This window comes from Gammaproteobacteria bacterium (genome assembly GCA_035279405.1).
Lineage (GTDB): Bacteria > Pseudomonadota > Gammaproteobacteria > Natronospirales > REEB76 > REEB76.
Genome location: DATEHU010000034.1, coordinates 1 through 57,671 on the forward strand (window position 1 = coordinate 1; position 57,671 = coordinate 57,671).

52 protein-coding genes and 1 riboswitch (1 of these 53 running past the window's edge) are annotated in these 57,671 nt (G+C 61.8%); of the genes, 27 read left to right on the top strand and 25 right to left on the bottom strand.

All coding sequences use genetic code 11. The features are described from left to right. Positions 1-144: 144 nt before the first annotated feature. The 6 genes from VJR90_07855 (at position 145) to VJR90_07880 (ending at position 7,102) form a co-directional block, all read left to right on the top strand. Positions 145-1,059: an ABC transporter ATP-binding protein gene (locus tag VJR90_07855; protein ID HKV97382.1), complete on the top strand. Its 915-nt coding sequence runs from the start codon at positions 145-147 to the stop codon at positions 1,057-1,059. Between the two features lie 82 nt (positions 1,060-1,141). Then, positions 1,142-1,924, top strand: a complete 783-nt coding sequence (locus VJR90_07860) for an ABC transporter permease (protein ID HKV97383.1) — start codon at positions 1,142-1,144, stop codon at positions 1,922-1,924. A 123-nt stretch (positions 1,925-2,047) separates the two neighbouring features. After that, positions 2,048-2,812, top strand: coding sequence for a trehalose-phosphatase (gene otsB / locus VJR90_07865; protein HKV97384.1), 765 nt, complete (start codon positions 2,048-2,050; stop codon positions 2,810-2,812). Then, positions 2,809-4,596, top strand: coding sequence for a glycoside hydrolase family 15 protein (locus tag VJR90_07870; GenBank protein HKV97385.1), 1,788 nt, complete (start codon positions 2,809-2,811; stop codon positions 4,594-4,596). The genes otsB and VJR90_07870 overlap by 4 nt, the downstream gene beginning before the upstream one ends. Then, entirely contained in the window at positions 4,593-5,972 is a 1,380-nt protein-coding gene (locus VJR90_07875; protein HKV97386.1) for a trehalose-6-phosphate synthase, read from the top strand. Before VJR90_07870 ends, VJR90_07875 begins: the two co-directional genes overlap by 4 nt. 41 nt (positions 5,973-6,013) lie before the next feature. Next, on the top strand, positions 6,014-7,102 hold the full coding sequence (locus tag VJR90_07880) for a mechanosensitive ion channel domain-containing protein (protein HKV97387.1): 1,089 nt from the start codon (positions 6,014-6,016) through the stop codon (positions 7,100-7,102). Positions 7,103-7,144: 42 nt separating this feature from the next. Here VJR90_07880 and VJR90_07885 read toward each other — a convergent pair whose 3' ends face one another. Continuing rightward, complete coding sequence (locus tag VJR90_07885; protein ID HKV97388.1) at positions 7,145-7,822, bottom strand: hypothetical protein; 678 nt, start codon at positions 7,820-7,822, stop codon at positions 7,145-7,147. Between the two features lie 30 nt (positions 7,823-7,852). Continuing rightward, positions 7,853-9,427 carry an APC family permease gene (locus VJR90_07890; protein HKV97389.1) on the bottom strand — a complete coding sequence of 525 codons (1,575 nt, stop codon included), beginning with the start codon at positions 9,425-9,427 and terminating at the stop codon, positions 7,853-7,855. A 180-nt stretch (positions 9,428-9,607) separates the two neighbouring features. On the opposite strand from VJR90_07890, the gene VJR90_07895 reads away from it, so the two are divergent. Continuing rightward, complete coding sequence (locus tag VJR90_07895; GenBank protein ID HKV97390.1) at positions 9,608-10,438, top strand: methyltransferase domain-containing protein; 831 nt, start codon at positions 9,608-9,610, stop codon at positions 10,436-10,438. On the opposite strand, the gene VJR90_07900 is transcribed toward VJR90_07895, so the two are convergent. Further along, entirely contained in the window at positions 10,430-11,824 is a 1,395-nt protein-coding gene (locus VJR90_07900) for an MATE family efflux transporter (protein HKV97391.1), read from the bottom strand. The genes VJR90_07895 and VJR90_07900 overlap by 9 nt on opposite strands. Positions 11,825-11,962: 138 nt before the next feature. Between VJR90_07900 and VJR90_07905 the strand changes: the two genes are divergently transcribed. The 5 genes from VJR90_07905 to VJR90_07925 all read left to right on the top strand — a co-directional run bounded on the left by VJR90_07905 (position 11,963) and on the right by VJR90_07925 (position 16,008). Beyond that, entirely contained in the window at positions 11,963-13,201 is a 1,239-nt protein-coding gene (locus VJR90_07905) for a glycoside hydrolase family 27 protein (protein HKV97392.1), read from the top strand. A 100-nt stretch (positions 13,202-13,301) separates the two neighbouring features. Beyond that, positions 13,302-14,594 (top strand): acetyl-CoA C-acetyltransferase, encoded by a 1,293-nt coding sequence (locus VJR90_07910; protein HKV97393.1) that lies wholly within the window; start codon positions 13,302-13,304, stop codon positions 14,592-14,594. 99 nt (positions 14,595-14,693) lie between these two features. Next, a riboswitch (Fluoride riboswitch) is annotated at positions 14,694-14,756 on the top strand. A 115-nt stretch (positions 14,757-14,871) separates the two neighbouring features. After that, positions 14,872-15,258, top strand: coding sequence for a fluoride efflux transporter CrcB (crcB, locus tag VJR90_07915; protein HKV97394.1), 387 nt, complete (start codon positions 14,872-14,874; stop codon positions 15,256-15,258). 14 nt (positions 15,259-15,272) lie between these two features. Beyond that, positions 15,273-15,593: a DUF190 domain-containing protein gene (locus tag VJR90_07920; GenBank protein ID HKV97395.1), complete on the top strand. Its 321-nt coding sequence runs from the start codon at positions 15,273-15,275 to the stop codon at positions 15,591-15,593. A gap of 22 nt (positions 15,594-15,615) precedes the next feature. Then, the gene (locus VJR90_07925; GenBank protein ID HKV97396.1) at positions 15,616-16,008 is read left to right on the top strand and encodes a hypothetical protein; all 393 of its coding nucleotides are present in this window, start codon (positions 15,616-15,618) and stop codon (positions 16,006-16,008) included. A gap of 113 nt (positions 16,009-16,121) precedes the next feature. On the opposite strand, the gene mscL is transcribed toward VJR90_07925, so the two are convergent. Then, positions 16,122-16,574 carry a large conductance mechanosensitive channel protein MscL gene (mscL, locus tag VJR90_07930; GenBank protein ID HKV97397.1) on the bottom strand — a complete coding sequence of 151 codons (453 nt, stop codon included), beginning with the start codon at positions 16,572-16,574 and terminating at the stop codon, positions 16,122-16,124. A 183-nt stretch (positions 16,575-16,757) separates the two neighbouring features. On the opposite strand from mscL, the gene hemH reads away from it, so the two are divergent. Both hemH and VJR90_07940 read left to right on the top strand, forming a co-directional pair. Next, on the top strand, positions 16,758-17,756 hold the full coding sequence (gene hemH / locus VJR90_07935; GenBank protein HKV97398.1) for a ferrochelatase: 999 nt from the start codon (positions 16,758-16,760) through the stop codon (positions 17,754-17,756). A gap of 46 nt (positions 17,757-17,802) precedes the next feature. Beyond that, positions 17,803-18,378: a DUF1453 domain-containing protein gene (locus tag VJR90_07940; GenBank protein HKV97399.1), complete on the top strand. Its 576-nt coding sequence runs from the start codon at positions 17,803-17,805 to the stop codon at positions 18,376-18,378. 87 nt (positions 18,379-18,465) lie between these two features. Here the strand turns inward: VJR90_07940 and VJR90_07945 are convergent, their stop codons facing one another. The 7 genes from VJR90_07945 to mnmG all read right to left on the bottom strand — a co-directional run bounded on the left by VJR90_07945 (position 18,466) and on the right by mnmG (position 25,155). Beyond that, positions 18,466-19,122, bottom strand: a complete 657-nt coding sequence (locus tag VJR90_07945) for a vWA domain-containing protein (GenBank protein ID HKV97400.1) — start codon at positions 19,120-19,122, stop codon at positions 18,466-18,468. Between the two features lie 10 nt (positions 19,123-19,132). Further along, positions 19,133-20,560, bottom strand: a complete 1,428-nt coding sequence (locus VJR90_07950) for a hypothetical protein (GenBank protein HKV97401.1) — start codon at positions 20,558-20,560, stop codon at positions 19,133-19,135. Positions 20,561-20,901: 341 nt separating this feature from the next. Beyond that, the gene (locus VJR90_07955; protein HKV97402.1) at positions 20,902-21,270 is read right to left on the bottom strand and encodes a DUF1634 domain-containing protein; all 369 of its coding nucleotides are present in this window, start codon (positions 21,268-21,270) and stop codon (positions 20,902-20,904) included. Continuing rightward, positions 21,267-22,106, bottom strand: a complete 840-nt coding sequence (locus VJR90_07960) for a sulfite exporter TauE/SafE family protein (protein HKV97403.1) — start codon at positions 22,104-22,106, stop codon at positions 21,267-21,269. The genes VJR90_07955 and VJR90_07960 overlap by 4 nt, the downstream gene beginning before the upstream one ends. 67 nt (positions 22,107-22,173) lie before the next feature. Beyond that, positions 22,174-22,752 (bottom strand): DNA-3-methyladenine glycosylase I, encoded by a 579-nt coding sequence (locus VJR90_07965; protein HKV97404.1) that lies wholly within the window; start codon positions 22,750-22,752, stop codon positions 22,174-22,176. After that, on the bottom strand, positions 22,752-23,237 hold the full coding sequence (locus VJR90_07970) for a WbuC family cupin fold metalloprotein (protein HKV97405.1): 486 nt from the start codon (positions 23,235-23,237) through the stop codon (positions 22,752-22,754). Before VJR90_07970 ends, VJR90_07965 begins: the two co-directional genes overlap by 1 nt. A 25-nt stretch (positions 23,238-23,262) precedes the next feature. Then, entirely contained in the window at positions 23,263-25,155 is a 1,893-nt protein-coding gene (mnmG, locus tag VJR90_07975) for a tRNA uridine-5-carboxymethylaminomethyl(34) synthesis enzyme MnmG (protein HKV97406.1), read from the bottom strand. Between the two features lie 155 nt (positions 25,156-25,310). On the opposite strand from mnmG, the gene VJR90_07980 reads away from it, so the two are divergent. The 4 genes from VJR90_07980 (at position 25,311) to VJR90_07995 (ending at position 29,279) form a co-directional block, all read left to right on the top strand. Then, on the top strand, positions 25,311-26,792 hold the full coding sequence (locus tag VJR90_07980; GenBank protein HKV97407.1) for an alpha/beta hydrolase: 1,482 nt from the start codon (positions 25,311-25,313) through the stop codon (positions 26,790-26,792). Beyond that, positions 26,789-27,520, top strand: coding sequence for an ATP-binding cassette domain-containing protein (locus VJR90_07985; protein ID HKV97408.1), 732 nt, complete (start codon positions 26,789-26,791; stop codon positions 27,518-27,520). Before VJR90_07980 ends, VJR90_07985 begins: the two co-directional genes overlap by 4 nt. Continuing rightward, positions 27,517-28,689, top strand: a complete 1,173-nt coding sequence (locus tag VJR90_07990; protein ID HKV97409.1) for an ABC transporter permease — start codon at positions 27,517-27,519, stop codon at positions 28,687-28,689. Before VJR90_07985 ends, VJR90_07990 begins: the two co-directional genes overlap by 4 nt. A gap of 80 nt (positions 28,690-28,769) precedes the next feature. After that, on the top strand, positions 28,770-29,279 hold the full coding sequence (locus VJR90_07995) for a DUF4124 domain-containing protein (GenBank protein ID HKV97410.1): 510 nt from the start codon (positions 28,770-28,772) through the stop codon (positions 29,277-29,279). Between the two features lie 9 nt (positions 29,280-29,288). Here the strand turns inward: VJR90_07995 and mnmE are convergent, their stop codons facing one another. Next, a complete protein-coding gene (mnmE, locus tag VJR90_08000; GenBank protein ID HKV97411.1) occupies positions 29,289-30,650 on the bottom strand; it encodes a tRNA uridine-5-carboxymethylaminomethyl(34) synthesis GTPase MnmE in 1,362 nt (453 codons plus the stop codon). 57 nt (positions 30,651-30,707) lie between these two features. Here mnmE and VJR90_08005 point away from each other — a divergent pair, with 57 nt between their 5' ends. Beyond that, positions 30,708-31,928 (top strand): alpha/beta fold hydrolase, encoded by a 1,221-nt coding sequence (locus tag VJR90_08005; GenBank protein ID HKV97412.1) that lies wholly within the window; start codon positions 30,708-30,710, stop codon positions 31,926-31,928. Between the two features lie 9 nt (positions 31,929-31,937). Here the strand turns inward: VJR90_08005 and yidC are convergent, their stop codons facing one another. From yidC to rpmH, 4 genes are read right to left on the bottom strand one after another with little or no spacing between them, the layout of a single operon-like run. Continuing rightward, positions 31,938-33,677, bottom strand: coding sequence for a membrane protein insertase YidC (gene yidC / locus VJR90_08010; GenBank protein HKV97413.1), 1,740 nt, complete (start codon positions 33,675-33,677; stop codon positions 31,938-31,940). Then, on the bottom strand, positions 33,670-33,900 hold the full coding sequence (yidD, locus tag VJR90_08015) for a membrane protein insertion efficiency factor YidD (GenBank protein ID HKV97414.1): 231 nt from the start codon (positions 33,898-33,900) through the stop codon (positions 33,670-33,672). The genes yidC and yidD overlap by 8 nt, the downstream gene beginning before the upstream one ends. Then, on the bottom strand, positions 33,885-34,253 hold the full coding sequence (rnpA, locus tag VJR90_08020; protein ID HKV97415.1) for a ribonuclease P protein component: 369 nt from the start codon (positions 34,251-34,253) through the stop codon (positions 33,885-33,887). Before rnpA ends, yidD begins: the two co-directional genes overlap by 16 nt. Further along, positions 34,244-34,378, bottom strand: coding sequence for a 50S ribosomal protein L34 (gene rpmH, locus VJR90_08025; GenBank protein ID HKV97416.1), 135 nt, complete (start codon positions 34,376-34,378; stop codon positions 34,244-34,246). The genes rnpA and rpmH overlap by 10 nt, the downstream gene beginning before the upstream one ends. Positions 34,379-34,598: 220 nt before the next feature. Between rpmH and dnaA the strand changes: the two genes are divergently transcribed. The 4 genes from dnaA (at position 34,599) to gyrB (ending at position 40,771) form a co-directional block, all read left to right on the top strand. Further along, the gene (gene dnaA, locus VJR90_08030) at positions 34,599-35,921 is read left to right on the top strand and encodes a chromosomal replication initiator protein DnaA (GenBank protein HKV97417.1); all 1,323 of its coding nucleotides are present in this window, start codon (positions 34,599-34,601) and stop codon (positions 35,919-35,921) included. Between the two features lie 222 nt (positions 35,922-36,143). Then, a complete protein-coding gene (gene dnaN / locus VJR90_08035; protein HKV97418.1) occupies positions 36,144-37,244 on the top strand; it encodes a DNA polymerase III subunit beta in 1,101 nt (366 codons plus the stop codon). Between the two features lie 12 nt (positions 37,245-37,256). Then, complete coding sequence (gene recF, locus VJR90_08040) at positions 37,257-38,327, top strand: DNA replication/repair protein RecF (GenBank protein ID HKV97419.1); 1,071 nt, start codon at positions 37,257-37,259, stop codon at positions 38,325-38,327. A 26-nt stretch (positions 38,328-38,353) separates the two neighbouring features. Then, positions 38,354-40,771: a DNA topoisomerase (ATP-hydrolyzing) subunit B gene (gene gyrB / locus VJR90_08045; protein ID HKV97420.1), complete on the top strand. Its 2,418-nt coding sequence runs from the start codon at positions 38,354-38,356 to the stop codon at positions 40,769-40,771. Between the two features lie 6 nt (positions 40,772-40,777). Here the strand turns inward: gyrB and VJR90_08050 are convergent, their stop codons facing one another. The 4 genes from VJR90_08050 to glyQ are packed head-to-tail and all read right to left on the bottom strand — an operon-like array spanning position 40,778 to position 45,090. Continuing rightward, positions 40,778-41,533: a lysophospholipid acyltransferase family protein gene (locus VJR90_08050; protein ID HKV97421.1), complete on the bottom strand. Its 756-nt coding sequence runs from the start codon at positions 41,531-41,533 to the stop codon at positions 40,778-40,780. Beyond that, positions 41,530-42,075, bottom strand: coding sequence for a D-glycero-beta-D-manno-heptose 1,7-bisphosphate 7-phosphatase (gene gmhB, locus VJR90_08055; protein HKV97422.1), 546 nt, complete (start codon positions 42,073-42,075; stop codon positions 41,530-41,532). The genes VJR90_08050 and gmhB overlap by 4 nt, the downstream gene beginning before the upstream one ends. Next, a complete protein-coding gene (glyS, locus tag VJR90_08060; protein HKV97423.1) occupies positions 42,072-44,168 on the bottom strand; it encodes a glycine--tRNA ligase subunit beta in 2,097 nt (698 codons plus the stop codon). Before glyS ends, gmhB begins: the two co-directional genes overlap by 4 nt. Then, positions 44,161-45,090, bottom strand: a complete 930-nt coding sequence (gene glyQ, locus VJR90_08065; protein HKV97424.1) for a glycine--tRNA ligase subunit alpha — start codon at positions 45,088-45,090, stop codon at positions 44,161-44,163. Before glyQ ends, glyS begins: the two co-directional genes overlap by 8 nt. 234 nt (positions 45,091-45,324) lie before the next feature. On the opposite strand from glyQ, the gene glnA reads away from it, so the two are divergent. The 4 genes from glnA (at position 45,325) to ntrC (ending at position 50,176) form a co-directional block, all read left to right on the top strand. Then, entirely contained in the window at positions 45,325-46,743 is a 1,419-nt protein-coding gene (gene glnA, locus VJR90_08070; protein ID HKV97425.1) for a glutamate--ammonia ligase, read from the top strand. A gap of 421 nt (positions 46,744-47,164) precedes the next feature. Continuing rightward, on the top strand, positions 47,165-47,695 hold the full coding sequence (locus VJR90_08075) for a DUF4124 domain-containing protein (protein ID HKV97426.1): 531 nt from the start codon (positions 47,165-47,167) through the stop codon (positions 47,693-47,695). A 26-nt stretch (positions 47,696-47,721) separates the two neighbouring features. Further along, positions 47,722-48,804, top strand: a complete 1,083-nt coding sequence (gene glnL / locus VJR90_08080; GenBank protein HKV97427.1) for a nitrogen regulation protein NR(II) — start codon at positions 47,722-47,724, stop codon at positions 48,802-48,804. Next, positions 48,785-50,176 carry a nitrogen regulation protein NR(I) gene (ntrC, locus tag VJR90_08085; protein ID HKV97428.1) on the top strand — a complete coding sequence of 464 codons (1,392 nt, stop codon included), beginning with the start codon at positions 48,785-48,787 and terminating at the stop codon, positions 50,174-50,176. The genes glnL and ntrC overlap by 20 nt, the downstream gene beginning before the upstream one ends. 196 nt (positions 50,177-50,372) lie before the next feature. Here ntrC and VJR90_08090 read toward each other — a convergent pair whose 3' ends face one another. From VJR90_08090 to VJR90_08110, 5 genes are all read right to left on the bottom strand, one after another. Continuing rightward, on the bottom strand, positions 50,373-53,660 hold the full coding sequence (locus VJR90_08090) for a PAS domain S-box protein (GenBank protein HKV97429.1): 3,288 nt from the start codon (positions 53,658-53,660) through the stop codon (positions 50,373-50,375). 569 nt (positions 53,661-54,229) lie between these two features. Continuing rightward, entirely contained in the window at positions 54,230-54,853 is a 624-nt protein-coding gene (locus VJR90_08095; protein ID HKV97430.1) for a response regulator transcription factor, read from the bottom strand. A gap of 216 nt (positions 54,854-55,069) precedes the next feature. Continuing rightward, positions 55,070-55,531 (bottom strand): spore coat U domain-containing protein, encoded by a 462-nt coding sequence (locus tag VJR90_08100; protein HKV97431.1) that lies wholly within the window; start codon positions 55,529-55,531, stop codon positions 55,070-55,072. A 2-nt stretch (positions 55,532-55,533) separates the two neighbouring features. After that, positions 55,534-56,067 carry a spore coat U domain-containing protein gene (locus VJR90_08105; GenBank protein HKV97432.1) on the bottom strand — a complete coding sequence of 178 codons (534 nt, stop codon included), beginning with the start codon at positions 56,065-56,067 and terminating at the stop codon, positions 55,534-55,536. Further along, positions 56,064-57,671, bottom strand: the 3' portion of a protein-coding gene (locus VJR90_08110) for a fimbria/pilus outer membrane usher protein (protein HKV97433.1). It continues 612 nt past the right edge of the window; 1,608 of the gene's 2,220 nt are visible here — the last part of the coding sequence; the start codon falls outside the window, past its right edge; its stop codon occupies positions 56,064-56,066. The genes VJR90_08105 and VJR90_08110 overlap by 4 nt, the downstream gene beginning before the upstream one ends.

Below are 57,671 nucleotides of genomic sequence, written 5' to 3' on the forward strand. Positions count from 1 at the left end.
CCTTCCAGTTCTGCCTCAAGCACCCGTAACCGGGTGGTAACCACCTAGGATCTGTCTCGATCCAAGGCCCGCGGTGACGACACCGCGGGCCTTTTCTTTTTTGGTGCTATCATCTTCGCCCCCGTAGATACGCACCCTCCAGGCATGAAAGCCCTCTCCATCCAGAACCTGATCAAGACCTACAGCAACGGCGTACAGGCCCTCAAGGGCATAGATTTCGAAGTCGAGGAAGGCGAGTTCTGCGCCCTGCTCGGCCCCAACGGCGCCGGCAAGACCACCACCATCGGCATCATCACCTCGCTGGTGAACAAGACCGCCGGCACCGTCAAGGTGTTCGATTACGACATTGACACCCACATGGATCACGCTAAGTCCTGCATCGGCCTGGTGCCGCAGGAAATCAATTTCAACCAGTTCGAGAAGCCCTTTGACATCGTGGTGAACCAGGCGGGCTTTTACGGCATCCCCCGCACGCTCGCCAAGCTGCGCGCGGAAAAATACCTGAACCAGCTTTCCCTGTGGGACAAGCACGACGACATCTCCCGCAATCTTTCCGGTGGCATGAAACGCCGCCTGATGATCGCGCGTGCGCTGGTGCACGAACCCCTGCTCCTGATCCTGGACGAGCCCACGGCGGGCGTGGACATCGAAATCCGCCGCTCAATGTGGGAGTTCCTCAAAAAGATCAACCACGAAGGCATCACCATCATCCTCACCACCCACTATCTGGAAGAGGCCGAAAACCTGTGCCGGCGCGTGGCCATCATCGACCACGGCGAGATCATCGTGCAGGGCCGCACGCGCGAGCTGCTGGAAAAACTGCGCACCGAGACCTTCGTGCTCAACCTGCGCACGCCGCTCGCCAAGCTGCCACCGCTCGACGGCTACGCCGTCACCCAGGTAGACGACACCACGCTCGAAGTCGAAGTCAGCAAATCCCAGAACATCAACGGGCTGTTCGAGCTGTTGTCGAAGGACGATGTCCAGGTGCTGAGCATGCGCAACAAGGTCAACCGGCTGGAGGAATTGTTCGTGCGCCTGGTGGAAGGCAAGGGCTAATCAATCTGGCTTCCACACTTTATCCTCTCTCCCCTAAAGGGGAGAGACAAGAGTGAGGGGTGTATCTGGTCCAGAGGAATTTATGTACGCATCCAGACTGCGCGCCAACTACATCGGCTTCCAGACCATCGTCATCAAAGAAGTGGTGCGCGTGCTGCGCATCTGGATCCAGACGCTGGTGCCGCCGGCCATCAGCATGACGCTGTATTTCATAATTTTCGGTGGCCTCATCGGCAGCCGCGTGGGCGAGATGGGCGGCTACAGCTACATGGCCTACATCGCCCCCGGTCTCATCATGATGTCGGTCATCAACAATTCCTACGTGAACGTGGTGTCGTCGTTCTTCGGCTCCAAGTTCGGTCACTACATCGAAGAACTGCAGGTCTCGCCGCTGCCGAATTACATGATCATCCTGGGTTACATGATGGGCGGCGTGGTACGCGGCATCCTCGTGGCCATTCTCATCACCATCATCGCGCTGTTCTTCACGCGCCTGCACCTCGTGCACCCGCTGATCACCGTGTCGGTCGTGATCCTCACCGCCGTGCTGTTTTCCCTCGGCGGGCTCATCAATGCGATCTACGCAAAAAAATTCGACGATGTGACCATCATCCCCACCTTCATCCTTACGCCGCTCACCTATCTGGGCGGGGTGTTCTACTCCATCCATTTGCTGCCGGTGTTCTGGCAGAACGTCTCCAGGCTCGATCCCATCCTCTACATGGTGAATGCTTTCCGTTACGGCATCCTGGGCGTCTCGGACATCGGCATCGGCACCGCCTACGCCATCATCCTGCTGTTCATCCTCGGCCTGTTCTGCTTCAGCCTGTGGCTGCTCAACAAAGGCGTGGGACTGCGCAGCTGAGTGGCGCGGAGCCGAAGTCGATGTTTTTTGCAATCACTTGACTCCGCCCGCATAATACCTGTGTCTGCCGCACCGTGCGGGCGGCGGACCGCTCCCCAAATAAACTCTCCGCCGGTGTGCGTATTGCCAACCTTTCCGCAAACCCTGCCCGACGATCCCACGCATCTGGCGCTGTTTCTCGATGTGGACGGCACCCTGCTGCCCCTGGCCGAAACACCTGCCGATGTGCACCCCGACGCAAATGTCGGTGCGTTGCTGGAGCGCCTGCGCGGAGTGCTTGGCGGAGCCCTGGCGCTCGTGAGTGGACGCCCGCTCGGTGAAATTGATCGCCTGTTTGCACCGCAGCACTTTGCCGCCGCCGGACAGCATGGTGCGGAATGGCGTGATGCCGCGGGTACTACCGGCAAATACAACGCGCATCTCGAGGAACTCGACGACGTGCGCCCGCAGGTGCTGGAGCTCGCCGCCGGCGACGCACGCCTGCTGCTTGAAGACAAGGGTCTGACGCTCGCCGTGCATTTCCGGCGCGCGCCCGAGCGTGCACGCGACCTTTCGGCAGCGCTGGCGGCGGCACTCGCGGTGCACCCAGCGCTTACGCTGCAACACGGCAAGTGCGTGCTCGAAGTACGTCCGGCCGGGTGCGGCAAAGACACCGCGATTCGCCGCATGCTGGACGCGCCGCCGTTTGCGGGACGCCTGCCGCTGTTCGCGGGCGATGACGCTACCGACGAGGATGGTTTCCGATTCATCAATGCACTGGGCGGCTGCAGCATCAAGGTGGGAGCCGGCGCGAGCAACGCGTGCTACCGGCTGGCCGACCCGCATGCAATGCGCGCCTGGCTGGCCGCGCTGGCGCACACCCCAGTGTCGGAGGCCATCACCGAATGAACAGTCTGGAACTAGGCCTCATCGGCAACTGCGGATTTTGCGCGCTGCTGGATGAGCACGCCGAGGTAGTGTGGTGCTGCCTGCCGCGCTTCGACGCCGATCCGGTGTTCTGTTCGCTGCTGGACCCGAAAGATCACCCGGGCCGCGGCCGGTTCGCCATCGAGCTGCATGCGGGTTTGGCGTCGTCGGCACAGCACTACCAACGCAACACCGCGATCCTTACGACGCGCCTGCGCGACCGCAACGGTGCCGAAATCGAGATCACGGACTTCGCGCCGCGATTCAAACAGTACAGCCGGATTTACCGGCCGACCATGCTGATACGCCGGCTGCGGCCCGTCAGCGGCCGGCCGAGCGTCACCGTCCGGCTTCGGCCGCTCGGAGACTATGGCAAACAAGTACCGGATACCACGGCCGGTAGCAATCACATTCGTTACCTCTTGCCGGGGCAGGTTATACGCCTGACGACGGATGCGTCGCTGAGTGCAATTTCCGAGGAAACGCCGTTCCTGCTGGACCGCGAAATCGTGCTGCTGCTCGGTCCGGACGAGAGCCTGAGCGAGAACGTCGCTCAATTCACGCGGCGTTGTGAGCAAGATACCGCCGCCTACTGGCGTGAATGGGTGCGCTACCTGGGGCTGCCCTTCGAATGGCAGGAAGCGGTGATCCGCGCCGCCATCACGCTCAAGCTGAGTGAATACGAAGATACCGGCGCGATCCTCGCGGCGGTCACGTCTTCCATTCCGGAGATGACCGGCGCCGCACGCAACTGGGACTATCGCTATTGCTGGTTGCGCGACAGCTACTTCGCGGTGAACGCGCTGAACCGCTTGGGCGCCACCGCCACCATGGAACAGTTCATCCGTTACGTCGAGAATATCGCTACGCACTCCGATCACCACCGCCTGCAGCCGCTGTACAGCCTGAGCGGTGCAGCCCGACTCGAGGAACGCAGCCTCACGTCCTTCAACGGTTTTCGCGGCAGCGTACCGGTGCGTGTCGGCAACGATGCCTGGAAGCAGCACCAGCACGACGTGTATGGCGCGGTGGTGCTGGCGGCGGCACAGCGATTTTTCGATTCGCGCATCGAACAGGCCGGCGACGAGGTGCTGTTCCGCCGGCTGGAAACCCACGGCGACATCGCCCTGCGCCTGTACGACCAACCGGATGCCGGCCTGTGGGAACGCCGCGAAGCACAAAGCGTGAGCACGTATTCAAGCGTGATGTGCTGGGCGGCCTGCGACCGGCTGGCGCGTATTGCCAGGCGCCTCGCGCTCGCCGAACGCGCGCATAAATGGCGCGCGGACGCCGACCGCTTGCACAAGGTGATCCTGACCCGCGCCTGGAATGACAAGACCCGGAGTTTTTCCTCGGTACTCGATGGCGATGCACTCGACGCCAGCCTCTTGCTGCTCGCCGATCTCGGGCTGGTGCCGGCGAGCGATCCACGATTTGTCGCCACAGTGGAACGCATCGGCCGCGAACTGCGCCACGACGAGTACGTGTTCCGCTATTCCCACGCCGATGATTTCGGCAAGCCCCACAACGCCTTCACGCTCTGCAGCTTCTGGTATTGCAATGCGCTCGCTGCGCTCGGCCGACGCGATGAAGCGCGCGCCATCTTCGAAAAGATGCTCGGGCACCGCACGCGCCTCGGACTCTTGTCCGAGCATATTGACCCGTCGAACGGCGAGCTCTGGGGCAATTTCCCGCAGACCTACAGCATGGTCGGCATCATCCAGTCAGCGCTGCGCCTGAGCACCTCTTGGGAGGAGGCGTTTTGAGCCGCCTGGTAGTGGTTTCCAACCGTGTCGCCCTACCCGGGAAGCATGCCGGCAACCAAGGCGGATTGGCCACCGGATTGACCGCGGCGTTGCGTGAGCGCGGCGGCCTGTGGTTTGGCTGGGATGGGCGGCTCAGCGAGCAGCCAGAACTCGTCAGTGTTGCCGCACGCGCCGGAGGAATCCGTTACGTAACCACGGCGTTGACGCGACTCGAATTTGACCAGTACTACGCCGGCTTCGCGAATCGCGCGCTCTGGCCGCTGTGCCATCACCGATTAAATCTGCTGCACTACAACCGCGCCCAGCATCGCGGTTACCTGGAAGTTAACGTGCGCTTAGCGCGGCAACTGCTGCCACTGCTGGAGCCGGACGACCGTGTTTGGATTCACGATTACCATCTGATGCCGCTGGCTGCGCAACTGCGCGCAGCCGGCGCACAACAGCTCATCGGCTTTTTCCTGCACGTGCCGTTTCCGCCGCCGGAGCTGTTGCGCGCGCTCCCGGGGCAAACCGAGTTGCTGCGTGACCTACTGGCTTGTGACTTGATCGGCTTCCAGACCGACGCCGACGTGGGCGCTTTCCGGCGCTCGCTGGAATTGTTCTGCCCGGAGGTCGAGCTTGGCGATACAGGTGCGTGCCACGCCGGCCATGAAACACGCATCGGTGCGTTCCCCATTGGTATTGATGTGCAGCAAGTCGCGCGCCTCGCCGCCGCCGGGCGCGTAAGTGCCCACGGTCGGCGTTTGCGGGAAAGCCTCTCGGGCCGGCGGCTCATCATCGGGGTGGACCGGCTGGACTACAGCAAAGGCCTGCCGGAGCGTTTTCGCGCCTACGGCCGGCTGCTGAAAACAGCACCCGAATTGCACCGCAAGGTCGTGCTGCTGCAAATCGCGCCGCTGTCGCGTGCCGAGGTTCCCGAGTATCGCCAGATCCGCGGCGATCTCAACGCCATTGCCGGTGACATCTTCGGACGCTTTGCCCAATACGACTGGTTACCGCTGCGCTACATGACGCGCGGTTTTGCGCGCAGCACAGTTTTGGGATTTTTGTCGCTCGCCCATGTCGGGCTGGTGACGCCGCTGCGCGATGGCATGAATCTGGTGGCCAAGGAATACGTCGCCGCCCAGCCGGAGGAGGATCCCGGCGTGCTGGTGCTTTCCTCGCTGGCCGGTGCCGCGCGCGAGCTGCCCGAGGCACTGATCGTGAATCCTTATGACGTCGAGGGCATGGCAGAGGCGCTGCGCGCCGCGCTTGGCATGCCGTTGGCGGAACGTCAAGCGCGCTGGCGTGCCTGCATGCAGGCCCTGAGCAACAACACCATTCATCATTGGACCGACCGTTTCCTGCAAGCCCTGGAGAGCGGGACACGGGGCTGAGTGCGCCGGCAAAGGTAACATCGCATGCAGGACATCCATTCATGAGCGTATTCGCGTTTTATCCCGCTCTGCCGGTGCTGGCCGCGGCACTTGGATTGCTCATCTGCTATGCCGGGTTTGGCCTGCTGCGCCGGGCGGCTACGCGCTTTCCCAACCGCACGCTGCCCGCGGCCCTGATGCGCCTGCGAGAACCGGCGCTGCTCGCCGCTCCGGTCATCGCCGCGGCGGTGGCGCTGCCATTTGCGCACCTGCCGGCACTCTTGGGCGGCTTATTGCACGCCGCCGAGATTCTGTTGATCGCGGCAGTCGCCTGGGCCTGTCTACGCGGCTTCGACATCTGGCGCGAATTTCTGACCCGGCGCTACCGTCTCAATGTGACTGACAACCTGCGCGCACGCCAGGTTCACACCCAGGCGCTGATGCTGCGCCGCATCTTCGCCGGACTAATCGTGGTTGTGGCCCTGGCCTTGATCCTCATGACGTTTCCGTCGGTGCGCGCGCTCGGCGCCACCTTGTTCGCCTCGGCGGGTGTCGCAGGTCTGGTGGTAGGCCTCGCGGCGCGTCCGGCCATCACCAACCTGTTCGCCGGCTTGCAGGTTGCGCTCACCGAGCCCATCCGCCTGGACGATGTGGTGATCGTTCAGGGAGAGTGGGGCCGTATTGAAGAAATCCGTACCACTTATGTGGTGGTACGCATCTGGGATGAACGCCGGCTGATCGTGCCGCTCTCGTACTTCATCGAGCAACCGTTCCAGAACTGGACGCGGCATAGCGCGGATCTCCTGGGGACGGTGTATGTGTACGTGGATTACACCCTGCCGGTCGAGCCCGTGCGACGCGAGCTGCTGCGGATACTCGAAGCCAGCAAGCAGTGGGACCGCAAGGCATGGGGACTGCAGGTGACGAATGCCACGGCACAGACCATGGAACTGCGGGCGCTCATGAGTGCCGCGAATAGCGGCGATGCCTGGGATCTGCGCTGCCTGGTGCGCGAACAACTCATCACCTTTCTGCAAGCGCGCTATCCGCAGAGCCTGCCGTTGAGCCGGGTCCGTTTGCAGGATCCGCCCGACCGTCCGGTGCCCGCAGAGCCGCCTAATGCCAGCGTATCTTCGAGTCCGCCCCTTTAAGGTACCGCGCTTAATACTGTGGGACTCAAGGCACGCGGCTGATTATCCCGGCGGCAAGTGGAGTTGGTGGGCGCGCTTTTCGGCCCAGGCTTTCAATTCATCCGCCATGCTCGGCCGGTATTCTCCGGGGCAAGGTACCCCAAACCCCACCGTGGCGTGCGCCGAAGGTGAAGGCCCCACTTGTATGGTCTGCAGTGCCAGACACCGACCACCGGACTTGGCCACCGTATATCCGTACACCGAGCGATAAGCCTCGCCATTCTGCGTGGGGAGCAACGGAGACGGCGTGTGGATCGCCTTCTCCAGATCCGAATACGGATTGAACGCGTGCGGAACAAAGGCCGATACGGACGGCGGAGCGAAAGTTATCCCCGGCAGTCTCAGGTCCAATCGTGCCGATGGCGAGACCGGCTTTACCGGGCCGGATTCCGGAATCAGCACCGGCCGGGGCATCGGCGGACGGGCAACGGCGGAATGCCTCAGTGGACGCACTTGGTGGGGAACAGTCCGGGTGATGATGCGCCGGGCCGGCGCTTCCCGAGTCGAGACCAGATGCAGTTCCACCAATCTGGACGCAACGCTCTGCGGCGATGCATGGGTAAATGCCCACAGCAGAAAAGCGCACACCAATGTAGTGCCGACCACAGCGCCGGCCAGGCTGTAAAACGGATGGGGTTGCACGCCGGAGCCGGCGTGCATGGAAACCGCAGCGGTGTTCACCGCAGACTCCCGGCCCGAACAGGGTGCGCGTCAGGTCTCGGATTTCAGCAAGCCGTCATAGTACTCCTGCGAACGCGCCCCCGGCACGCTGGTCTCGAGCGCGATGTACAGGATGATGAGGCTCAACACCGCGATCGCGAGCATGTCCCAGTAAATGTCGAGCAGCCCCGTGCCGCCCATGGAGGCGGGGCCCACCCAGCTCAGGATTTCCATGCCGCCGAAATACGGAATCAGCCACAGCGCGTGACGCCAATCGCGCGCCCCTTCCGTGCCGTTGAAGATCAGATACAGCACCAGGCCGGCCGCCAGGATGGCAAACAGAAAACTCACGGTGAAAAAACCGGTCCAGAACAAAATGAAGTTGGAAGCGATGAACGCCAGCGGCGTGATGAGCCAGGCCCACCACAGCCGGAACGGCCGGTGCGTGTCGGGCATGACGCGGCGCATCTGCAGCAGCACCACGCAGCCCAGACCGTAGGACAGCACCGTTGCGGAGGACGCATAGTCGACGAGCTTTTGCCAGGACGGGAACGGAAAGAAGAACAGCAGGCCGATGAGAAAGCCCACAATCAGCGCCACCCATGGCACGCCGTAGCGGTTGATTTTCTGGAGTCCACGTGCGGCAAACTTTTCATCGGACGATGCCAGCAGCATGCGCGCCGTGGCCGTGGTCCAGATGTAGCCGCAGAAGGTCGGCGAAATAATCGCGTCGGCGTACAGCGCCAGCCCCCAGAAACCGGCGCCGAGCGTGATCGCGAGTCCCGCCATGGGACCGGCGTCGCCGGAGAAATTCAGTCCCGCCCAGCCGTCCTTGGCGAGCAGCGCCGGCGGCACCGCCGCCACGAATGCGTATTGCACCAGCACGAAGATGATGCCGCCGATGACGATGGTGCCGATCACCGAGATCGGGATGTTGCGCGCCGGATTATCGGTCTCGCCCGCGAGCTGGATCGCCTGGCTGAAGCCGAACAGCGAGAAGAACACTCCGGCGGTGGAAATCGCGGTCAGCATGTTGGCCACGTTGCCGCTGGCGTGCGCCGGCACGGAAAGATTTTCCGGATGATGCGAATAAATCAGCAGCACGATGATGGTGCCGATGGGCGCGCACACCTTGATCCAGGTGGCAATGCTGTTGAGCAGCAAAATCAGCCGCAGGACCAGAAAATTCAGGATCGTGAGCACGCCCAATATGCCTATGGACACGATCACACCCAACGGAGTCAGTAGACTCGTGGCGGGGTGCACCAGGCCGGGCAGGTAATTATTGGCGTAGGTGACCACGGCCATGGCCTCCACCGGCGCAATCGAAACGTAGGCCATGAACAGGATCCAGCTCCAGATGCGCCCCACCAGCCGGCCGTGGGTAATCAGGCTCATGTACATGAGCCCGCCGCTCTTGGTGAACATCGGCCCGAGTTCCGCGTACACCAGCGCGATGAGTCCCACCGCAAGCGCGGCAATCGCCCAGGAGCCGATGCTCAAGGGGCCGGCGTCCTTGGCCGCGTGCATCGGTCCGAACAGCCAACCCGAACCAATCATGGTGCTCACGCCCACGAACAGCAGGCCGATGACGCCCGCGTCTTTGCGCAGTTTGCCCTGGGCCACGGGATGCTCCTGGTTGCGGAGACAAAGGATGCGTGAGGCTAACGAAGGGCTTGGCGACATGCAAGCGCAGGCTTTAACATCGGCGCCCTGGTTGTGGGAGCGACGGTCCCCGTCGCGATACTCTTGAATCGCGGTCGGGACGACCGCTCCCACAAAATCATTCCTGACTCAAACATTGCCATGACCACCGACCGCAATCCGCAAAAACAGCACATGACCGATGAGTCCATGGTGCGCACGCTGGCGGCCCAGACCGAAGCCATCTGGCCGCAGGAGCGCACACTGATTTCCGCTTATGGGCTGCCGGCCGACGTCAAAATTCTGGACGTGGGCTGCGGCACCGGCGAATTTACCTGGCGTTGCGCGCAAATGTTCCCGCGCGCCCAGGTTCTGGGCGTTGACGTATTACCGCAGCAAATCGAGTACGCGCACCGGCATCACGCGGCGCTCGCGCCACGGCTTGAATTCCGCGAGGGCGATGCCTTCGCGCTGGATTTACCCGATGGCAGCTTCGGCTGCGTCGCCTGCCGCCACATGCTGCAAACCGTGCCGGAGCCCGAGCGCGCCATTGGCGAATTGATCCGCGTCACCCGCCCCGGCGGACGTCTGCATTTGCTGGTGGAAGACTACGGCATGATTCATGCCTTCCCGACGCGCGGCGATCTTGATGCATTCTGGGATCGGGCCATGGCGGGATTTGCGAAAAACATGCACGTGGATCCGCAAATCGGCCGGCGCGCATGGCATGAATTGCGTATCCGCGGCATCCAGGCACTCAGCGTGAACTACCTCACCATAGACACGCTGCGCGTGCCGCGGGATGTCCTGGTGCGGATTTTTGAATCCTGGGCCGACGGCTACGCCTCCACGGTCGCGGAGCTGGCCGGCATGAGCACAGCCGAGGCCCGTGCGGGCTTTGATGACATCATCGCCTGCATCCGCAGCCCCGATGGCTACGCGGTGTGGCACGTGCCGATCGTCAGCGGCGTGAAACCCGCAGGCTCAGCCTGAGGCCGGCGCCCGCAGTGGCGCGCGGCTGAGGCGCAGGTAGCGCGCCAGCAGCAGAATCGCCGCCACACTGAGTCCGGCGATAAAGCCCGCCCAGATCATCTGCGGGCCAAGATGCAGCGGGATGCCGAAAGCCCAGGCGAGCGGGAACCCCACCAGCCAGTAGGCCACGATGGTGATGAGCATGGGCACGCGCGTGTCCTTGTAGCCGCGCAGCGCTCCGGCGGCGCTGGTCTGCAGACCGTCGGATAACTGGAAAATGGCGCCGATATACAAAAGACTCGCGGCAATGCGCGCCACGTTGGCATCGCGCGTATAGATCTCCACGATGTAGTGCGGCAGGAGCAGCATGCTCAAGGCCGACAGCACCTCGAAGCACAGGCACAGGCCGATGCCGGCGAAACCCGCGAGGCGCGCGCCGTGCGCATCGCCACGGCCGAGCGCCTGGCCGACGCGCACGGAAATCGCGAGCGCGATGCTCATCGGCACCATGAACACGAAGGAGGCGTAGTTGAGCGCGATCTGGTGCGCCGCCACGATATCGGTACCGAGCGTGCCCATCATCAGGCCGACGCCCGCGAACAAAGACGACTCCATGAAAATGCCGACGGCGATCGGCACGCCGAGCCACAGGAGTTCGCGCTGTGCCACCCATTGCGGCCACTCGAAGCGCGCGAAGATTTCCAGCGGCCGGTAGAGCGCGCGACGGCGCACATAAATTAGCAGGGCGAGAAACATCAGCCACTGGGTGACGGCGGTGGCATAGCCACAACCGGCGGCGCCCAACGCGGGCAGGCCCAGCTTGCCGTACATGAGTATGTAATCGAGCACGCCGTTCACCGCGAGCGCACCGAGCGCAATCGCGAGCATCGGCCGCGTGTGGCCAATGCCTTCGCTCGTAAAACGCAGCGCCTGATACAGGCACAGGCCCGGCAGTCCCCAGGCGAGCGCGTCGAGGTAGGCCGTGGCGTTGGGAATGATCGCCGGTTCGATGTGGATGGCGCGCATGAACGGCGCGAGGTGGCGCAGCAGGAAAAATCCGCCCCAGCCGAGCACTTGCGACAGCCACAGCATCTGGCGCGCATAGTGGCCGATGTCGCGCGCTTTGCCCGCACCGTACAGGTGCGCAGTGGTCGGCGATTGCGCCATGAGCACACCGAGCGCGAACAGAAAAACCGGCGCCCACACGTTGGCGCCCACCGCCACCGCGGCGAGCGTGGGTGCGCCCAGCAGCCCCGCCATGATGGTATCGGTAAGCGCCATGCCCACCAGCGCCAGATTGTGCACGATCAGCGGCCCGGCAAGCGTCAGTGTGGCCAGCGCTTCCGCGCGCAGCACCGGCCAGCGCGACGGGCGCGCAGCGACTGAAGAAGCAAACGACTCGGTCACGGAGAAACAGGCGCGCGGGCGGCTGCGGGCAAAAAAGGACGCGCATCATAACAGGGGGCCGGCGTCGCACCCGCAGCGTTGACCCCCCGCGGTGGCGGCGCGACACTGCATCAATTCGCCCATTTCCGAGGCATCACCATGCGCACCCTCACCCGGGTCATTCTCATGCTGGCCTGTTTTCTGTCCGGCCTCGCCATGTGCGGCGGTGCGTACGCGGCCGGCGCAGCGCGTCCCGCACTCTCGTACAACGGTCTTGCGCTCACGCCGCCCATGGGCTTCAACAACTGGGCGCACTATGAATGCAAACTCAACGAACAGCTGTTCGTGGACACCGCGAACGCGCTGTTGAGCACCGGTCTGGCGGAGCTCGGTTACCGCTACGTCAACATTGACGACTGCTGGATGGAAAAGCACCGCGACGCCGCCGGCAATCTGGTGGCCGACCCGAAACTCTTTCCCCACGGCATGCGGTGGCTGGGCGATTACATCCACTCGAAAGGACTCAAGTTCGGCATCTACGAGGACGCGGGCTACATGACTTGCCAGAAAGCGCCGGGCATGTACGGCCATATCGAGCAGGACGTGAAGACCTTTGCCTCCTGGGGCGTGGATTACCTGAAACTGGATTACTGCTATGCGCCGGACGACAAATATCCCGGCAAGAATTTCTCCGAGGTCGCACATCTCGTGTATGGCGAAGTGAGCGCGGCGCTGTTGAAATCCGGGCGCGACATCGTGTTCAGTTGTTCGCCGCCGGCCTATATGTTCGGCAAACCCCGGGAATTCGCCGAGGTCATGAGCTGGATCGGTTCGGTGTGCAATTTGTGGCGCACCGATGACGACATCTACAACGCCTGGAAAAGCGTGGTCGCGAACTACGAGGGCAACGTGGGGCTCGCGCAGTACGCGTTCCCGGGCGGCTGGAACGATGCCGACATGCTGGAAGTCGGCAACCCCGGCATGAGCCTCACCGAGCAACAGTCCCAGTTCAGTCTGTGGGCCATGATGGCCTCGCCGCTTTTGATCAGCACCGCCGTCGCCAAACTTTCGCCCGCTGCCCTTGCCATCCTGTCGAATCGGGACGTGATCGCCATTGATCAGGATCCACTCGGGCGCCAGGCATCGATTGTGAAGCAAATTGGCAAGGTGGACATCCTGTCGCGGCCGCTCGCCGACGGCGACCACGCAGTGGCCTTGTTCAACAAGGGTGAACAGGCGAAAAAAGTCAGCGTGAATATCATGGCCATCGGCCTGCGACCGGGCCGCTACCGGCTCAAAGACTTGTGGAGCAAGCAGGTTTCCGAGACTCGCGTCATGATTTCCGCCGAGGTTCCTGCGCACGGCGTCGTGCTTTACCGCGTGAGCAGAGCACACTGAACTCGCGCCCGCGCGGCGCAGCTGTGGCATCATAGAACACAGCAAATTCAAAGCCGCGGCGCAACTCGCGTCGCGCGCCATTCCCGTTCAGGAGCCCGCCATGATCAAACTTCCGCGTCCCATCGCCATTCTGGGCGGAATGCGCATCCCCTTCTGCCGCATCAACACCAATTACATGCGGCTTGGCAACCAGGAAATGCTGACCGCCGCGCTCAAGGCGCTGGTGGACAAGTACCACCTCAAGGGCGAGACCCTCGGCGACGTGGCCGCGGGCGCGGTCATGAAACACGCGCGCGACTGGAGCCTGACGCGCGAGGCGGTACTGTCGAGCGGCCTGCATCCGCACACACCGGGCCACAATCTGGACCGCGCCTGCGGCACCTCGCTTTCCACCGCGGTCGAACTCGGCACACGCATCGCGGTCGGTGAACTCGAATCCGCCATCGCCGCGGGCGTGGACTCCGCGAGCGACGTGCCCATCGTGTTCGGCCGCCATTACCAGCAATTGCTGCTGGATCTCAATCGCGCCAGGACTCTGGGGCAACGACTGAAAATCATGGCGCGCTGGCGCTTGCGCGACCTCAAACCGCATTTTCCCGCGGTCACCGAGGCGCGCACCCACTTGAGCATGGGCCAGCATTGCGAGCTGATGGCGAAAGAATGGAAATTGACGCAAAAAGAACAGGACGAACTCGCGTATTCCAGCCACATAAAAGCCGCGGCGGCCTGGAAGGAAGGTTTCTACAAGGATCTGGTTACGCCGTTCAATGGCATTGACCACGACAACAACGTGCGCCCCGACACCACGCTGGAAAAACTCGCCAAGTTGAAGCCTGCGTTCGACAAGACCGGCGGCGGCACGCTCACGGCCGGCAATTCCACGCCGCTCACCGATGGCGCCTCCGCGGTGCTGCTCGCCAGCGAAGATTGGGCCAAGGCACACGGCTTCCCGGTGCAGGCGTTTCTAACGCATTTCGCGGTCGCGGGCGTGGATTTCGCCGGCATGGCGAGCCCGTATCACGAGGGCTTGCTGATGGCGCCCACCTACGCCGTGCCCAAGATGCTGGACGGGGCCGGCCTGAAACTCCAGGACTTCGATTTCTACGAAATCCATGAAGCCTTCGCTGCCCAGGTGATTTGTACTTTGAAGGCCTGGGAATCGGCGGAGTATTGCCGCACGCGTCTCGGCCGCAATCAACCGCTCGGCTCCATTGATCGCAGCAAGTTGAACATCAAGGGCGGCAGCGTGGCGCTCGGCCATCCCTTCGGCGCCACCGGCGGACGCATCCTCGCGGGCCTCGCGAAACTGCTCGCGCAGAAAGGCAAAGGTCGTGGGCTGATCTCGATTTGCACCGGCGGCGGCATGGGCGTGACCGCGATTCTCGAGCGTTAGCTCCAATCCTCCCGGAAGGTTCGACCCACGCGGTCAGCGCTCCGACGAGCGGCGCGGCAAGCCGATTGACCACGCGATTTCGTCATGCTCTACTAGTCCCGCAATCGCGGCGATGGAGTTCGCCCCCAACCGCCCTCAAAGGCTAATGACTCCTACTGGACCCAGAACGAGTTCAGAGGAGTTTTTTTATGGCCTGCCGCAAGGTATATCTTAATCCAGCAAGTAATGTTCGCGGCGATACAGCCGATCAATCCAACCGTGACCAGGACGGTCCGTCATGAATTCCGTACTGTGGACTTACGTGGCCGTGGCGGTGGGCGGGGCAATCGGCTGCTGCGCGCGGCTGGGCGTGACCCAGGCCGTACAGACAGTTTACGGACGCGACTTCCCACTGGCCACGCTCGTGATCAACGTGCTGGGCTGCTTGCTCGTTGGATTTCTGTTCTTCGCCACCCTCGAGCGCCTGAATGTCAGCCCGGCGATGCGCGCCGCGATCATCACCGGCGGTTTGGGCGGTTTCACGACATTCTCCACCTTCGCCATGGAGTCACTGTTGCTGATCGAGAACGGAGAAACCGCGCGCGCCGTACTGTACGTGGCATTGTCTGTGGTGCTCGGGTTGACCGCGGCGTTCATGGGAGCCTACATTGGCCGCAGTCTTTGACTCGGGGTGCGGTCATGAACAAAGACATGCTGCTGGTGCGCATTTACCTGAGCGAAGCCGATCACGTCGGCAAGCATAACCTGCTGGGCGAAATCATGAAGATACTCCACGATCAGCACCGCGTTCATGGAGTTACGGTATTCCGCGGCATTGCGGGATTCGGCTCCAAGGGTCAAGTGCACTCGGCGGATTTGCTGCGGCTCACGGTCAAACTGCCGCTGGTGGTCGAGTTTTTCGACGCGCCGGAAGTCGTGGAACAGGCACTGGCGGCGCTGGGCGATCTCATTCCCTCCGGGCATCTGATCTCCTGGCCGGTGCGCTGCCGCACCCCCTGATGGGCCGTGCGGCAAGCGGCGTATGCAAGCGATACGCGAACTCAACGCCGGCCAGAAACGCTACCTGTTGAGCGTGCTTTCGGAAACCAATCATCATCTGGAAACCATCGAGCAGCTGTTGCAGGAGAATACGCCGCTGTTTCAGCCGCTGCCCGCGGATCTTGCGGCCGGCGAGCGCACGGAACTGCAGGCTTTCATCGACACATTGCGCGCCGAAATACTCGCCATGAGTACCGGTCTCAATCTACACCAGCGCGCGCAGCCGCTGTCGGTACGCTGGAGCATCGGCACCCATCTGGAATTCGCCGCGGTGGAATTGCAGGAATTCACGCGCTCAAACTGGCGGGTTATGGCGCATTGGACGACAGCGCTTACCGGAACTTGCAGCAGCAACTCGACCGGCTGCGCCGGATGATTGCACGCCAGACCGGGAAACTCAGGTTTTCAACCCCTAGCGGCAAGGAATAGCCCGGCGGACAGCCGCTGCTGTCGCCCAAACGTATGGCGGGCGTTCAACTGCGAATCAAGTCAAATGTTCGACGTGCAATTCGGGCAGCGTTTGGCCTTGATGTTGATAGTGGAGCAGCACTGCGGGCATTCCTTGGTGGTCGGCGCTGCAACCGCCGGTTTCACCAGCCGGCTCTGCGCACCCATCATCGCCTTGATGACGATGAACATGGCGATCGCAATGATGATGAATGTGATGATGGTGTTGATGAACTGGCCGTAGTTGAGCGTGACCGCGCCGGCCGCATGCGCCTGCGCGATGGTGGCGTAGGGCGCTGCCGACTTGGCGCCGTCCTTGAGCACGACGAACAGGTTGGAGAAGTCCACGTTGCCGAGCGCCAGACCGATGGGGGGCATGATCACGTCGTCCACCAGCGACTTGACGATGGCGCCGAAAGCCGCGCCGATGACGATGCCGACGGCCATGTCCACGACATTGCCGCGCATCACAAAAGCCTGGAAATCCTTGAGCATGGACATGGATGTGCTCCCTGGTTTTGGTTGAGTGTGCGGACCCCAAACGCCCACGCCGGTTAACCTACGCCGTCGCTCGTGGTACGCGCAAGTTGCGGCCAGGTGGAACGCGCGTGAAACGTGCGCTGGTTTGCGCATTCCCAGCAGTAGGGCGGCCCCGTAAGATAGCGCATGCCCAAGGTCATGCCAACGCGTTCACCGCCCCCGAACGGGGTCGCCACCGGCGTGCTGCTCGCCAATCTGGGAACGCCCGACGCCCCCACGCCGGCGGCTCTGCGGCGCTATCTCGGGGAATTTCTCTCGGATCCCTGCGTGGTGGACCTGCCACGCCTGCTGTGGTGGCCGATCCTGCATGGCCTGGTACTGCGCACGCGGCCGAAGCATTCCGCCGAAGCCTACGCGCGCATCTGGACCGACGCGGGTTCGCCGCTCCTTGTCCACAGCCGGGCCATTGCCGCGGCGCTTAAGCGAGAGCTGGCCACGCGCACGGGAGCAGAGATGCCGCTCGCGCTCGGCATGCGCTATGGCCGGCCTTCGCTGGCCGATGCGCACGCCGAGCTCGGAACCGCTGGAGTTGCGCGCATCGTCGCACTGCCGCTCTACCCGCAATATTCACGCGCCACGCTCGGCTCCACCATGGCCGTGTTCACGCGCCTTGCCGGCAAGCCGCTGGATGTCATTCAGGATTATTACGCCCACCCCGGTTACCTCGCGGCGCTGGAGGGCAGCGTACGTGAATTTTGGGAGTCGCACGGTCGCGGCGAAAAACTCCTGATTTCCTTTCACGGTATCCCGGTGCACATGACGGGCCGCGGGGATCCCTACCGCGCGCAGTGCGAGCGGACCGCGCAATTTCTAGCCGGGCGTCTGCAGCTCGCCCCGGATCAATGGCAACTGGTGTTCCAGTCGCGGTTTGGCCGCGCGCACTGGCTTGAACCGTATACCGAAGACACGCTCAAAAAGCTCGCCGCCCAGGGCGTCACGACCGTGGACGTGATTTGTCCGGGATTCGCAGCCGACTGCCTCGAGACGCTGGAGGAAATCGAGTTGCGCTACGCGCAATCCTTCCGCGCCGCGGGCGGGCGCGAGCTGCGTTACATTCCGGCGCTCAACGACCGGCCGGCGCACATCCGCGCGCTTGCCGATATGGTGATGGCGAAGCTCGCGCTGCCGCGTACCTGAACATCCGCGCGCATGCTAGAGTGCGCGCCGCACCAATAGGACCACCATGCACTTGGACGCTTCCAATATCGGTTTCACGCTGCTGATTGCGGCCGCAATATTGTTCATCCTGTATCGGCGCTTCCGGCGCAACCTTGGTCGCCAAAAGCTGCGTCCGAAACGCATGATTCTCCGCATCGTGGTGCTGGCCATCATATGCGTGGTGGTGCTGGCTTCTCCGTTCCGCAGCCTGCAGAGTGATGCCGCAGCGGCCGGCGGCGCGGTGATCGGCATCGCCCTGGGTTTGTGGGCGCTCGCGCATACCAAATTCGGAAGCACCGCTGACGGGCGCTTTTACACACCTAACGGTTACATCGGCATGATCGTGGTGGCGCTGTTTCTTGGCCGCCTGATTTACCGCTTCATTGTGATCTATTCGCTGGCGCACCACGCCGTGCAGCAAGCCGTACAAAATCCGCAGCTGCAGTCAAATCCCTTTGCCGCCTACCAGCACAGCCCGATGACGGTGGGGCTGTATTTTCTGCTGGCCGGCTATTACATCTGCTACTACGTGCTGGTGATCATCAGGAGCCGGGAAGCGCAGATCGCACAGGACGATGACAAGCCGAAACTCCTCAGCTGACAAAGCCAGCGACAGCGGCATTCCCCCTCAAAGGTATGTCACCGTAAACCAGCAAACGCCAGGTGCCGCCCCGGCGAAAATGCAAGCTTAATCGTTGAACACTTTGCTGAGGTTGGCGGGGTCGTTCAGCACCTGCCAAATGCCTCCATAACGGGTTACGAGCTTCTGCCAGTGGGCCAGCCGGTCCACGTACTGCTGCGGATTAACGTTATCGGTCGGCAACTTCGCGACCTCCAGCGCGATCACCTGCACGCCGGCAAGCGGCAAGCGCGTCTTGCGCACATAGCCGTGCGGCAGGTCCTCGGCGAGATCAGAAAAAATCACGATGTAGCGCCGGCCGGCGTTACTCGCCTGGAGATCCTCTGCGGCCTGCAGCATCGCACCGCTGATGTCGGTATAGCCGCTCGCGTGCCGATCGCGGAAGAACTGATCCAACCGCTGGCGAAAGGCGCGCTTCTGCTCGTTCGCCACCGAGGGCCGGTCGTCGAAGGTCACTTTGCCAATGATGTCCTTCTCGGTGAAACTGCCACTGTTGATGCGCGCCACTGTGAGTGTGTCACCGCTTACCAGCGTGGCCAGCAGGTAGTTGATCGCGGGGTTGGCGGCATCGAGTTTTGCGTTGTAGCTGCCGGACACGTCCAGCAGCACGTAAACATCGCGCGCATGTCTCCCACCTACCTCACTGCAGGCCGCGGCGGATACCAGCAACACCACCACGGACATCAGGACCAGCAGACGGCGCACGGCGAAGCCCTCAGACGGCACGCTTGCCGGCCGCACGTCCGGCGCGCAGACCTCGGATCCAGCGCTCCGCGAGCAGCAGGGGCGATACCAAGGTGTCGTAAAACGTCACCAGAATCCGCCCCAACGCGTCCAGCAGGGTGCCGAGAAGACGCAGGCCGAAGGCCCCCAGCCGCAGCAGCGAAGCCAACGTCAGCCCTGCGACCGTGCGCCCCGAATGCACGAACATCTCCAGCGGGATCGCGGCCCAAGCGAGCAGGAACGGCAGGATAAAGCCGAGCACCATCTGCGCCAACGACGGCATCCAGCGGTACTGGAATGCCGCGCTCACAGGCACCGCGCCGCCGGCGAGCTGCTGGATGAGCGCCTCGCGGTCGGCCGCGAGAATGTTGCGCATGAAGCCCAGGCTCGCTTCGATGACCGCGAGCACCAGCAGAAAGACCAGCATCAGCGCCACGATGCGCCGGCGGATCTTGTCATCCATGGTGCCGATCACCGGAAACAGGTGCGTGAACCGCAGGGCATCCATCAGGAACACGCCGGTGGAGAGCTCCATGGCCAGCAGCATCAGAGCGGCCACGTTCGAGGCCCTGAACGGCCCGATGTAGCTCGCGCCGCCGACCATCTCGGACATGGGCATGGCAATGAGATTGAAATTGATGATGCCGCCGATGACGGTAACTGCAAGTAGCAGTGCGGCGATCACAAACTGGGTGAGCGCCGAGGATTTCAGCGTCTCCTCCACCTTGTCGGTACCCGCCAGGATCTGCTCCAGGCGGTCAATCTGATTGTCAATCTTCTGGGTACGTTCGCCGAATCCGGAAAAGATCTTTTCCAAGGCTTCCAGCTTCTGGTTCATGTAACGCCACAGCGGCAGCGTGTGCTGCAGCAGCTCGTGGCGCTTGCCGGTGGCCTTGCGGTAGGTACTGGTCACGTCCTTGCTGGTGCGGTCCAGAACTTCCTGGGTGCTTTTCAGTATCGCGCTCACCGCCGGATCGCTGCTCGCTGGAATCCGGGCGATGGTATTGATGGCATCCACCCACGGCTGCGGCGTGGGTGGCACCTCGCTGGAGCGCTGGAAGTCCTCCTCCACACGCGTCGCCAGCTCACTCAACTGGCGGTTGAGCGCGGGGTAAGCGCTCAGGTCGCGATTGACGTAAGTAGCGACGCGCACGAATTCGCGCTGCACTTTCTGCACTTGGTGTTCGCGCGCCTGCGCCAGCATGACTTCACGATTGCGCTCAGTCAGCCGCATCTCGGCGCGCATCATCCCCTGAGCCATCAGCCGCAGGCTGCGATACAGCAGGCGACTCAAGGACTGCAGAAAGCGGTGCGCGGGCGTGCGCGCTACGTACAGAACAATCACCAGCAGCACCAGCCATACAATGATGGACAGAGTTGGCGAGCTGGACCACAGGGTCAACAGGTGCACACCGGGCATGGTTGTCTCCCACTGTTATGTCGCGCCCTCCTTTGTAGCTGTCGAACAGCCGCAGGCGGCGCGAGCGAAAAAGTGCGCCTATGCTTGTACCGCAAACATAATCAGCATGTCACTCGGTTAAAATATGAGACGGCCCGCGCTCCCGTTGCCGTCCGTGCTGGAACCGCAGCGGTGGGGAGTTATGTAGCAAGACGATAAGTGAAAAGCGCGAGAATCCGCACGCCTGTATGGCCGGCTACTGCATCTGATACTGCGCCAGCGTGCTCATCAAAAGCCGCAGTCCCGCGCCGGTCGACAACAAACCGAATCTCGTCTCCTGAGATCGCGCGCCGCGCGCCGGGTCAGGCCGTCGCCTGGCCGATCAACAACCCCGCCACGAGCAAGGCCAGCACGATCAGGCCGATCGCCACGTACAAACCATCGCGCGCGCGCGCGCTCATGGCCACGCCACTCAACAGCCGCGCGATGGGCGTGAGCAGCAGCACCACAATGCCGGCAATCAGGAAAGCACCGGCATGCAGACCGGCACCGGTGTGCAGCGCGTGCCCGATGATTGCGGAAAATTTTCCGCTGGGATTGACCGGCAGGTGCATGCCGCCGCGCGCAAAGAAAATCGCGAGCCCGATGATGATCAGCAACAGGCACAGGCTGATGCTGGTGCGCAGAATCAACCGCGCCAGGAACTGGCGTTCGCGCGCGAGGTCGCTCACAGCGACACCCCCAAGCCCTTGAGCAGCATTTGCAAGGCCACCAGCAGCAGCACCACGGTGAACACGTGCCGCAGCGTCTTGACGCGCAAGGTGGCAAGCCAGTGCGCCCCGGCGTAGGAGCCGACCAACACACCCAGTACTACCGTACCGCCAAGCAATGGCGATATATCGCCGTGGGTGAGATAGAACCCGGCACTGGTGGCGGCGGTCATGCCGATCATGAAATTGGACGTGGCGGTAGACACGCGAAACGGCATTTTCATGAGCTTGTCCATGGCCAGCACCTTGAAGGCCCCGGAGCCGATGCCGAGCAGCGCCGAGAGGAACCCCGCGCCCACCATCACTCCGAAACCCGGGAGCACGCGGGTCACGTGATAATGCACCCATTCGCCCTGCTGCTCGTATTTGCTGTTGAGCCGCAGTTTCAGCGCCAGCGGCGAACTCGCCGGCGCGCCAGTCTCGTCACTATGCGAGGACTTGAAAGACATGACGCAGGCAAATAACAGCACCAGGCCAAACACGATGAACAACACTGGAGTCGGCAACAGGTGCGCGGCATAGGCACCCAGCAGCGCACCGGACGACGCGGCCATTTGCAGGAACAGGCCGGCGCGCACGTTGTTCATGCCGGTGCCGACGAAGCGCGGTGCCGCCCCGGTCGAGGTAGCAATGACACCCAGCAGGCTAACCCCCACGGCTTGCGGAATGGGCAGGTGGAAGCCGAGTGTCAACAAAGGCACGATCACCATGCCACCGCCGAGCCCGGTAATCGAGCCGAGTGCGCCGGCCGCGATGCCGCCCAGCAGAACGATGATCACCATCAGGGCCGCGGACATGGCGCGTTCGAATCAGGCCGGCGTGAAGGAGGCGGCGATTATAGCGTGCGCCACGAGCGCGCTCCGCTCAGCGGCGCGCGCCGTGACGGAAGCATCCGGTCAGGTGGTCGTCCACCAGGCCGGTCGCCTGCATGAACGCATAGCAGATGGTGCTGCCCACGAACTTGAAGCCGCGATCTTTCAGGTCCCGGCTCATGGCATTGGAGATCCGCGTGCGCGCCGGCACCTGACCGCGGCGGCGGTTGCGCCGCGGCTTGCCGTTCACGAACCGCCAGATGTAACGATCGAAACTGCCGAATTCTTTTTGTACCGCGAGAAACGCGCGCGCATTGATGATCGCGGCGTTGATCTTCAGCCGGTTACGCACGATGCCGGCATCGTGCAGCAACCGCCGCACATCGCGCGCGCTGAAGCGTGCGACTTTTTTGGGATCGAACCTGGCGAAAGCCTTGCGGTAATTTGCGCGCTTGTGCAGAATCGTGGCCCAGCTCAGGCCCGCCTGCGCGCCTTCCAGTATCAGGAACTCGAACCAGCGGCGCTCATCGTGGACCGGCACGCCCCATTCCATGTCATGGTAGGCGCGATACAGCGGATCGTTTTCCATCCCCGGCCAGGGGCAGCGGCGCCTCTTGAGGCGGGCGGGCATCAGGGGAAAGCCGCCGGCCGGTCGCCGGGTTGCGCGGTTTTGTACCAGCGCTCGAATTCTGCCGCACGCGCGTGGCCTTCGGGCGGCGCCCAGGCGGCAAAATCCTGCTCCGGTGTCGGGACATAGGGTCCGGCCTTGCACTCGAACACCACGGTCGAGGGCGCGAGGGTCGCGACCGCGTGCCAGGTGCCGGCCGGGCTTTCCACGCCATAGGTTTGCCCGCCGGCCGAGAGCAGCGTGCGAGTCAACACCTTACCCACCTCATCGAAGGTGAGCACCAGCATTTCCCCACAGACGATCAGCAGCAGTTCCCACTTGTCGGGATGGCGGTGCGGCCGGATGTAGGTGCCTGGCTCCATCGCCATGCACATGCGATGAATGGGTTCCGCGTGCGTGGCGTGCAGATTGTGATGCGTGCGCAAGCGCGATGAGGCGAGCGCTTGGTCATGCAATTGCGCCACCAGCGCGCGGTCAATGAGTTTCATGTTGTGCGTGCGTTCCGACTGTGTATCAGGCGCTCTTGCGCAGTTTCGCGCTGCGCTTTTTGAGGTGCACCAGGAGAATCGAAATCGCCGCCGGCGTGACGCCCGGGATGCGTGCCGCCTGGCCGAGGGTCTGCGGCCGGACCTGAGTGAGTTTCTGACGCACTTCATTCGACAGTCCGTGCACCGCGTTGAAATCGAAGTCCACCGCCAGCGGCGTTTCTTCCTGGCGGCGCGCGCGCGCCACTTCTTGCTGCTGGCGCACGATGTAGCCGGCGTAACGCACGGAAATCTCCACCTGCTCCGCCACTTCCGCTGCGACATTGGCGTCGCCCACGGGCGCGAGTGAGGTGAGTTTGGCGTAATTCATTTCCGGCCGACGCAGCAATTCCAGCGCGTGGGTCTCGCGTGCCAGCGGCCCACCGAACATTGCAGTCGCATCATCCTCGGCGATGTCGGCGGGGTGCAGCACAATGCCTTGCAGGCGCGTGGTTTCGCGTTCGATGGCCTCACGCTTTTCCGAGAATCTTGCCCAGCGCACCTCATCCACCAGTCCCAGCTTGCGGCCAATGTCCGTCAGGCGCAGATCGGCGTTGTCCTCGCGCAGCATCAGACGGTGCTCGGCGCGGCTGGTGAACATGCGGTAAGGCTCGGGCGCGCCGCGAGTGATGAGATCGTCCACCAGCACTCCGAGATAGGCCTGCTCGCGTCCCGGCCACCATGGCTCACGCTCCTGCACCTGCAACGCGGCGTTGATTCCGGCGAGCAGACCCTGCGCCGCCGCTTCCTCGTAGCCGGTGGTGCCATTGATCTGGCCGGCAAAGTACAGGCCGTTGATATATTTGGTTTCCAGCGTGTACTTGAGATCGCGCGGATCGAAATAGTCGTACTCGATGGCGTAACCCGGCCGGGTGACATGTGCGTTTTCAAAGCCCGCGATCGAGCGCACCAGCGCGTACTGCACGTCGAAGGGCAGACTCGTGGAAATGCCGTTGGGATACACCTCGTGAGTATCGAGGCCTTCGGGCTCGATGAAAATCTGGTGGTGGTCCTTGTCGGCGAAGCGCATCACCTTGTCCTCCACCGACGGGCAATAGCGCGGCCCCACGCCCTCGATGACCCCGGTGTACATGGGTGAGCGATCGAGGCCCGCACGGATGATCTCGTGGGTACGCGCATTGGTGTGGGTGATGTGACAGACCACTTGGCGCGGATGTTCGGCACGGGTGGCCATGAAAGAAAATACCGGCGTCGGCTCGTCGCCCGCCTGCACGGCCAGACCTGCATAGTTGATGCTGCGACCGTCAATGCGCGGCGGCGTGCCGGTCTTGAGCCGCCCCACGCGGAACGGCAGCTCGCGCAGGCGCTTGGCGAGCCGATTGGCCGGCGGATCGCCGGCGCGCCCGCCTTCGTAATTGGACAACCCGACATGAATGCGTCCGCCCAAGAATGTCCCCACCGTGAGCACCACGGTGGGCGCAAGAAAACGCAGACCCATCTGCGTGACCACGCCAGTGACGCGTTCGCCCTCTACGATCAAGTCATCGCAGGCTTGTTGGAACAGCACCAGATTCGGTTGATTTTCGATAAGACTGCGGATGGCTTGTCTGTACAAAACGCGGTCCGCTTGGGCGCGCGTGGCGCGCACCGCCGGGCCTTTGCTCGCGTTCAGGATGCGGAACTGGATGCCGGCCGTGTCGGTAGCGCGCGCCATGGCGCCGCCGAGCGCGTCAATTTCCTTGGCGAGATGCCCCTTGCCGATGCCGCCGATGGCCGGATTGCAGCTCATCTGGCCGAGCGTTTCGACATTGTGGGTAAGCAGCAGCGTGGCGCAGCCCATGCGCGCCGCGGCGAGTGCCGCTTCGGTGCCGGCATGGCCGCCGCCCACCACGATTACGTCGAATTGCTTGGGAAAATCCACAGGCCAGCCTCATAAATGAGCGCGAATTCTAGCGTTTTCATGCGCACCAACCAAACCCACACCGTCGGCCGATTACGGCATCCGCAGAACCGCCCCTGGAATTGTTGCTCCGATTTGCAGAAGATGCCGGCTGGAATCGCGGGGCCAGAACCACAATGAACAAGCTGAAAGTGGTGTACGCACTGGTCCTGTTGCTCATGGTCATAACCACTCGGGCCTGGAGCAGCCCGGCGCTGGTCACAGCGCATCCGGGCTTCACACCCTGCCAGATCGGCATGCCGGATTCGGCGCTGCACATGCAGGCGCAGTGCACCACGCTCACGGTGCCTGAAGACCGGGCCAAGCCCGCCGGCAAACAAATCCACTTGCACATCGCCGTGCTCAAGGCACGCACCGGCGATCCGGCGCCGGACCCGTTGTTCTTCATAGCCGGCGGGCCGGGCGAAGCCTCGACTCAGGCCTACGTGCAGGAAGCCGCGGCCTTCGAGCGCATCCGCGCGAGCCGCGCCATCGTGCTCGTGGACCAGCGCGGCACCGGCCAGTCCAATGCGCTCGACTGCCCGTCCGGCCCGAATACCGTGGCGTCACCCTCGCCGGCTGAAATTCAGCGCCAGACCGAAACCTGCCTCAAACAGTTGCCAGGCGATCCGCGTTACTACACGACCACCGTTGCGGTTAAGGATCTGGACGCCGTACGTGCCGCACTAGGCTACACGGAAATCAATCTATACGGCATTTCCTACGGTACGCGCGTGGCGCTGGAATATCTGCGGGAATATCCGCAACACGTGCGCAGCGTAATCCTGGACGGCGTGGTGCCGCCCGACTGGAACGTCGGGGAAACGGCTCCGCAGGCGGCGCAGCAGGCCCTGGATAAAATCTTTCAGCGGTGCGCGGCCGAGAGCGCCTGTCATCAGGCGTTTCCCGACCTGCCCGCGACATTCATGCAACTCGAGCACGAGCTCAAGCAAAGCCCGGTGAGCGTGAGTTTGCGCGACCCGTTGACCGGCGCGCCGCTCACCCAGACGCTGAACTGGGAAACCGCGGCCGGCGCCGTACAGTTGCTGAGCTATCTGAGCGACACCGCGGCGCTCTTGCCGCTGCTGATTCACCAAGCCTCTGTGACCCACGATTACACGCCGCTGCTGGCCAACGCCCAATACCTGAGCGGACAGTTGAGCGGCGCCGTGGCCGTGGGCATGCACGCCGCGGTGCTGTGCACCGAAGACGTGCCGTTCTATCCCGCAGGCGATGCCGCACAGAAGGCGGCGGCCGATACCTATCTTGGCGCCGCGCCGCTCACGCTGCTCAGCGAAAGCTGTAAGCATTGGCCACGCGGGGTGATGGAGCCGGACTTCAAAAAGCCTGTGGTATCGAATCAGCCGGTACTGTTGCTCTCCGGTGCCGACGATCCCATTACCCCGCCCGCGAATGCCGCGCACGCGGCCCAGACCCTGTCGAACAGCCTGTCGCTGGTGGTCCCGGGCCAGGGACATGGCAATGCCTGGCGCGGCTGCGTGCCGCAGCTCATGGCCGATTTCGTGCAACAGGCGTCGGTGAAAAACCTGGATAGCGCCTGCGTCGGGAAAATCAAACCGTTTCCGTTCTTTACCAGTTTCACCGGGCCCGGACCATGATCGAAGTCGAGGACATCCACAAGCGCTTCGGTGCGGTGCAGGCCGTGAACGGCGTGAGCTTCCGCGTGGCCGATAGCCGCATCACCGGACTGCTCGGCCCGAACGGCGCCGGCAAATCCACCACGCTGCGCATTCTGTCCACCGTGCTCAAGCCGGACGCGGGTACGGTGCGCGTGGACGGCAGCGACGTGCGCGACGCGCCTTTGGCCGCACGCCTCAAGCTCGGCGTGCTGCCGCATGCCAGCGGCCTGTATCCGCGGCTCACGGCACGCGAGAACATCCGCTACTACGGCGAACTCAACGGCCTCGCCGGCCGCATGCTGGACGCCCGCATTGACGAGCTGGTGGAGCTGCTCGAAATGCGGGAGTTTGCCGAGCGCCCGGCCAAAGGCTTTTCCCAGGGGCAGCGCATCAAGGTGGCGCTGGCGCGCGCCCTGGTGCACAAGCCCAGGAACCTGGCGCTGGATGAGCCCACCAACGGCCTGGACGTGATGGCCACGCGTGCGCTGCGCGCCACCATCCGGCGGCTGCGCGACCAGGGCCACTGCGTGCTGTTCTCCAGCCACGTGATGCAGGAAGTCGCGCAATTGTGCGACGCCATCGTGATCATCGCGCACGGCCGCATCGTCGCCCAGGGCACGCCCGAGGACATCCGCCGCCAGACGGGCGAAACGGATCTCGAAGAAGCCTTCGTCAAAGCCGTGGGCGAAAGCGGAGCCTCCGCATGATGCGCAAACTCTGGACCGTGTTCCGCAAGGAAGTCGTGGACAATCTGCGCGACCGGCGCACGCTGCTGACGGTACTGGTATTCGGGCCGCTGTTCGGGCCGATCTTCTACGTGGCCATCATGAATGTGGCCGTGAACCAGCAGATCGCCAACCTCAATCAACCGCTCAAACTGCCGGTGGCCGGTGCCGAGTACGCCCCCCATCTGATCGAGTATCTGCAGCAGCACAACACCGAGATCGAACCGGCCCCGGCGGATCCGCGCCAGGCGGTGAAGGACGGCAAAGCGGACGTGGTGCTGGTGATTCCCGAGGACTACAGTGCCGAGTTCACCGCCGGCCAACCAGCGACGCTGCAACTGGTGATGGATCAGGCGAAACAGTCGGCGCAGAAAAATGTCAGCCGCGCACGCGAATTGCTCCAGGGCTACGGCCGTGAAATCAGCGTCTTGCGCCTGTTGGCACGCGGCGTGGACCCGCGCGCCGCTACGCCGCTCGCGGTCGAGACCGTGGATGTGTCCACGCCGGAAGCGCGCGCCGGGATGCTGCTGGCCTTCATCCCCTACTTCTTTCTGTTTGCCGCCGTCATCGGCGCCTTCTATCTGGCGATAGACGCCACCGCCGGCGAGCGCGAACGTGGCTCGCTTGAGCCCTTGCTTACCACGGCAGTGCCGCGCGCCGCCTTGATCGCAGGCAAGCTCGCCGCGGTCACGCTGTTCTCGGCGGTGTCGCTCGGCCTGGACGTCGTGGCCCTGTCTTGGAGCCAGGGGCTGATTCCCGCGGCCAAACTCAACATCGTAGTGAACTTCGGCGGACACACGGCGTTGGCGATTTTCCTCGTCATGCTACCGTTCTGCCTGCTGATCGCGGCGCTGCTTACGGTGGTGGCGTCGTTCACCCGCAGTTACAAGGAAGCCCAGACCTGGTTGTCGTTCATTTTCATCCTGCCGATGATTCCGGTATTCGCACTGTTCCTGTTCCCCACCGAACCGACAATCTGGATGATGTTCGTTCCGGCCCTGAGCCAGGATGTGCTGGCGACGGCGCTCATGAAAGGCGCCGCGCTCGACGCCGGTTTCACTGTGGTCTCGGTACTAAGCACGCTGATCCTTGGCGTGCTGCTCGCCTGGCTCGCGGTCTGGCTGTACCGACGCGAAAAGGTGCTGGGCTGAAGCCGGATTAACTGTTTTTCATGCAGCCCAGCGCCTGCGGCGCGGGTCTATACTGAATCCGAGGCCTGAGGGTCTGGGTCATGGGCAAGTTGAGCGCCAGTGTGTGGATGGCCGCAGCGACGATGCTGTTTGCGGGTACCGCCGTGGCCGGAAATACGCACATCTACAAATGGGTGGACGGCCAGGGCGTGGCGCATTACAGCGACACAGCTCCGGCCGCAACGCAGCCCGGTGTGACCAGCATGACGCTCGCCAAGGCCCCGCCGCCGGATCCGCAGGCCGAAGCGGCCGATCAAGCGTGGATTGCCAGCATCAACCAGTGGTACCAGAACGTTCTCGATCAACAGGCGCAACTGCAATACGAGCAGAATCTCGCTTGGGAGCAAAGCCAGCCGGCGCCCGCCCCGGTGTCAGCGCCGGACACACAAGAGCTCGCCTACGTAGTGCCGGTCTGCTGGCAATGCGAGCGCTCTCATTTCCGCCATTATCACCGGCGGCCGTTGCTCAGCGCTCCCACGCCGCAGTCAATCCAGAACTCCGTTTGGCATCCCCAGACCGGTCCGCTCCGCCTGCAACCATTCACGCCGTGAGCGACGGGCTTATTTGCCGATACAAAAACTCGAAAAGATCCGGCCGAGCAAATCCTCACTGGTGAACTCGCCGGTGATTTCGCCGAGCGCTTGCTGAGCCAGCCGCAGTTCTTCCGCCAGCAATTCGCCAGCGCGCTCCGACAGTCGCTGCCCGGCAAGCTGCATATGATGGTGCGCACGCTCGAGAGCATCCACATGCCGGCGGCGCGCGATAAACCCATCTTCGCTGCCCGACGCAAAGCCCACGGCCTGCTTGAGATGCTCGCGCAACAAGTCCAGTCCTGCGCCGGTTTTGGCTGACAATGCAACCCGCGCCGGCCGATCCTGGTCAACGCACTGCGGCGCCCGGCCGCTGAGATCAATCTTGTTGTGGATCACGGTCACCGGCAGTTTCCCCGGCAGGCGTTCCAGAATCCGCCGATCCTCGGCGGTCAAGCCCAGCGTATCGTCCACCACCAGCAGCACGCGGTCGGCCGAGTCAATCGCCTCCCAGGCACGGCGCACGCCTTCCTGCTCGACCGCATCGCCGCTCTCACGCAGGCCGGCGGTGTCAATCACGTGCAGCGGCAAGCCGTCCAGATGAATATGCTCGCGCAGCAGGTCGCGGGTGGTGCCGGGAATTTCCGTGACGATCGCGGCCGCGTGGCCGGCCAGACGATTCAACAGACTGGATTTGCCGGCATTCGGCCGGCCGGCAATGACTACCGTCAAGCCTTCACGCAGCAGGCTGCCTTGATTGGCGGCGCCCAGCACCGCATCCAGACGCGCGCGGATGTCGCGCAAATGTTCCGCGACTTTGCCGTCACCCAGGAAATCCAGTTCCTCGTCGGGGAAATCCAGCGCGGCTTCCACGTAACTGCGCAACTCGATCAGCGCCTCCACCAATGCGAGCACGCGTGCGGAAAATTCGCCGCGCAAGGAACGCAACGCAGCGCGCGCCGCCTGTTCACTGCTGCTGTCGATGAGGTCGGCAATTGCCTCAGCCTGCACCAAATCCAGCTTGTCGTTCAGAAAGGCACGCTGGGAAAATTCACCGGGTCGCGCAAGGCGCGCGCCCAGCTCGCACACGCGTGTGAGCAGCAGTGCCAGCACTACCGGCCCGCCGTGCGCGTGCAGCTCCAGTACATCTTCGCCGGTGAAGGAATGTGGTGCGGGGAAGAACAGCGCCAGGCCGCTGTCCAGTTCCCCGCCGCGGCTGTCGGCAAAATGTTTGAATTCCGCACGCCGGGGCGCGGGCAGGCTGCCAAAGAGCGTCGCGGCAATCGCACGCACTGCCGGACCGGATGCGCGCACGATGCCGACACCGCCGCGGCCCGGCGGCGTGGCGATGGCGACGATGGTGTCGGTCGCGGGCGGCACGCTATCTTTCATGGGAGAATCAGTTTAAGTCCGCGCGCAATGGCGGCTGCGTCCCAGAAGGAGAAAATCATGTCGGTTCAAGCCGTTGCCTTCCCCAACGTCGCCGGTCAGATGCTGGCCGGTCGCCTGGAACTGCCCGCGTACGGCGCGCCGCGTGCCTGGGCGCTCTACGCCCACTGTTTCACCTGCGGCAAGGATGTGCGCGCCGCGGTGGACATCTGCCGGGCGCTCTGCACCCGGGGCATCGCAGTGCTGCGCTTCGACTTCACCGGCCTCGGCCAAAGTGCCGGCGACTTCGCCGACACCACGCTCAGCAGCAACGTCTCCGATCTGCTTCAGGCGGCGCAATTCCTGGAACAGAATTACCAGGCGCCCAAGATCCTGGTCGGGCATTCGCTCGGCGGCATTGCGGTGCTGGAAGCCGCACACCGGATTCCCAGCTGCATCGCCGTGGCTACGGTGGCCGCGCCGGCCAATCCCGAGCACGTGGCCAATCTGTTGGGTGCGGCGCGCCAGGTCATCGAACAGCAGGGCGAGGCCGACGTGCTGCTCGCGGGCCGCAAGCTGCATTTCAAGAAGGCGTTTCTCGACGGCCTCAAGAATCAGCATTGGCAGGAGAACATCCGCAAGCTGCGCAAGCCGCTGCTGATTTTCCACTCGCCCACCGACGCGCTCGTGGACATCAGCAACGCCGGCCTGATATTCGCCGCAGCACTGCACCCCAAGAGCTTCGTGTCGCTGTCCGGCGCCGATCACCTGCTGTCGCGGCGCGAGGATTCGGAATATGTGGGCCTGCTGCTCGCGGCCTGGGCCAGCAAATACCTGGGCGAACTCGGTCTGCAGCCGGCCGTGAGCCCGGCCGCCGAAGGTGAAGTAGTGGCCAGCATCCAGCGCGACCGTTATCACACCGAACTTTACGCCGGTGCGCACATGTTGGTGGCTGACGAGCCACGGGATGTGGGCGGCACGGACAGCGGGCCTTCGCCCTATGGCTACCTCTGCGCCGCGCTCGGTGCCTGCACCGCCATCACCCTGCGCATGTACGCGGACCGCAAACAGTGGCCGCTGGAGGGCGTACGCGTACGTCTCACGCATTCCAAGATACACGCGCAGGACTGCGCCGACTGCGAAACCAAACAGGGCAAGATTGACCGCTTCACGCGCAGCATCGAATTGCAGGGCGCCTTGAGCGCAGAGCAGCGTCAGCGTCTGGTGGAAATCGCGGACAAATGCCCCGTGCACCGGACGCTGGAATCGGAAGTGCGCATTGAAACCAGCCTGCAAGCCTGAAAGCGCGGGCTATTTCTTGCCTTTGAGCGCCTTGTCCTTCTGGTGACGCTTGCCTTCGGCGTCATACGCGCGGTTGATCCACCATTGCTGCGCAATAGTGAGGATCGAATTCGGCAGGTAATACAGCACCAGACCCGAGGGGAAGACCGCGTAAAACGCCACGAAGATCAAGGGCATGAATTTGAACAGCCGCTGTTGCATCTTGTCGGCGGTGATCTGCGGCTGCACGTGCGCCTGCAGGAAATACGCCAGGCCGTAGATAATCGGCAGGATGAAATACGGATCCGGTGCCGAGAGATCGTGGATCCACAGAACCCATGGCTGTTGGCGCAGCTCCACGCTGTACACCAGCACGTAGTACAAGGCAAAGAAAATCGGGAACTGGATGATCATCGGCAGACAGCCGCCCAGCGGGTTTATCTTTTCTTTCTTGTAGAACTCCATCTGCGCCTGCGCGAGCTTCTGCTTGTCGTCCTTGTAGCGCTCCTGCAGCGCCTTGAGGCGCGGTTGCACGGCGCGCATCTTGGCCATGGAGCGGAACGCCACGTGATTGAGCGGGAAAAACACCAGTTTGACCAGCACCGTGAGCAGAATGATGGCCCAGCCCCAGTTGCCCACCAGACCATGCAGGAAGTTCAGGAGCTTGAACAGCGGCTCGGCGATGATGGTGAATTTGCCGTAATCCACCGTGAGTTGCAGACCCGGCGCTACTTTCGGCAGCAAGTTTTGCAGCTTGGGGCCAAGGTAAAACCGGTCGCTGAAGCTCGCGCTCGTGCCGGGCGCCACAGTTTTGAGGCTGCCGATGGTGCCCACCAGATAACGCTCGTCACCGAGTGACTGCGTGTAGTACAGATTGCTGGCGTTGTGTTCGCCGGGAATCACCGCACTCAAAAAATAATGCGTGACTACGGCGGTCCAGCCATCGGGGCTGGTGAGGTTCACAGGCTTGTCGGCCAGGTCCTTGAATTCGAATTGCTGATAGCCGCCGCTGCCATCCAGCGCCATGCGCTGGTAATCGTAACGATGCATACTGAACATGCTGGCAAACAGGCCTTGCGGCAGATTGATGTTGTAGCGGCTCGCAAACTGCGCGTACGCCGCGCCGCTCCAAGGCTGTGCGGAGCCGTTGTGAACCGCGTAGCGCAGATCGATCTGGTAACTGCCGCGCGTGAACGTGTAGGTCTTAGCGACCGTGAGCCCGGTGGGGCTTTCCCAGCTCAGCACCACCTCCAGGGTTTTCTGTCCGGGCGCGAGGGTGTAACTCGTGCGGCTGGCCGTGTACAGGGCCGCATCGCCGGGCGCGGCCGGACCGGAATGGGTCTGTAACCCGGACTGCGCCACGAGCAGATTGGCAGGATCGGGATCCAGCACCTTGACGCGTGCCGGCTGATGCAGCTCCTGCGGATAGGCGAGCAACTCCGCCTGCTGCAACTCGCCCCCGGCGGTATTGATGGTCACGGCAAGCAGATCGGTGCGCACTTCGATCGGCTCGCCGGCAGTCTGAGCGCGGACTCCCCGCGCCGGTGCGACAGCGCTCGTGACCGCATGGGTAGCGGCGGCTGGCGCTGAGCCAGGGGCGGCAGGGATCTGGGGAAGCGCTGCAGTCGCGGCCGACGGTGCAGTCGTAGCCGCAGCGGTGGGCGCTCCCGACGGCGGCGGTTTCGGTCCGTAGTCCTGCATCCAGGCCTGATAGAGCAGGAACGCCACCAGTATCAGAGCCGCAAACAGGAACAACCGGCGATTATCCATGACGATGCTTTAATTCCGGCACCGGATCGTATCCACCGGGATGCAATGGGTGGCAGCGCAGCAACCGCCAGACCGCCAGCCCGCTGCCGCGCAGCGCGCCGAAACGCTGGATCGCCTCGAGAGCGTACGCGGAACAGGAAGGTTCAAAACGGCAGTGGCGGCCAAGCAGCGGGCTCACGAAATAGCGGTATCCGCGGATAACAAGGATCAGGACGTTGCGCATCGTTTTGTCAATTCCTGCCAATGCCATTCCAAACTGGCGCGAATTTCCGGTTTGCTGACACCGGAAGCCCGCGCTTTGACCTGCACCACAATGTCGACCGCCGGGAGCATAACGCGTCGCGTACGAAAGCTGGCCCGGATCTGGCGCTTGATGCGGTTGCGGGTCACGGCACTCACTATCGCCGCGCGCGCTACGCTGATTCCCAACCGGGCTATCAGTCGGTTGGGATGCACATAGACGCGGAAACACCCGTCGCTGGTAAACCACCCGTGCTTGAACACCCGGCTGAATTCCGCCGGGGTCCGCAGCCGCGCCGCGACCGGAAACCCGGCACTCGCTGGGTCTACGGGCAGAGACTGGCCCGGCCTTTGGCGCGACGGGCGCTCAGCACCTGACGGCCGCGTTTGGTGGCCATGCGTGCACGAAAACCATGAGTGCGTTTCCGGTGCAGGTTGCTGGGCTGATAGGTTCTTTTCATGGCGTGGTTCCGGCAGAAGGTGCCCTTAAGGCGGGATGCAGGCAAAGGCGCGATATTAAACGGATGCTCAGGCTTGCTGTCAACATCACGGCTGTGCGTGCCCGCGGGTCGCGTCTGTGGATAACCATTGGCAACCGGTATAGACTCCCCCGCCTCTGACAGCAGTACTCGCGCGCTGCTGAATTAAAACGCGTCACTTTCAACTACCGGGGGTTTGGGCATGGCATCGCTATGGACGCGGTGTATGGATCATTTGGAGCACGAGCTTTCTGAACAAGAGCTCAACACCTGGATCCGGCCGTTACATGTTCAAGAAGATGCCGAGACGCTGCGCCTGCTGGCGCCTAACCGATTTGTCATGGACTGGGTGCGGGATCGGTTCCTGCCACGCATCTCCAGGCTTGCCAAGGAACTGGCCGAAGACCGCAGCCGCCAAGTACTGCTCGAAGTGGGTGCGGCACGAGAAACCCAGCCCATGGAGACCGCGGTGGCCACGGGCGGCGCGAGCCTGATTGCCACCCCCGGCAGTGGTCTGAATCCCGCATACACGTTTGAAAGCTTTGTCGAGGGCAAATCCAACCAATTTGCGCTGGCGGCCGCACGGCAGGTTGCCGAAAATCCCGGCCGCGCCTATAACCCCCTGTTTATCTACGGCGGCGTAGGTCTGGGTAAAACCCACCTCATGCAGAGCGTGGGCCAGTTAATCCAAAGGCGCCGGCCGCAGGCGCGCATTGCCTATGTGCACTCCGAGCGATTCGTAAATGACATGGTGCGTGCACTCCAACACAACACCATCAACGAATTCAAACGCCAATACCGCACGCTGGACGCCCTGCTCATAGACGATATCCAGTTTTTCGTCGGCAAAGAGCGTTCCCAGGAAGAATTCTTCCATACTTTCAATGCCTTACTCGAGGGGCAACAGCAGGTGATTCTGACCTGTGATCGATATCCCAAGGAAGTCGAGGGCCTAGAGGAACGTCTCAAATCCCGCTTTGGCTGGGGTCTGACCGTGCCCATAGAGCCACCCGAGCTCGAAACCAGGGTAGCCATCCTGATGCAGAAGGCTGTGCATGAAAACGTTGTGGTGCCCAGTGAAGTGGCATTCTTCATTGCGCAGCGCGTCAGTTCCAACATTCGTGAGCTGGAAGGAGCATTACGCAGGGTTGCGGCCAACGCGCAGTTCACCGGCCAGGCAATTACCCTGGAGAGTGCTCAGGAATGGCTCAAAGACATTCTGGCCCGCCAGGAAAGGCTGGTAACCCTGGATAACATCCAGAAAACCGTAGCTGATTATTTCCACGTAAGGGTGGGAGACATGCTCTCCAAACGGCGCAACCGTTCGATTGCTAGACCACGCCAAGTCGCCATGTGCTTGGCGAAAGAACTTACCACCCACAGCCTGCCGGAGATTGGCGATGCCTTTGGAGGACGTGATCACACCACCGTCCTGCACGCCTGTCGGAAAGTGCAGGAGCTCCGACAGTCCGATGCCCGCATTAATGAAGACTACCAGACCTTGATTAGAACCCTGACGGCTTGATGGGGTGTGGATAACCTGTTGAGTATTTTGCTTTCGAAATCTACTCTCATCCCGTAAACACATTACCCAGAGCAATTCGATCCCACAGGTAACAGATCTACAACTATATAAGCCATTGAAACTAAATAGAAATATTTAATATTCACAGTTTTGCGCAAGCTAAATTAAATTAACTAATATTCTAAGCATTACATGATTCTTTATAACTTGATTGGTGAATAAATGAAGTTCGAAACCCTTCGGGAAACGCTTCTATCTCCGGTGCAAGCGGTTGCAGGGGTTGTGGAAAGGCGTCAAACGATGCCGATTTTAGCCAACCTTTTACTGTCAGCGGGCGATTCGGGTCTGGCTGTCACGGCAAGCGATACGGAGGTTGAACTCATTGCTTCCACGGATGTTGATATCAAGGAAAAGGGTGAAGTTACTGTGCCTGCCCGCAAGTTGCTGGATATTTGCAGGGCACTGCCGGAAGGCGTGAAGGTCTCGATTGCACTGGATAAAGGGAAGTTAACATTACGCTCGGGTCACAGCCGTTTTAGTCTGGCCACATTACCGGCTGCGGATTTTCCTCTCGTGGAGGACATCAAGCCCCAGCGCAGCTTTCGTGTTGCGCAAGCAAAGTTGCGGGATCTGCTGATGCGGACAGCGTTTTCAATGGCTCAGCAAGACGTGCGCTATTACCTGAATGGCCTGCTCCTGGAGGTTGGGGAGCAGCAGTTACGGGCAGTCGCAACTGATGGGCACAGGCTTGCTCTGTGTGACCTGAACGAGCCCTTTGGTGGTAGCGGCAAGCAGCAGGTCATCATTCCGCGGAAAAGCGTACTTGAGCTCCAGAGGCTGATGAGTGAACGTGATGAGGAGATCTCGGTAGATCTCGGTTCTAATCACATTAGAGTCGCATTAAGTGGAATTCGCCTCACTTCGAAGCTGATCGACGGTCGTTTCCCGGAGTATGAACGTGTAGTACCGAAAGGTGGCGACAAGATCCTGACCGCAAGTCGCGCTGAGCTCTATGAGGCGTTGCACCGCGCCTCGATCCTCTCGAACGAGAAATACCGGGGTGTCCGTCTTCAGCTGGCGGCCAAGAACCTCAAAATTCTGGCGCATAACCCGGAGCAGGAAGAGGCTGAAGACGAGATTGAAATCCAGTATCAAGGCGCCGATCTGGAGATTGGGTTCAATGTAACCTATCTCCTGGAAGCTCTGTCCGCACTGGATCAGGAACGTGTGCAGATTACTCTCTCCGATGCCAATAACAGTTGTCTCATCAGTACGCCAGAAAATGAACTCTGTCGTTATGTAGTCATGCCAATGCGGTTATGACTCAAGGTCATTATGGGCCTGCAAAGCCTATCAATACGGCGGTTCCGTTGCTTCGCCAGTGCTGACCTAGATCTCTCACCTCGCCTCAATGTAATCCTGGGTAAAAACGCCTCCGGTAAAACCAGTATTCTGGAGGCGCTCTATCTCTTGAGCAGAGGGCGATCCTTCCGGACTGCATATCTCAATGCCGCCGTGCAGCATGGCAGCGCCGGATTTGCTTTGTCAGCGCGAGTCATGAGCCGACCCTTCCCAATAGAAATCGGTTTAGCCAGACAGCACGACTTCCTGGAGGCGAAAGTCGCAGGCAAAGCCGTTACCGTCTTAAGTCAGCTGGCTGCCGTTTTTCCCGTCCAGCTCCTTGATGATCAGGCAAATCAGCTGATCAATGGCGGGCCTAAGTACCGTAGACAGTTCTTGGACTGGGGTACGTTTCACGTGGAACAGCGCTTTTACCAAACATGGCAAAGCTATCACCGTGCTCTCAAACAACGGAACATTTTGTTAAAAGCAAACCGGTCAGAAAACGAAGTTGCCGTTTGGGATGTGGAATTGGCAAAACATGGTGAGCAGCTAAGCGAGATCCGGGGGCGGTATCTTCTGGATATCTGCCCCCGCGCGATAAAGTCTGCAGAGCAAGCGTTAGATGGCGTTTCGGTATCCATCGACTACCGGCGTGGGTGGCCTGTAGACGTGCCGTTGGCAGAATGCCTGCGAATGTGCGCAAAGAGGGACCGCATGTTTGGGGTCACGCATATGGGGCCACACCGTGCTGACTTTGCCATTCGTATAAACGGCAGGCTGGCTCAAGAATCGGTCTCACGAGGCCAGGGGAAGGTCTTGGCGGCCGCTTTCCTGCTTGCCCAAGCGGACTTCTATCAAAGCGAGAGCGGTCTGTCGTGCACGCTTTTGGTGGATGATCTGGCAGCTGAGCTTGACGCGGAGCACTTGAGAAGGGTGCTGTTGAGGATCAGTGAAGTGGGGGCCCAAGTGATTATGACCGCCATAGAATCATTGCCTGCCCTGCATGAGACCGCTGACGCTATGTTTCACGTGAAACAGGGTGATTGCTACAGGATGGTATAATTACTGTCCCCCCTATGCCAAATGTTATGTCCAATACTAAGCGCTATGATTCTAATAATATCAAGGTCTTACGTGGCCTTGATGCTGTTCGAAAGCGGCCCGGCATGTACATTGGGGACACCGACGATGGGACCGGCCTCCACCACATGGTGTTCGAGGTTGTGGATAACTCCATCGATGAAGCATTGGCAGGCTATTGCACTGAAGTTTCAGTAACTATTCATGAGGATGAGTCCGTCACCGTCGTGGACAACGGTCGCGGCATCCCCGTGGATTTGCACAAAGAAGAGCACCGTTCCGCGGCCGAAGTCATCATGACGGTTCTGCACGCAGGCGGGAAATTCGACGACAACTCTTACAAGGTCGCCGGCGGACTGCACGGCGTGGGCGTATCTGTGGTCAACGCCTTGTCCGAACACCTGCGCCTGTTGGTCAAACGCGATGGAAAGTTGTATGAGCAGGAATACCGCAACGGTGATCCTGCGTATGCGCTGCGAATCATCGCTGACGCCCAAGGCACGGGCACCGAAATCCGCTTTAAACCCAGCGCCCAGGTCTTTACGCACATCCAGTTCAACTATGAAACGCTGGCGCGACGTCTGCAGGAGCTGTCGTTCCTGAATTCCGGGGTGCGCATCCTGCTCAACGATCAACGCACAGACAAGCACGAAATTTTCCAGTATCAAGGCGGGATTCGTGCATTTGTGCAGCATCTCAATCGCAACAAGACCGCGATCCATGCGGGCGAATTTCACTTCGTGGCCGAGCGCGATCGGATCACGGTCGAAATCGCGCTGCAGTGGAACGATTCCTACCAAGAGACGGTGTACTGCTTCACCAACAACATTCCGCAGCGTGACGGCGGAACGCACCTCGCTGGTTTTCGTGCCGCGCTCACGCGCACCATCAACAACTATATCGATGCCGAGGGTTTGCTACGCAAGGAAAAGCTGGGGCTTATCGGCGACGATGCACGCGAGGGACTCACTGCGATCGTCTCGGTGAAACTGCCGGATCCAAAGTTTTCCTCGCAGACCAAGGACAAGCTGGTGTCTTCGGAAGTCAAGGCGGTGGTGGAATCGCTGATGGCAGAAAAGTTCCAGGAGTTCCTGCTGGAAAAACCCGCCGAAGCCAGGATTATTGTCGGCAAGGTCGTGGATGCGGCGCGTGCGCGCGAAGCCGCACGCAAGGCGCGCGAAATGACGCGCCGCAAGGGTGCACTGGATGTCGCCGGCCTGCCCGGCAAGCTTGCCGATTGCCAGGAACGTGATCCGGCCCTATCGGAGCTGTTCCTGGTGGAGGGCGATTCGGCCGGCGGCTCAGCCAAGCAGGGGCGCGACCGCCGCTATCAGGCCATCCTGCCGCTTAAAGGCAAGATCCTCAACGTGGAAAAAGCGCGTTTCGACAAGATGTTGTCCTCGGCGGAGGTGGGAACGCTGATTACCGCTCTTGGCACCGGCATCGGCAAAGAAGAATTCAACGTCGAGAAGTTGCGCTATCACCGCATCATCATCATGACCGATGCCGATGTGGACGGTTCGCACATCCGTACCCTGCTGCTCACCTTTTTCTATCGCCAGATGCCGGAGCTTATAGCACGCGGTCACGTGTATATCGCGCAGCCCCCGCTTTACAAGGTGAAGCGCGGCAAGAGCGAACAGTATGTGAAAGACGACGCCGAATTGAATGCCTTACTCCTGCGTGCGGCAATCGACGGCGCACAATTGCACGTGAAGGCAACGGCGCCAGCGATGAGTGCCACAGCCCTGGATGTGTTGGCATCCAGATACATGGAAGTACTGGCCATGATTCGGCGCTGGGCGCGGCGCTACGACGAGCGCGTGCTGGAAAAACTGTTGTACGTGCCGGTGGTGTCACCGGAGAAATTCAGCGATGCCGCCTGGCTGGGCCACTGGGCGAAGACGCTTGAACAGCGCCTCAATGCCGACGACGGCAGCGGCACGCACTACCGCGTAGTGCTGCATCAGGATCCGAGCCGTGAAGTCCCGAGCCTGAAATTCACCCGCAGCTATCATGGCATGTCCGTGGATAAGCTCGTGCAACGTGAGTTCTTTGCTTCGGGTGAATACAAGAGCCTCGCGGCGCTGGCGCAACAATTGGACGGCCTGATCGGCGACGGCGCATACGTGACGCGCGGAGAGCGCCGCCAGGATGTCACGAGCTTCAAACAGGCCATGACCTGGTTGATAGACGAGGCCAAGCGTGGCCAGGCAATCCAGCGCTACAAAGGCCTCGGTGAAATGAACCCCGAGCAGCTCTGGGAAACCACCATGGACACGGCCACACGCCGCCTGCTCAAGGTCAAGATTGAGGACGCGCGCAGTGCGGACGATGTGTTCACCACACTCATGGGTGACGCCGTCGAGCCGCGGCGCGAATTCATCGAGAAAAATGCCCTTGAAGTTGCGAACCTGGATGTGTAAATGCAACTAAGCGCCTGAGCCCTTCTTTTTCAGCACCAAACCGCGGTAACCGGGGCTGATTTCCCGCATCTGCGCTTCAATCCAGTTTTGAATCTCCGTATTCACTTCGTCCGGCGGGCGATCGCGTGCGTACACGGGCTTGCCAATGCGCAGTTGCACAATGCCGGGATATTTGCGGAAGGCATTGCGTTTCCAGAAATCGCCGGCGTTGTGTGCGACCGGCACGATGGGCCGGCCGGTCTTGGCTGCGAGCAAGGCGCCCGACAGGCCATAGCGACGCGTGGTACCCGGCGGCATGCGGGTACCCTCGGGGAAAATTGCCACCCATAAACCGGTTTTGAGTCGCGCCTGACCCATATCCACCACCTGTTTCACCGCCGAATGACCTGCCTTCCGATTGATGGCGATTGGTTCGAGCGCGTAGATCGCCTGACCGATAATGGGCAGCCACAGCAATTCGCGTTTGAGCACCCAGCTCTGCGCTGGGAAAATCACCATCTGCGCCATGGTTTCCCAGGTGGACTGGTGTTTCCAGTAGGTGATGGCATTTTCCCTGGGGATGTTTTCCAGACCCTGCGCCTGGTAGGTGAGGCGACAGACATGCTTCAGGACGAAAAATTGCCACACCACCCATTGACGCGCGATGCGATGGCCGAAGCGTTTGCCGAACGGCAAAGGGGCGGCGAGAGCTATGAGCGTGCTGAACAACACGGCCGTACTGACCATGAACAGGTTGTAGATCAACGAGCGCAGCCAGATCATGTTTGGGCTTCACGCACGAGCTGATCTGCGGCGGCCGCGAGGTCGGCGAATATTTCCACATGCTGGGCAGCGTGCAGGTCGCGCAGGGTTTTTGCGCCGCTGCCGGTGAGTACCAGCATGGGACGCGCGCCTACACGTTGCGCCGCTTCAATGTCGCGCAGCGCGTCGCCGATTACCGGTACGCGGTGCAAATCGACGTGCAGCTGTTCGGAAATCTGCTTGAGCAGGCCCGGTTGCGGTTTGCGGCAGTTACAGCCCTCCTCGGGACCGTGCGGGCAGTAGAAAATTCCGGTGAGTTTGCCGCCGGCTTGCGCGACGGCAGTCTGCATCCGGTGGTGAATGGCGTCCAGCGCGGCGGGATCAAACAGGCCGCGTGCCACGCCCGCCTGATTGGTGGCGACGGTCACGGTAAACCCGGCGCGGTGCAAGCGCGCAATGGCTTCCAGACTGCCGGGTATCGGTACCCACTCCGCCGGCGATTTGATGTAGGCGTCCGAGTCGTAATTGATGACGCCGTCACGATCCAGGATGACCAGTTTCATTCCACTTGCAACAGGCCGATGTCGGCGATGCGGAGAAACGCGTCACGAATGTGCTGCAACAGTGCGAGCCGGTTATTGCGCAGCGCCGCATCCGGATCCATGACCAGCACGCGGTCAAAAAAGCCGTCTACCGGCTCGCGCAGAGCCGCGAGCTTTTTCAGGGCACCGCCATAATCCCCCTGTTGCGCAAGGACGCGCGCATCCTCGCCCAGCTTTGTCAGTCTTGCGTGCAGCGTGAGTTCCGCAGGCTCGCGCAGCAGTCCATCCTGCACGGTTCGGGACTCCGCAGGGCCCGCCTGCCGCAGAATATTGCCGATGCGTTTGTTGGCGGCCGCCAAGCTCGCCGCTTGAGGCAGGGTTAGGAATGCGTTCAATGCTGTTATGCGCTGCTGAAATTCGAGCGGCTTTCCCGGGTTGCAGGCGCGCACCGCATCGTAAACGTCGGTGCGGATGCCGGTTTCCAGGAAACAGGCGCGCAGTCGATCCATAAGGAAATCGTATATCTCCCTGATCATGGCCTGTGAGTCTCGAAGCTGCAGGGGTTGCAGCTTAACCGCGGCGCGTAGGTATTCCGCCAAATCCAGATCAAGTTCGCGCTCCACGATGATGCGCATCAAACCCAATCCCGCGCGCCGCAGGCCGTAGGGGTCTTTGTCGCCCGTGGGTCTTTGGCCAGTGGCGAATATGCCGGCAAGGGTGTCGAGTTTGTCGGCAATGGCCAGTGCCTGGCCGGTTTGGGTTACGGGCAATGCGTCGCCGGCATAGCGCGGCCGATAGTGTTCGGCGATGGCTTGTGCCACCTCCTCCGGCTCGCCGTCATGGCGCGCGTAGTAAGCGCCCATGACGCCCTGCAATTCTGGGAATTCGCCCACCATACCGGTGACGAGATCGCATTTGCTGAGCCGCGCGCACCGATCCGCATGCTGCGGATCGCCACCGATTTGTCTGGCGATCTGCGCGGCAAGCTGCGCCACGCGCCGCGACTTGTCGCCGTAGGATCCCAATTCCTTCTGAAATACCACGCGCTCCAATTCCGCGATGCGCGATTCCAGCTTTGTCCTGCGGTCACTGTCCCAGAAGAACATGGCGTCCGTAAGCCGGGGTGCGATCACGCGCTCATTACCGCGCCGGACTTCCGCTGGTTGCCGGCTCTGAATGTTGCTGATGGCGACGAATCGGGGCAGCAACTGGTCGTTGGTGTTGCGTAACGGGAAATAACGTTGCTGGGTTTTAAGCACCGCGACAATCACCTCGTCGGGCAGCGCCAAGAACCTGACGTCAAATCGCCCGGTAATCGGGACCGGCCACTCGACGAGCGCCGCGACTTCCTGCAACAGTGCTGCATCCAATTGTGCGCGACCGCCCGCGTGTTTCGCCGCGCGCGTGACCAGCACACCGATTTTTTTCGCCAGCGTGCCGGCGCGGTCCTCCACCAGCACCTTGCCGGTAGTGGCCAGAACTTTGCGGTATTCCTGCGGATTTTTGAGTGCGATTGCGGAAGGATGGTGGTAGCGATGGCCGTAAGTCTTGTTGCCGGTCTGGACCGCAAGTATTTCCGCCTTGAGCGTGCGCGCGCCGAGCAGCATGACCACCCAATGCACGGGCCGCACGAACTCGGCTTCGCCTGCACCCCAGCGCATGCGTTTGGGGATGGGCAGTTTCGCCAACGCCCCGGACACGATTTGCGGCAGCAACGCAGCCGCGGTTTGACTCTCGAGCTTAAGCCTGTAGGCCAGGCGCTCACCTTTAACGGTCTGTCTGTGCTCCAACTGACCGACAGTCACCCCACAGGATCTGGCGAAGCCTTCGGCCGCTTTGGTAGGCCGGCCGTCGCCATCAAAGGCCGCGGTCAGTACCGGTCCCAGGCGCTCCTCGGTACGGTCACTTTGTTTGATAAGGATCCTGGGCAGGTAAATCGCAAGCCGCCGGGGTGAAAAATAGGTTTCTCCCGCGCTGCAGTTTTCTGGGCACAGCCGATTGATTTTGAGCTGTTCGAGAACGCTGTTGTGGAAAGCAGCTGCCAAGCCCGGCAGATTTTTGGGCGGCAGCTCTTCGGTACCGAGCTCCACAAGAAATGCCAGGGATTCAGCCATGAGTGCGCTGTTTTTGTTTGGCGACGCGTTTGAGCAGGGGGAAGCCGAGCGCTTCGCGGCTGTGGTGATAATTTTCAGCCACGCTGCGTGCCAGCGCGCGTACCCGCAGGATGTAGCGCTGGCGTTCGGTGACGGAAATCGCGCGACGCGCATCCAGGACATTGAAGGTATGCGAGGCCTGCAGTACCTGTTCATACGCCGGCAGTGGCAGATTTTTTTCCAGCAGTCGCTGGCACTCACGCTCGCAGGTATCGAACCAGCCGAATAGCGCTTGAGTATCCGCTTGCTCGAAGTTGTACTTGGATTGTTCAACCTCGTTCTGATGGAACACATTGCCATAAGTGACGCGCCCGAGAGGGTCATCGGTCCAGAGCAGATCGAAGACGCTTTCCGTTTTCTGCAGATACATGGCGATACGTTCCAGACCGTAGGTAATCTCGCCAGTGACCGGCCGGCATTCGAGGCCGCCCACCTGCTGGAAGTAGGTAAATTGTGAGATCTCCATGCCGTTCAACCATACTTCCCAGCCAAGGCCCCAGGCGCCGAGCGTCGGAGATTCCCAGTCGTCCTCGACGAAGCGGATGTCGTGCACCAGTGGATCAAGACCGAGCGCGCGTAGCGAGCTCAGGTAAAGATCCTGAAAGTCTTGCGGTGAAGGTTTGATTACGACCTGAAACTGGTAGTAGTGCTGCAGACGGTTGGGATTTTCGCCGTAGCGACCGTCGGTGGGCCGGCGACAAGGTTGCACATACGCGGCTGACCAAGGCTCGGGACCGATAGCCCGCAGGAATGTGGCTGGATGGAAGGTCCCCGCCCCCACCGGCATGTCCAGGGGCTGAAGCAGTACACAACCCTGCCCGGCCCAGTATCGCTGCAGCGCGAGAATCAAGTCTTGGAAGCTCAGGAGGCTCTTGGCGGCCATCGGATGGTTCAGGGCGGCGGTCCGCAAAGGCGGCAAGTATAGCGGCTTCAAGCAGTTACGTCAGTTTCAAACACGTAGCATGGGTAATGCACCTATCTAGTGCGAGCTGCACATCCATGGTGCAACTAAAGTCAGTCGTTTAGTCTGCAGGCGTGTAGAAACCGGCTCTTCTGGTTGGCACGCAGCTTGCTGTCTCACTAGGGTAATTTATCCAGCTTCACACCGGAGACTGCCATGACTGCCAAGACCCCCAAAGACGTACTCGATCTGCTTGTGCAGGAAAACGTGAAGTTTGTGGATTTCCGCTTCACCGATACGCGCGGCAAGGAACAGCATGTAAGCGTGCCAGCCCACACGTTAAGCGAAGAATTGTTTGAGGATGGCAAGATGTTCGACGGCTCTTCCATTGCCGGCTGGAAGGGCATTAACGAGTCGGACATGATTCTGATGCCGGAGGCGGAATCCGCAGTCATTGACCCGTTTTTCGAGGAGACCACTCTCAACCTGCGCTGCGACGTGATCGAGCCCACCACCATGCAGGGTTACGGCCGCGATCCGCGCTCGCTCGCCAAGCGCGCCGAGGCCTATCTGAAGTCCACCGGCATTGCCGACACCGCCTACTTCGGTCCGGAAAACGAGTTCTTCATTTTCGACACTGTGCGCTGGGGCGCTGACATCAGCGGCGCGTTCTACAAGATTGATTCGCGGGAGGCTCACTGGAATTCAGCCACCGCCTACGAAGACGGCAACTTCGGTCACCGCCCGGGTATCAAAGGCGGCTATTTTCCGGTGCCGCCGGTGGATGCGTTGCAGGACATCCGCTCGGCCATGTGCCTCTCGCTGGAGGAAATGGGCTTGACGACGGAGGTGCACCACCACGAGGTGGCCACGGCCGGCCAGTGCGAGATCGGCGTGGGTTTCGGCCACTTGGTGCAGAAGGCCGACGCGGTGCAGATTCTCAAGTACGTGGTAATGAACGTGGCGCAGGCCTACGGCAAGAGCGCCACCTTCATGCCAAAGCCACTGGTCGGCGACAACGGCAGCGGCATGCACGTGCACCAGTCCCTGGCGAAGGATGGCAAAAACCTGTTCAGCGGCAACCTCTACGGGGGCTTGTCCGAGCTCGCGCTTTACTACATCGGGGGGCTCATCAAACACGCGCGCGCGTTGAACGCACTTACCAACGCCAGCACCAACAGTTACAAGCGCCTGGTGCCGCACTTCGAGGCGCCGGTGATGCTGGCGTATTCCGCCCGCAACCGATCCGCCTCGATACGCATTCCCTACGTGTCGAGCCCCAAGGCGCGGCGCATCGAGGTACGCTTCCCCGATTCGTCCGCCAATCCCTACTTCGCGTTCAGCGCCATGATGCTGGCCGGACTCGACGGCATTCAGAACAAGATCCATCCGGGCGAAGCTATGGACAAGGACCTGTACAACCTGCCGCCCGAAGAGGAAAAGAACATCCCGCAGGTGTGTTTCTCGCTGGAGATGGCGCTCGAACACCTGGACAGAGATCGTGAGTTCCTGAAACGCGGCGGCGTGTTTACCGACGACGTGATCGACGCTTACCTTGCGCTCAAGGTGCAGGACGTGACGCGTTTGCGCATGACAACCCATCCGGTCGAGTTCGACATGTATTACAGCCTTTAGTCCCGAAGGGGGACTTGCAGGACCAACGCTGCCGGCATAAAAAAAGCCGGCGTACCGGGAATGGGAATCGGTACGCCGGCAAGCTACCGGGCGCTTGGGGAGACGCCCGGGCCGGCCCCGAAAGGGAGGGACGGGGCCGGTCAGCGCACTGGGGTAGTGCGCTTTTGGGATCAGGCATAACCCGATTTAGAACTCGACACATTGCGCCGCCACGTCTTTATTGGGGCGGCATTTGACGATTCCAAGCGTTTAGACTAGACCGTCCAGTCCAATAATGCAACTTGACGAGTGGAAGAGACGCTGAATAAGCCTGATGACTAGAGGTCAGAATCAGGCTTTAGTCAACCCTTGGAGGTGAAGCAGCGCTTTCTTTAAGCAAGCGCACTTGCGCCCTGTGAGCCATCTGAAATAGGCTGCCATCATGTGGAAATTGGTACTTGCGATCGTCGTCGCGCTTGCCATGGGGGCTGCGGTCGGGCAGTCCGACACCGTGTATCGCTGGGTGGATACGCAGGGAAATGTGCATTACAGCGATCATCCGTACCCCGGCGCCATCAAGGTGACGCTACCGCAAACCCAGACCTTTGCGCCTCCGATGACGGCGAAAGCCCGGGCTCCCGAGCCGCCACCCGCCGCAGTGCCCACGGCCGACTACAGCCAGTTCGCTCTGGCGTCGCCGGCAAACCAAGCCACGTTGTGGTACGTGCACGAGGTAACGGTAGCCGTAAACTTGGTGCCGCAGTTGCGCCCTGGGGACACCCTCACGTATTACATGGACGGCAAGACGATTGGACCAACCGACGCGACCTCCGTGACATTTAAGGACGTGGATCGCGGCGAGCATACGGCTTTCGCCGAGCTGCATGCTGTCAACGGTGCGAGCATGAAAACCGGGTCAATCACGTTTTACGTGCGTCAAAAGTCAATTCTCGCTCCAAAGCCGCCCAGGTAGGGTGCGCCTGCACTACAATGGTGCAGATGGGAAGTCCATCCGCAGCGTTGTCCGTATTACTGGAGACCATGACCACCGGCCTTATGTGGTTGGATCCATCCTTACGTCCTCTTTACGTGAATCCGGCGGCGGAATCTCTCCTGGACCTGGATGGCCGGGCAGGCAAGTCTCGGGGGCTTACTGAAACTTTACCTGGCAATGTCGAATTCCTGGCAACTCTGCAACGGGCGCGGCAAACCCGCGAAACCATCACCCGGCGCGAACTGGTTTTGACCGTGGGTGCGGCGAACGCACGTCATACCCTGACCGTGGATTGCACGGTCTCCGCGCTGGCAGAGCGCGATGCAACCCAGGATCTGCTCGTGGAACTGGTGCCACTGGACCGGCACCTGCGCATCAGCCACGAAGCGGGCCTGAGCCAGCAAAGCGGCGTGAATCGCGCGCTGGCGCGCAGTCTGGCGCACGAAGTGAAGAACCCGCTCGGCGGGATCCGCGCCGCCGCGCAACTCCTTGAACGCAAATTCACGCAATCGAATCTGGTCGAGTACACGCAAATCATCATCAGCGAAGTGGATCGTTTGGCCGCGCTGGTGGACAGCCTGCTGGGTCCCGCCCGGCCTGCGAGGCCCAGGGAAATTAACCTGCACGAACTCATGGAGCACGTGGCTCGCCTCACGGCGGCAGCCGCTGGCCCGAAAATCCTGCGCGACTACGATCCCAGCCTGCCGGAGCTGTGGCTGGACCGCGACCAGATGGTGCAGGCCTTGCTCAATCTTGCCAAAAACGCCAGCGAGGCGGCCGGGGTTCGTGGTCGCGTAATTTTCCGCACCCGGGCAATGCGGCAGTTCACGCTCAACGGCGTGCGCCAGCGGCTGGTGGTCTGCGCCGACATCGAAGATGACGGTCCCGGCATTCCGGCAGACATGCGGCCGAAACTCTTCACGCCGCTGACCAGCAGCAAGCCGTCGGGTTCGGGTCTGGGGCTGAGCATTGCCCAAGAACTGGTGAGCCGCCAGGGCGGGCTCATCGAATTTCACAGCCAGCCTGGCTGCACGGTGTTCTCAGTGCTGTTGCCGCTGCAAACCGGACATGAGCGCACATCTGCCTGAAATCTGGTTGCTGGATGATGATCCCGCGTTACGCCGGCTTACGGGGGAGGCCTTGCGCGATGCCGGTCACGCCACGCGTGAGTTCGCCGACGTCACCGAACTGCACAAGGCGCTGGCACGCCAGCTGCCAGCGTTGCTGATTACCGATATCCGCCTGCCCGGAAGTGACGGTTTGGATCTGCTCGCGCAACTGCACCAAGCGCACCCGCAGTTGCCGGTGGTGATAGTGACTGCACACAGCGATCTGCAAAGTGCGGTCGCGGCCTATCAGGGCGGCGCCTTTGAGTATCTGCCCAAACCTTTCGACTTGGACGAATTGCTGAGCGTCGTAGCTCGCGCCCTGCAGCAGTCTGGCCCGCAAAACGCACCGGCCACCGCGGAGCCTGACGGTGATCATGTCCTGATCGGCGACTCGCCGGCCATGCAGATTGTGTATCGCAGCATCGCACGGCTCGCCGGCACCCATTTTACGGTACTCATCAGCGGCGAATCCGGCACCGGCAAGGAACTCGCCGCGCGCGCGTTGCACCGCCACAGCCCGCGCGCGCGCCAGCCGTTCGTGGCGCTGAACACTGCGGCGATTCCCGCGGAGCTTCTGGAATCGGAATTGTTCGGCCACGAGCGTGGTGCGTTCACCGGCGCCAGCGCGCGCCATGCGGGACGCTTCGAGCAGGCGCATGGCGGCACGCTGTTTCTGGACGAAATCGGCGACATGCCCAGCGCACTGCAAACCCGCTTGCTGCGCGTGCTGGCCGAGGGCGAGTTTTATCGTGTCGGTGGCCACGAGGCTCTGCGCGCCGACGTGCGGGTGCTGGCCGCCACCCACCAGGATCTGGATGCACTGATACGCCAGGGGCGGTTTCGCGAAGACCTGTTTCACCGTTTGAATGTGATGCGCATCCACATGCCCGCGTTGCGCGAACGCTTCGAAGACATTCCGTTGCTGCTTCAGCATTTTGTGAACAGCGCATCCCGCGAACTGGGCACCGCACCCAAGCGCTTCACCGCCGAAGCCATGCGTGCGCTGCAACAGCGCGCTTGGCCGGGCAATGTACGCGAGCTTGCGAATGCCTGTCGGCGTCTGATGTTGATGACCGCGGGGCGCATCATTCACCAGAGTGATCTAGACGCGCTTGCCGTCGCACGCCTTGACGACGCGCCGGCCGCGGATCAATGGCCGCAGCAGTTGCATGCCTGGGTGCAGCGCGAATTGCTGTCCGGGACCACCGCCATCGCGGAACGTGCGCGCGCCGAACTCAGCCGTATCCTGATCGAAACGGCACTCGAACACACCGGCGGACGGCGCCAGCAGGCGGCGCGCCGCCTGGGAATGGGCCGCAACACGCTGGCGCGCAAACTCAAGCGCAGTTAAGCAATCAATGCGGAAGCACGTCGTGCAGCGTATGCTGCTGCCGCAACAATTCCCGGAACCGCGGCAAAATTCTCAGCCAATCGTGATGCGCGCGGCGTAGCGCAGCTGCGCCCGGTCAGAACTGGAAGCTGTGGAGGCACACCGTTCGACCGGGTGCTGATCGGGCGGCGTGCGCGGTGTGTGCGCTGGGTTTGGATCAGGTTTGGTCGGTGCGCGGGCGGGGTGCATCAGCGTTCCCATCCGCGGTGCCGACATCGGGGGGCTTCACAAGTTCGCTGGCCAACGGCAGACTGACTTCGAGCTTGGTGCCCTGGCCCGGAACGGAGTGCAGCTCGAATTTTCCACCGGCGAAGCGCACGCGTTCCTGCATGCCCAGCAGCCCGAAGCTCCGGCCCGCAGCTGCGCGCCGGCGCGCAGCGTCCACGTCAAAGCCGCAGCCGTCGTCCTGCACACTGAAGTGCAGCGCGCCATCCTGAACGCGCACATGCATCTCCACATGCCGGGCTTGGGCGTGCTTGGCCACATTGGTAAGCGCGGACTGCAGCACACGAAAACAGGTGATCTCAGTGATCGCCGGCAAACGCGGCAGACCCGGATCCATCTCCAAGCTCACCTTGAGTCCGGATGCGGCCACGCGTTCGCGCACAAACCAGCGCAGTGTGGCTGCGAGGCCCAGGTCGTCGAGCATCGCGGGCCGCAGATCCAGCGACAGGCTGCGCACCTGCTCGGAAAGCTCGGTGGTCAGCGCGCTGATTTTCCGGATCGCGGGCTGCTGCGCGTGCGGTGCCCGGGTCTCCAGTTCCTTGAGTTGCAACAGCACGGTCAGCAGATTCTGGCCCATTTCGTCGTGCAACTCGCCCGCCAGCCGCCGCCGTTCTTCCTCCTGGGCCTGCAGGATGCGAGGCGACAGCCGCTGCAGCTCCAGCAAATAGGCTTGCACGCGCTGTTCGGCTTCACGCCGCGCGGTGATGTCCAGGGCCACACCCGCGAGGCAGGTACGGCCGTTCAGGGTTAGGCGCCGTCCGGTGAAGTAATGCGGAATCCGCTGCCCGTCACGGCACAGCAAATCCGCCTCGATGTCGGCGTGGCCGCGCGCGAACACTTGAGCAACGCTGTCGGCCATGAGCTGGCGCTGTTCTGGAACGATCAGGTCGAGCGGATTTAGCTTGCCAAGCTGCTCAGCGCTGTAGCCCGTAACCTGCTCGAGGCGCTGGTTCCACATCAGGAATTTGCCCTGGTCGGTGCATAGCGTGAACAGACCGGGCAGGCTGTTGATGGCGTGGGTGAGCAACAACTGCTCTTGGTGCAACTTTTCTTCGGCTTGCTTTTGCGCGCTGATGTCCACGCCCATGCCGACCACGCAGGGTTGCCCGCGCCACAGGAAGTGCTGTGCCGCGTAATAATAGGGAATGCGACGCCCATCCTTGGTATAAAGTTCAGTCTCACCGCTCAAGCTGGTGCCGTGCAGGATTTCCTGCATCAATTCCGTATGCCGCGCACGCCGGTCCGGGGGCACGATGTCGGCCGTGGTAATTTCGCGCATTTCCTGCATGCTGTAGCCGGTGATTTCTTCGGTTTGCCGGTTCCAGCGCAGGAATTTGCCCTTGGCGTCGAACACGTAAAACACCCCGGGCAGCACGTCCAGCGCGTGCAGCACGAATTCACGTTCTGCCAGCAGACGGCTTTCCGCCTCGAGGCGTGCGCTGATGTCGTTGATGAATATCTGGATGTTGCCATCCTCAAGGCGCGTGGCGCTCAATTCCGTGTGGATGGTGTGGCCGTCCTGGTGGCGCAGGCGCGATTGCAGATGCACGGTATCATCACCGGCCACCTGACTTACGCGCTGCATCGCTTGCACTTCATCCAGCGACACCAACTGGCTGATGGGCATGCCGAGCAGTTGGTCACGGCGATAGCCGGTCATCTGGCACAGCGCACGGTTGGCAAACAGGATTTCACCCGTAGGCCGGCGCACCAGGATCCCGATCATGGCCTGCTCCACCAGTTCGCGGTGTTGACGCTCACTTTCCTCGAGCTGGTGCTGTACCGCCAGGCGCTCGCCGATGTCGCGCTGCACGGATTGAATATCGCCGTTGGGCAGGCGCAGCGTGCTCACCTCCACGTAAACTTTGTGGCCGTCTTTGTGGAACATCCAGGACTCAAAATACGCGGATTCACCGGATTTGAGCCGGTCACCGCGCTGTTCGGACGGTTCGATCACGTCGGTGATGCGCATGTGCAGCAGTTCCTCGCGGCTGTAACCCAGCATCGTGCAGAACGCCGCGTTCACCAAGGTGAATTCACCCGATGCGCGCCGCAGGCAGATGGCTTCCACCGCCTGTTCGATGAGTTGCGCATAACGCTGCTCGCCGGCGGCGCGTGCTTGCTCGATGTTGCGGCGCGCCTGCGCCTGGGCCTCGAGGCTGGCCGCCATGCGGTTCAAGCCCGCGGCCAGCAATCCGAATTCGCCGTCGGTGTCCGTCAACTGGGCGCGCGCTTCCCATTGGCCACGGCCAATGCGTTGCAGGGTTTGCAACAGGTGCCGCAACCGGTGCGTGACTAACGTGGACGCGGCCCACCATGTCGTCAGCATGATGCACAATGCCACCGCTACCACGATGGCCAGGTCCCAGGCCAAGGGTACAAAAGTTGTGGTCCGCAATACGCTCACGTCTATTCCGCTCGCTACGAGCAGGGCGTGTTCGGGTATGTCAGTCGGGATGCGCCGCAGCGAAAAGACGCGCGGCTTGCCGTCGATTCCCGGCAGGGAGCGCTGCACCGTACCCGATACGGCACGCAGTGCCTGGAACAATGCGCTCCGGGACTGGTCGCTGCCAGTCAGAGTGCGGTCCTCGGGATAGTGCATCAACAGAGTGCCATCCTGGCTGAGCACAGCGAGCGCGCCGTAATGCGCCAGCAGGATCTCCTTGTCCGGCGGGGCCAGCACCTCGGGCGAAACCGCCGCGCTCAAGGTACCGATCAACTTGCCGGCTGCATCAAAAAACGGAGCGGAAAACACCAGCAGGCTGTGCCGGGTGATGAACCCTCGGGGAATCTCATCGCTGGTAAAGCGACGCGTGCGCTGCACTTCCTGGAACCAGGCCCGGTTGCTGACGTTGAGGGCGTGCGCGAAGGGCACCGCGCTGCAGCGGAATTCGCCGTTCAAGGACATCACGGCCAGATTGGTGTACAAGGGCATGCGGGCGCGTAACGCCGCCAGCGCGTGGCTGCACGCCTTCGGCGGTGCGTTTACGGCGGGCAGTTGTGCCATGAGCGTGAGTACGTCCTGACTGCGCGCGGCCAGATTCCGGTAACGGTCAACAACATTATTCGTGGCCAGTTGACTGATGCCGTAGGCGTAACTGCGCGCGGTGTAATAACGCTCAAACGCGGTGTAAATCAGCACGGCTATGGCGGGCAGAGTGCTGATTGCAACCAGCAACACCAGGCGTACGCGCAAACTCTGGGGCAGGGGGATTTTCATGTTGGTTCCGCCACGGGCGATTGGGACGATTGTCGGAAGGGTCGGCGTCCGTCCCTGGAGTGGTTGCCTGCCGTCCACCCGCTAGGGATTTTCCTTATTGCTACCCCGGAGCTTTCCCAACACCTTTCGGGGACTGTCTGATTTAAACCGGAACCATGCGCCCGTATAAACATAATTATGTCAATCAGTATACGTTTCCTGGCGTGCTTGGCTCTGGGAGCGAGCCTGGCCGTGATTTCCCTGTCCAGCTTGGCCGCAACCCGCAGTCAGCAGTTTGTGGTCATGGTGCGGGTATTGCCGCATTGTCAATGGTCCCTTCCCTCTGAGTATGCTGGCGGCGGGCGGTTTACCATGGAATGCACCCGGGACACTGGTTATGTCGTAAGCGTGAGCCGCGGCGGTGAGTCACGCTCCGAGGCACACCCAGCCATAATCAGCGGGGTCGGCCGCGGTACCCAACAAGTATTTGCAATACGTGTGCCACCGGCTGCTTTCTCAAACGTCGGACCGCCAAGCGACGGGCCGCTGTTCCTGACCATCAATTACTGAAACGTCGGCCACGCCCGCGCTCATTTGCTGGAAAGCGGTGCGAGCCGCGCCGCGTAGCGGATCAGGGCGGCGGCATTCGGAATCCGCAGGCGTTGCATGATTTCAGCGCGATGACTCTCCACCGTTTTGACGCTCAGTTGCAGTTCCACTGCGATGCCCTTGACGTTTTTGCCCTCGGCAATCAGACGCAGGATCTGTTTCTGGCGCGGCGTGAGATGTGCGGCCTGGCCGGCATGCCCCTCGATGGCCTGCTGGGATACCGCGGCGCTGAGATAGGTGCCGCCGCGTGCCACCGCTGCGATCGCCAGTTTGAGCTCATCGGGGGTGGCGCGCTTCAGCACATAAGCGGAGGCTCCGGCCGCCAGCGCTTCGTGCACGTACTCCTCGTTGGCGTGCATGGAAAGGATGATGACGTGGATGTCGGGGGACTGTGCGTGAATCTGGGTGGTGGCCTGCAAACCGTTCAGGTCGTCCATTTGCAGATCCATGATCACGATATCCGGATGCAATGTGCCCGCGAGTTGCACGGCCTCACGACCGCTGGTGGCCTCGGCCACCACCTCGACATCCGCCAGACCCTGCAGCAGTTTCACCACGCCGGCACGGAACAGCGTATGGTCGTCGGCAATCAGAATTCGGGTCATGCGTTCAATCCTTGCTGGGCTGTCGTTCAAAAGTATAGTCGGTGTGGCTATCAGGCGCGATCTATGTTGGCATCGCGGCGGGGTCCGCGGCTCCCACAATTTATCGTCGCTGCCAACCGCGAATCAAAAGCTCCCTCCTTTGAGAAAGGAGGGCCGGGAGGATTTTATGAATCCGACAAATCCACACTTTCCGACAGGGGAGACCACGGTTCAGTTTCAGAAGCTGATGGTGGCGGTGATGTTGTCTATGTAATTGCCGGGGGCGATGTCCTGCTGGGCGGGAACCCGCGCGTACACGTTCAGGCGCACGCGGTTGTTGTTGAACGGCTGGCTGGACGTCAGGGTGCCGCCGGTCCCGTCGCCCCAGATAATGTTGCGTGCGGCATTGGTGTAAAGGTTGTAATCGAGTTGATCACCGGTCGCGCCGCTCAGCATGTAACGCGGGTTATACGAGCCGCTCTGGCCGGTGCTGAGTGCTACGGTGACGGTTCCCGCGCCGCTGCATCGGACGGTGATGCGGCCGGTACGGTTCAACGGTGCGGCGTTCAGCGGATTATAGTTGCCGAAATTCACCCGAGTGGCCCTGACCGTGCAGGATGCGGCCCGGGATGTCGCGGGTACGCTGAGCACGACTGCGCAAGCCAGCAGGGAAACTGCGAGGACGATGCAGGCGCGCATAGTCAGAACGTCACCGTGGCAGTGATGGTGTCGGTGTAACTGCCCGGGATCATGTCTTGTTGTGCGGGAATATTACCGTAAACAGTGTTCGTCACGCCTGCCCTCGCCCGCGGCCGCGAGACGGTTGTCGAGACCGCGGTAGATCCTGAACTCCCGTCTCCCCATACCGTAGTGAGTGTGGAATCGGTATACAGATTGTAATTCAGCACATTCCCCCCGCTGGTCAAAGTGCGCTGCACATACGTACCACTGCCGCTGCTGAGCGAGATGGTATAAGTAATGCCGCTTCCGGGGACTCCGCTCTGGCACTGGAAGGTAAGCGTGCCGGTGCCGGTGACCGAAGTTGCGCTCAAGGGGTCGTAATTGCCGAAATTCACCGCGGTGGAGCTGATGGTGCAGCGCGGTGCGGCGTGCACAGCAGCGGCCATCAGCAAGCCAGCGAGGCCCGCGGCAATTGGCAGCCACAGGTGATTGGTGCGTGCCGGTCTTGCGCAGACGGGCCGACGTACCTGCATCCAAAGGCGTTTGCTTTTCATGGTGATGTCAACTTGCAAATGAAAGTTCCCAAATCTGGCAACGGATCGCTGGTCTGCGGCATGGTGACCTGCAATCGGCAGCTTTGATGGTCCCAGTTTGCCTCGATTTCATTATGGACTTGCAGGCCGGTGAGATACACCTCGCCGTCCAGGCCTACGGGGAATGACTGGGTCTGGCCTTCGATTTGAACGGTCGCTCCGGCCGGCAGCGGTTTGCCGTCGGCGAGCTTGATGGTGAGCGTGGCGCCGCGCGTCGAAGTGATGGGGAATTTCACCACCACGCCACTGTTGAAGCGCGGCACTGCGTTTTGTTGCAGCGTGTTGATTTGGACGCTCAAGGGAATACTCTGGGCGTCGAGACTCACGGGGTTGTTCTGGTAGGGGCGCAGATTGGGGATCAGAGCGTCGCCGTTCTTATCGGTGACGCCCACCGGCTGGTTGTCGGCGTACACGGTGACGCCGGGAATGCCGGGCGCTTCCACCAGGCCAAACGCACCGTTGATCTGGCGTGCAGGGAACACGCCGTCGCCGATGAAGGCCAGTCCGCCTCTGGTCTCGGCCTGATAACTGGTTTGGCCGGCGGCGTTGAGCGCGCCCACGCGGTAGGTGCCGACGTTGTTCTGATAATCGAATTCCGCCTGGTTGAACGCGTCCGGTCCAAGCTGTGCGCTGACGCGGTAGCCGCTGCCGGTGCCGGCGGGCAGGCTCTCCTGCACCTGGGCGAAACCCTGGTCCACGTTGTTCTGGCGCTGCACGCCGAAGCTCACGTTGCTGCGCTCGCCGAAGGGCAGCGTGAACATCAGGATCAGGCCGTTACTGCTGGTGGTGAGTGTGTGATAGGCACTGGCGCTGAAGAAGCCGCGGTTGCCGACGTTGACGCCGTAACTTGCGGTCAGGAGTCGCGTGTGGCCGAACAAGGGTGAACTTTGATCGAGGTAGGCAAGTGACGCGGAACCCGCCCGGCCCATGAACGCCCCGATGCTGGCAGTGATCTGCTTGCGCGGCGCCGGCAGACCATTGTAGCCCAGCTCGGTAAAGCCCGGACTCGCCAGTTGTGAGCTGAGGCCGGCGTTGAAGGTTTCGCCCTGCCACTGATAGCCGATGAGTCCCAGCACACCCTGACCGAGCGCGCTGTGGCTTGCGGCCAAAGCGGCATTGAATATGCCCGCTTTTGGCGCCGCCCAGCTGGCGCCGGCGCTTGTGTCCTGGAGACCGGCGGAACTTTCAGCGCGCAGCTCGCCGGTGAAGTTATCCGTGAAGCCGTGGCGGAAGAGGCCAGTGGCGGCAAACGGTCCGTAGCCGTTGCTCGCGAGGCCGTAGTTCTCGCGCAGCTTGCCGGCGGAAAACGCATAATCGTCGAGCCCGGATTTCAGCAGATTCGAGCTGGCATAGAAGGATTCCGAAATCACCTGTTCGCGGCCGAGCAGGTCGCGCACCACCAGCGTGGCGGTGCCGGGACCGGTGACCACGGGTACCGCCGGCACCGAGAACGGACCTGGCGGCACCTGCTGGGATTCCTTGAGCACGCCGTTGACGTACAACTGCACGGCTGAGGGCAGTGCCGCTTGGCCGCCGATCACCGGCAGCGGGAAAGTGATGAAATA

Coding starts and splice junctions, on each gene's coding strand:
- VJR90_07855 (HKV97382.1), top strand. CDS start 145: ATGAAAGCCCTCTCCATCCAGAACCTGATCAAGACCTACAGCAACGGC.
- VJR90_07860 (HKV97383.1), top strand. CDS start 1,142: ATGTACGCATCCAGACTGCGCGCCAACTACATCGGCTTCCAGACCATC.
- VJR90_07870 (HKV97385.1), top strand. CDS start 2,809: ATGAACAGTCTGGAACTAGGCCTCATCGGCAACTGCGGATTTTGCGCG.
- VJR90_07880 (HKV97387.1), top strand. CDS start 6,014: ATGAGCGTATTCGCGTTTTATCCCGCTCTGCCGGTGCTGGCCGCGGCA.
- VJR90_07895 (HKV97390.1), top strand. CDS start 9,608: ATGACCACCGACCGCAATCCGCAAAAACAGCACATGACCGATGAGTCC.
- VJR90_07905 (HKV97392.1), top strand. CDS start 11,963: ATGCGCACCCTCACCCGGGTCATTCTCATGCTGGCCTGTTTTCTGTCC.
- VJR90_07910 (HKV97393.1), top strand. CDS start 13,302: ATGATCAAACTTCCGCGTCCCATCGCCATTCTGGGCGGAATGCGCATC.
- crcB (HKV97394.1), top strand. CDS start 14,872: ATGAATTCCGTACTGTGGACTTACGTGGCCGTGGCGGTGGGCGGGGCA.
- VJR90_07920 (HKV97395.1), top strand. CDS start 15,273: ATGAACAAAGACATGCTGCTGGTGCGCATTTACCTGAGCGAAGCCGAT.
- VJR90_07925 (HKV97396.1), top strand. CDS start 15,616: ATGCAAGCGATACGCGAACTCAACGCCGGCCAGAAACGCTACCTGTTG.
- mscL (HKV97397.1), bottom strand. CDS start 16,574: ATGCTCAAGGATTTCCAGGCTTTTGTGATGCGCGGCAATGTCGTGGAC.
- hemH (HKV97398.1), top strand. CDS start 16,758: ATGCCAACGCGTTCACCGCCCCCGAACGGGGTCGCCACCGGCGTGCTG.
- VJR90_07940 (HKV97399.1), top strand. CDS start 17,803: ATGCACTTGGACGCTTCCAATATCGGTTTCACGCTGCTGATTGCGGCC.
- VJR90_07950 (HKV97401.1), bottom strand. CDS start 20,560: ATGCCCGGTGTGCACCTGTTGACCCTGTGGTCCAGCTCGCCAACTCTG.
- VJR90_07960 (HKV97403.1), bottom strand. CDS start 22,106: ATGTCCGCGGCCCTGATGGTGATCATCGTTCTGCTGGGCGGCATCGCG.
- VJR90_07965 (HKV97404.1), bottom strand. CDS start 22,752: ATGCCCGCCCGCCTCAAGAGGCGCCGCTGCCCCTGGCCGGGGATGGAA.
- VJR90_07970 (HKV97405.1), bottom strand. CDS start 23,237: ATGAAACTCATTGACCGCGCGCTGGTGGCGCAATTGCATGACCAAGCG.
- VJR90_07980 (HKV97407.1), top strand. CDS start 25,311: ATGAACAAGCTGAAAGTGGTGTACGCACTGGTCCTGTTGCTCATGGTC.
- VJR90_07985 (HKV97408.1), top strand. CDS start 26,789: ATGATCGAAGTCGAGGACATCCACAAGCGCTTCGGTGCGGTGCAGGCC.
- VJR90_07990 (HKV97409.1), top strand. CDS start 27,517: ATGATGCGCAAACTCTGGACCGTGTTCCGCAAGGAAGTCGTGGACAAT.
- VJR90_07995 (HKV97410.1), top strand. CDS start 28,770: ATGGGCAAGTTGAGCGCCAGTGTGTGGATGGCCGCAGCGACGATGCTG.
- mnmE (HKV97411.1), bottom strand. CDS start 30,650: ATGAAAGATAGCGTGCCGCCCGCGACCGACACCATCGTCGCCATCGCC.
- VJR90_08005 (HKV97412.1), top strand. CDS start 30,708: ATGTCGGTTCAAGCCGTTGCCTTCCCCAACGTCGCCGGTCAGATGCTG.
- yidC (HKV97413.1), bottom strand. CDS start 33,677: ATGGATAATCGCCGGTTGTTCCTGTTTGCGGCTCTGATACTGGTGGCG.
- yidD (HKV97414.1), bottom strand. CDS start 33,900: ATGCGCAACGTCCTGATCCTTGTTATCCGCGGATACCGCTATTTCGTG.
- rpmH (HKV97416.1), bottom strand. CDS start 34,378: ATGAAAAGAACCTATCAGCCCAGCAACCTGCACCGGAAACGCACTCAT.
- dnaA (HKV97417.1), top strand. CDS start 34,599: ATGGCATCGCTATGGACGCGGTGTATGGATCATTTGGAGCACGAGCTT.
- dnaN (HKV97418.1), top strand. CDS start 36,144: ATGAAGTTCGAAACCCTTCGGGAAACGCTTCTATCTCCGGTGCAAGCG.
- recF (HKV97419.1), top strand. CDS start 37,257: ATGGGCCTGCAAAGCCTATCAATACGGCGGTTCCGTTGCTTCGCCAGT.
- gyrB (HKV97420.1), top strand. CDS start 38,354: ATGTCCAATACTAAGCGCTATGATTCTAATAATATCAAGGTCTTACGT.
- VJR90_08050 (HKV97421.1), bottom strand. CDS start 41,533: ATGATCTGGCTGCGCTCGTTGATCTACAACCTGTTCATGGTCAGTACG.
- gmhB (HKV97422.1), bottom strand. CDS start 42,075: ATGAAACTGGTCATCCTGGATCGTGACGGCGTCATCAATTACGACTCG.
- glyS (HKV97423.1), bottom strand. CDS start 44,168: ATGGCTGAATCCCTGGCATTTCTTGTGGAGCTCGGTACCGAAGAGCTG.
- glyQ (HKV97424.1), bottom strand. CDS start 45,090: ATGGCCGCCAAGAGCCTCCTGAGCTTCCAAGACTTGATTCTCGCGCTG.
- glnA (HKV97425.1), top strand. CDS start 45,325: ATGACTGCCAAGACCCCCAAAGACGTACTCGATCTGCTTGTGCAGGAA.
- VJR90_08075 (HKV97426.1), top strand. CDS start 47,165: ATGTGGAAATTGGTACTTGCGATCGTCGTCGCGCTTGCCATGGGGGCT.
- glnL (HKV97427.1), top strand. CDS start 47,722: ATGGGAAGTCCATCCGCAGCGTTGTCCGTATTACTGGAGACCATGACC.
- ntrC (HKV97428.1), top strand. CDS start 48,785: ATGAGCGCACATCTGCCTGAAATCTGGTTGCTGGATGATGATCCCGCG.
- VJR90_08090 (HKV97429.1), bottom strand. CDS start 53,660: ATGAAAATCCCCCTGCCCCAGAGTTTGCGCGTACGCCTGGTGTTGCTG.
- VJR90_08095 (HKV97430.1), bottom strand. CDS start 54,853: ATGACCCGAATTCTGATTGCCGACGACCATACGCTGTTCCGTGCCGGC.
- VJR90_08100 (HKV97431.1), bottom strand. CDS start 55,531: ATGCGCGCCTGCATCGTCCTCGCAGTTTCCCTGCTGGCTTGCGCAGTC.
- VJR90_08105 (HKV97432.1), bottom strand. CDS start 56,067: ATGAAAAGCAAACGCCTTTGGATGCAGGTACGTCGGCCCGTCTGCGCA.